We start from the raw sequence: 57,562 nt of genomic DNA, 5'->3' as shown, positions 1-57,562 counted from the left end.
GCGCCGCCGAAATGGCCGCCGAAATCTGAGGTTTTCTGAGGTTCTCTGAGGTTCTCGTAACCCACCTCGCTCGCGGTCTGCTGGCTGTATCCGGCACGGATCGCTGCTTGCGTGGCGTTGAGGTCGGTGAGGTACTCCTCGACGAACCGCTGCTGCTTGGCGGTGAGTTTCATGGTGTGCCTCCTGTGATCTGTTGGGTTCCGGTTGTTCGTCGTTGATCCGAGGTCGGGCGACTGTCGAGTACTACCTGTCATATAAGGCCCACCGTTCGGCACTGCTCCTCGGTGACCCGATCCTCGGCGATCAAGCGCCGCGCCTTGGCGGCGGTCACCCGTGATAGTAAATAACGTTTGCCGTCTCGGATCGCCTCGATCGTCATCTTGTCGGAGTCGACTCGTTCAACCTTCCCAGCCGCCTTTGCTCCGACCCGATCTTGCGATTTCCCACCGCATAGGATCGCGGACATGTACGCCAACGGTTGCGCGGCCCCGGATTTCTGCGCGGTCTCGAATGCAGCAAGGATTTCGGCGTCAGTGCGCCCATCCTTCCTCCATTTTCCTATCATAGATCGCGCGCTGGCTTCCGGCGTTCCGGCGGCCACGAGGCCTGGCGCCACGACGTCGAAAAGGATTTTCGAGACAGCAAACGAAACTACGCGGGTGGCGCCCTCTTCTTCCGAAGAGGAATTCTTATTTCTTTTATTTGTTGGCGCTGCTTTGGCCCCCGCTTGGCCCTCGCCGCTCTCGCCGCCCTGATATTCTCTGTAATTCACGATGGTTATGATGCTCCGGCCCTTGGCAGAGCCGTTGGCCGGTTCGATGACGATTGCGCCGTCAGCTTCGAGATCCCTCAGAAGCGTCCTTAAACGCTTTCGCGAAACTCCCGTCGCCTGGCAAATCTGCGACTGCGAGACACAAACCTGGCCGCGTTGGAGGTTAAAAATTTCGCCGCCGGACTTAAATCTCCGCTCGCGCCACGTTGCGCGCATTAGCATCCACAGCCAAACGCCGACGCGCTCCGCGTCCCCCTGGAATAGTGAGTGATCCCAAATAGCGCGGTACGCGGAAATCCACCCATTACCCGTCACGGCCGAACTCCCCGCTCGCGGGAGGTCGGCTCCCCTGGCGTCGGCCAGCGCAATTTCTGCCTAATCATTTTGCCCTCCAATTTGGATCACTGCCGCCGGCAGGAGGTGGGGATTTCGACCTTCAGGCGACGCGATCCTCTTCGACGCGCGCGAGCACGGCCAGCGCATCTGAGCGGCGCCAGCGCGACATGCCCCCAATTTTCAGAGGTTTGGGAAGGGTTCCATCCGCCACGCGGCGCCACCACGTCGCTTTTGAAATGCTCAAGATTGCGGCGCCCTCCACATCTCGGATGAGCGGATCCATTTCAGGCGCCACAACGGCATTGCACCCAATGCCGACCGTTGCGTGATTCCCCGCAAAGTTTTTTTTGCATACGTGCCTCCAATTTAGGGCGGGCGAGATCGCCCGCGCCCGAATGAGGCTAAATTATTTCGTTTCCCGGCCACCAACGGGGTGGGACGCTTTTTTCCGCGTGGAGAGCCAATTTTGAATAGTCTTCTTCTTCTCAAACGGTGGAGGCCTTTCGCCTGCCGTCCCAACCTTACTCCAGTGTGTCAGGATGAAGTCCGCACGTGCGCTGTCCGTCATTTCACGAGTGGCAAGCGCAATGACTTTCTCCGCATGTTCTCGCTGCGCCGCGGCCAACGCTGCTGTCCTCTTGTTGCTTTTCGCCCGACCTTCGTTTCCTATTGCCCATGCATGGAGAGAGATTTCGCGAGTTGCCGCGAGCGGTTCGAACTCCTTTCCCCACGCAGCCTGCGTGTGGCGACCGGCATAGAAGGCGATGCGAGCAACGTCCGCGACGGTCTCCTTGAGCCAATCCCGGTCCTCTTCGGCGTCCATTTCGGCACATGCGTACGCGGTCGCTATGTCGAGCGACGCAAGGTGTTCGAGTGCTTTTCCTGCGTGGTCTTCCCGCGACATCTCTTCGGGACCCTGCTTCTTGACCCCTTTCGCAGCTTCATTGGGACCAACAAACTCGACGAGATAGCTCTCGATGTGCTCGCGCTCGCCCACCCATTCCTCGCCCGCCGTTGGCGGCTCTCCGTCGACCTCAGCCACCAACTCACCAAGTTGCAGTATTATTGCGCCTCGTCGCCAGCGCTCATCATGCCCAGGCCAAATTTCCGGCGGGTAGCTCCACTTTAGGTGGCGCTCGCCGCGTTCCATGCCATTCTCGATCCTGATCTTCGGAACACCTTCCCTCAGGGCGGAGAGTAGCGCACGCAGAGGTGCCGGCTCATCTGGGTGTTCCGTTGCCCACCGTTCCCACCAATCCTCGATTTGGTTCCACAGGAGGCTCCACCCGCCAACGTTCTTGGAAATGTCTTCACGCGTGTCGGGCTTGGCATTCCTGATGTGTTCCAGCCATTCCTTTGACGAGAAGGTCTCGAGCCTATGCATTTGCCAGTCTCACCACCTGACCATCACCGCCGGTCACATGGCCCGCCCACCGCTCCAACAGTGCCCGGCGCTGCTCCAGGTAGTCCTTGCGGCGATAGGCGCGCTCGACTGATCCGCCGACGACATGGCCCAGTGTGGTTTCGGCAACCTCGTGTGGTGCATCCGTCGCTTCCGCCAGCCAGGTTCGCAGGGACGAACGAAAACCGTGGGGCCTTTCCGCCATGCCGCGCCGCTCCATTAGGCGGCTCATTGTGGCATCGCTGATGACACCTTTGCGGACGCTCGGGAACAGGAATCCGTTACGTGCGAATGGTATCGCGAGCCCGATCACGCGCTGCGCCTCGACCGAAAGGGGAACTCGGAAGTCGGATACTGCCCCAATGCGGCCCTTCATCAGGTCGGCCGGGACAGTCAGGGTATCCTGGTCTACGTGCTCCTCGCGAAGGAAGCGGACTGGTGCCGATCGGAGCCCGGTCAGGATCAACAAGCGCAAGGCCAGATGCGTGACGGTCGGCTCTTCCAGGCTGGCGTAGAAGTCCGGCACGTCCCGCCAGTCCATCGCCGGGATGTTCTTCGTTGCGTGACGGCTCCTACCCAGTAGGGCCTTCGCCTTTTCCGTCGCCTGCAGATCCACGTCGAGCCCGAGAGCTGCGGCATGCTTCATGCAGATCCCGAGCCGGTTGAGCGCCTTCCTCGCGGTATCGGCCTTGGTGTGCCAGAGCGGCGCGAGCGTGTCGCGAATGTCCATCTGGTCGATCTGGGACACGGGACGCTCCCACGGCAGGTCTCCTGGCTCGCGGGTCGATGCTCGTCTGGCCTTCCCGGGCGGTTTGCCCAGTGGCGTTTCAGCGTCGCGCGCCGTTCGCAGTTGAGGGAGCAGCGCAGGGATTGGACCATTACGGTCCACTCCGGCTTCCCTCTGTTGCTCCCCGCGTCGCCCTTGGGAGCCATGGCACTATCCGTAGGTATCAGGTCGCACGGGTCGTCAATATACTGTGCGGTCAGGCGGCGGCCGATGTCGCCACGGTGGTCGGGACGTAGTTGAGGATCGGCGCGAGCCAGCGTTCCGCCGCATCCACATCCATCCCCTTGCGACGGGCATAGTCCGCCACCTGGTCGCGCTCGACTTTTCCGACGCCGAAGTAATAGCTGTCCGGATGCCCGATATAGAGGCCGGAAACAGAGGACCCAGGCCACATCGCCATGCTTTCGGTCAGCCTCACGCCGGTCGCGGCCTCAGCGTCGAGGAGTCGGAAGAGCGTCTGTTTCTCCGTGTGGTCCGGCTGTGCCGGATAGCCCGGCGCGGGGCGGATGCCTGCGTAGGGCTCCCCGATCAGGTCCTGCGGCTCGAAAGCCTCGCCCGACGCATATCCCCAGAACTCGCGGCGCACCCGTTCGTGCAGCATCTCGGCCATCGCCTCGGCAATGCGGTCGGCCAGTGCCTTGACCATGATCGCCCCGTAATTGTCATTCGCCCGGTCGAGCCGCTCGGCGATGTCCGCCTCCTCCGGGCCCGCCGTGACAACGAAACCGCCGACATGATCCGCCCCGCGCCCTTCCGGCGCGATGAAGTCCGACAGCGCCACATTGGGCCGGCCGCCGCGCTTGGCGGTCTGCTGGCGCAGGGTGTGCAGGGTAGCAAGCGTTTCGTCGCGATCGTCATCGGCGAACAGGCGAATATCTTCTCCCACAGCATTGGCCGGCCAGAACCCGACCACCGCGCGCGGTGTGAACCAGCGCTCCTCCACGATCCGGCAGAGCATCTCCTGCGCATCGTCGAAGAGCGCGCGTGCAGCCGTGCCCTGCTTCTCATCCTCAAGGATCTTGGGATAGACGCCCCGCATTTCCCAGGTCTGGAAGAAAGGCGTCCAGTCGATGTAGCGGGCGATCTCTGCCAGATCCCAATCGGGCAGAACGCGCGTGCCCGTGAAGGACGGCGCCGGGGGCGTGTAGGCATCCCAGTCCAGCCTTAGGGCATTGGCGCGTGCCGCCGCCAGGGGCAGGCGGTTCTTCGCGCGCTCGCCGCGTTCGTGCTTCTCGGCCACGTCTGCGTATTCGGCACGGATACCCGCGACGTATTCGGCCTTCTGCGCGGGATTCAGCAGCGCACCGACTACCCCAACGGCGCGGCTTGCATCGGTCACATGGACCGTCTGTCCATTGGTGTAACGCGGTGCGATCTTGACGGCGGTATGCACCCTTGAGGTGGTCGCACCGCCGATCAGGAGCGGAATGTCGAAGCCCTCGCGCTCCATTTCGGTGGAGAGATGCACCATCTCGTCGAGGCTGGGGGTGATCAGGCCCGAAAGCCCGATCACGTCCACCTGTTCTTCCCGCGCAACCTGCAGGATCTTCTGCGGCGGCACCATCACGCCAAGGTCGACGATCTCGTAATTGTTGCAGGCCAGAACGACACCCACGATGTTCTTGCCGATGTCATGTACGTCGCCCTTGACGGTGGCCATGAGGATCTTGCCAGCCGCTTGCCGCCCGTCGCCACCGTTGCGGCGCTTCTCCTCCTCCATGTAGGGCAGGAGCACCGCGACAGCCTGTTTCATCACGCGCGCGGATTTCACCACCTGCGGCAGGAACATCTTGCCTGCGCCGAAGAGGTCGCCCACGACGTTCATCCCCGCCATCAGCGGCCCTTCGATGACATGCAGCGGGCGCTCGGCGGCCAGGCGCGCGGCCTCGGTATCCTCTTCGATGAATTCGGTGATGCCGTTGACGAGTGCGTGCTCCAGCCGCTTTTCCACTGGCCAGTCGCGCCAGGCCATGTCGCGCACCTTTTCCTCGCGCGCGCCGCCATGGAACCGTTCGGCGACCTCCAGCATCCGCTCGGTCGCGGTGCCGCCCGCTTCTGGTTCGCGATTGAGGACGACATCCTCGCAGGCCTCGCGCAACTCGGGGTCGATCTGGTCGTAGACGGCAAGCTGCCCGGCATTGACGATGCCCATGTCCATCCCGGCCTGGATGGCATGGAAGAGGAACACGGCATGCATCGCCTCGCGAACGGCTTCGTTGCCGCGGAAGCTGAAGCTTAGGTTCGACACGCCGCCCGAGACATGGGCATGCGGCAGGTTCGTCCGGATCCAGCGCGTTGCCTCGATGAAGTCGACGCCGTAATTGTCGTGCGCTTCGATCCCCGTTGCCACGGCGAAAATGTTGGGGTCGAAGATGATGTCCTCGGGCGGGAAACCCATCTCGTCCACGAGGATCCGGTAGGCGCGGGCGCAGATCTCGGTCTTGCGCTCGAACGTGTCGGCCTGTCCGGTCTCGTCAAAGGCCATGACCACCACCGCTGCGCCATAGGCCAGACACAGCGCGGCGTGATGGCGGAATGCTTCCTCGCCTTCCTTCAGGCTGATGGAGTTCACCACCGGCTTGCCTTGCACGCATTGCAGGCCCGCCTCGATCACCTCCCACTTGGAGCTGTCGATCATGATCGGCACGCGGGCGATGTCGGGCTCGGAGGCGACGAGATTCAGGAACTCGACCATCGCGGCTTTCGAGTCGATCAGCCCCTCGTCCATGTTCACGTCAATGATCTGCGCGCCGTTCTCGACCTGACTGCGGGCAACTTCGAGCGCGGCGGCGTAGTCCCGGTTCACGATCAGCTTGCGGAACCGGGCAGACCCGGTGACGTTGGTGCGTTCGCCCACGTTCACGAAGGGAATATCGGGTGTCAGCACAAAAGGCTCGAGGCCCGAGAGACGGAGATAACGGGTCATGAAGGCAGTTTCCGGGGGGCAATTGCGGCCACGGCGTCGGCAATGGCGCGGATGTGGTCAGGGGTCGTGCCACAGCAGCCACCGACGACATTGACGATTCCATCGCGCGCGAAGTCGGCGACCTGCGCGGCGGTCTGGTCTGGTGTTTCGTCATATGCGCCGAAGGCGTTGGGCAGACCGGCGTTGGGATAGGCGCAGGTGAGAGACGTCGCCACGCCGGCAATCTCGGCCATGTGCGGGCGCATCGCCGCGGCGCCGAGCGCGCAGTTCAACCCCACTGTGAAGGGGCGGGCATGAGACACCGAGTGCCAGAAAGCCGTGGGCGTCTGGCCCGACAAGGTGCGCCCCGAGGCATCGGTAATGGTGCCGGAAATCATGATCGGCAGACGGCGTCCCGCCTTTGCGAAGCTCTCGAAAGCGGCGAAGATCGCCGCCTTGGCGTTCAGCGTGTCAAAGATCGTCTCGATGAGTATCAGATCGGAGCCGCCTGCAATCAGGCCGTCGATCTGCTCGCCATAAGCGGTGCGCAGGTCGTCGAAGGTGACAGCGCGAAAGCCGGGGTCGTTCACATCCGGACTGATCGAGGCGGTGCGGTTGGTCGGCCCCACGGCCCCGGCAACGAAACGCGGACGGCCATCCTCCGCCTGTGCCCGGTCGGCGGCACGCCGTGCAACCTGCGCCCCCGCGACGTTCAGGTCGTGCACCGCGGCCTCAAGCCCGTAGTCGGCCTGCGCGATCGACGTCGAGGAGAATGTGTTCGTCTCAAGGATATCCGCGCCGGCCATGGCAAACTGGAACTGGATGTCCTCCACCGCCTTCGGCTGCGTCAGAACCAGCAGGTCGTTGTTGCCCTTCTGCGGATGATCGGGGTCGTAGTGATGCTGACAACCGGGGCCATGGATATGTCCCTGACCGGTGAAATCCTCTTCGGTCATCTGCAACGTCTGGATCATCGTCCCCATCGCTCCGTCGAGGATGAGGATCCGCTCGGCCGCGAGGGCGCGCAGCGTCGCGAGGCAGGGAGCTTCGGGTAGGGAGAAGTTCAACATGGGCGTCAGGGTCCGGGCGGCTTTTCGAGCCGGCACCATAGCGGATCTTGATCATGAGCTGAAACGAATGTTTCTCCAGATAATTATGAATTGCGCGCAAGTTCATCCCGCCAATTCCAGCAGGAAGCGAGCGCGTCAGTGGCTCCGGCGACACTTGCAGCGATGCCAGGAGGAGGTCGCAGAACACCGCGCGGGCCGCGCCCCGCTCCCGGTTGCGGAGGCAGTCACGGGATTGGCGCCTGATGGCGACACCGCACCATGTTCCCCTATTTCACGATCGGCCGAATACCGGCCGGCTATCACCATCAACGTCGAAACTGCCGAATTCATGACAGCTTTCACGGAAACCCCGACGGTTGGAAACCTACAGCGCGTTCAGGTGGAACTTGGGCAGAGGCTGACTGTCGCAGAGAACCTCGCTCACTAGGCGTCTGGCCGCCCGGCGATCCGGAATGGAATACCAGTCACCGCGGGGATAGACCGCGGCAACGGGTTGCGGATGGCAGGGCGACGGGCCGTCGCTCGTCGTGATCAGACAGCGCTCGGTGATCCCGGCAAGCGCGCATTCGGCCTTGATCATGTGTGCGAGGTTGGGCGCCCCGTGGAAAACCGGACGGGCGCCGTTGAAGACGATAACGTGAATGGTGAATTCGGGGCGCGCGGACGTCGCTTGCGGTTCCGGCACGGGCGCGGCGGGTTCAACCGGGTTGCCCGGCAGCGACAAAACCCGGCGCAGCAGGAATTCCATCCCCGCTTCTACCTGCACGGGGTCCGGGGCCGAACAGGATCTCCGCATCGTGGTTCTCTGTCCAGCTCGACCACTCGCGCGCAACGCCTCGCAGCCACGAGCGTAGGGTGTCGGTAAGGGGCAGGCCGATGGGTTGGACGCGGATGCGCCGACCGGCGGCGCTTCGGAGTGCATCGAGCGCGTCATATAGGCTCGCACCGCCCTCTTCGAGGCGGATCAGCAGATGCGGCAGCCGTGTCGCCTCGGCACAGATGGTTTCCAGCCGCCGGAAGGCGGCGGAATTCAGGACATCGGAACTGCAGACGAAAAGGATGCTGTCCGCGCCCGATATATCCGTGCGGAGGCCGGTCTGCGCCGGGCTCGTGGATCGGAATGGGATGATATTGCTGCTCGACATTGCGCCCTCCGCGCTGTCGCGGGGTGGGCCGGGAAGCGGTCTGTCGATGCGGCTGGGGCCGGTTCATGCATATCCGTCTCCTGCCGGGGCACCCCGCCCGGGTTGAGTTGATCACAGGATGGCAGGTCTCCTGACTCGCGGGTCGCAGCTTTCCCGATCCTTCCCGGCCGCTTGGTTTTTCGCCTTCGGCCAGTGGGTCGCTCGGGTCGCTCTCCGCTCACAGTTGCGGGGGCAGTCGCGGGATTGGCACCTGATGCAGTACCGCACCGCGTTCCCTTTTCATCCCCTTTCGGGGCACCATCAGAGTTTGGATACCAGCAGGCTGGACCGACTGTCCAGTTCCGCCGGTCGTTCCTGAGCGTCAGAAACACGGGTTTTTCGCGCGGGCGGCGTTCTGCCTCAGTCCTTGCCCGGGCCTTGGAACAGGCTCAGGATTTCGTCCGTCGCCAGCGTTACCGTCAGATCGCCCGTCTTCAGCGCCTCGCTGATCCGAGGCAGCTCAGCGACCACATCGGGGTGGCTCCGAAGGTCCGTCATCAAGCGATCCTGCAGCGCACTCCAGACGGCCTTCCAGCGCTGACCTTGCCGCTTCTCCTGGAACTCGCCTGTGGCGGTGAGCGTGGTGCGATACTCTTCCAGCCGGGCCCAGATGTCATCCATGCCGATGTTCTTCAGCGCGCTGCACATCTCCACCGGCGGCTGCCAGTTGGGGCTGCGCTGCTGCATGATATGGAGCGCGTTGCGGTAATGGACCGCTGCCTGTTTGGCGCGGATCTCGTTGTCGGCATCGGCCTTGTTGACAACGATCATGTCGGCGATCTCAAGAACGCCCTTCTTGATCCCCTGCAACTCGTCGCCGGCGCCGGGCAGCATCAGCACGAGGAAGAAATCGGTCATGTCGGAGACCGCCACTTCCGACTGTCCTGCGCCCACCGTCTCCACCAGCACCACGTCGAAGCCCGCCGCCTCGCAGGCGATCAGTGTCTGCCGCGTGGTTCGGGTGACGCCGCCCAGCGAGCCGCCCGAGGGAGAGGGGCGGATGAAGGCATTGTCCTGCACGCCGAGCCGCGCCATGCGGGTTTTGTCGCCGAGGATCGAGCCGCCGGTTATCGGGCTGGTCGGGTCGACCGCGAGCACGGCAACCTTCTTGCCAGCCTCGATCAGATTGCAGCCGAAGGCCTCGATGAACGTGCTCTTGCCCACGCCCGGCACACCGGTGATGCCGATGCGATAGGATTTGCCGGCATGTGGCAGCAGCTTCAGGCTCAGCTCTGCGGCCTGTTTCTGGTGTTTCGGATTGCGGCTCTCGATCAGCGTGATCGCGCGGCCAAGCATCGAGCGGTCACCGGCAATCACACCCTCAGCCAGTTCATCCACGCCGGGGCGTCCGACGATTTTCCTGGGCGCCGGTGCTGCGGGAACATACGATGCCGGCTCCTCGAAGATGTTGTCCATCTTGTACGGGTCGTCACTTGCCGCCATGCGATCTCTCCGCCGATCTGTGTATTGCATGCGCGCCAGCCAGTTCGGCGCGACAGCAGAATGAGGGCGGAACTCACGCCCTCCCGCCCGTATTCAGGACGGTCTACGCGGCTTCGCTCTCGTATCCCAGCTTTCTGTTGAGGGATTCGATCAGGCTGATCGCGGCCTTGCTGATCACCGTGCCCGGCGGGTAGATGGCCTCGGCTCCGGCGGCATAGAGTTCCTCGTAATCCTGAGGTGGGATCACGCCGCCGGCGACAATAAGGATGTCTTCTCGGCCAAGCTTGGTCAGTTCCCGCTTCAACTCGGGGATCAGCGTCAGGTGCCCGGCCGCGAGCGAGCTGGCGCCCACCACATGGACGTCATTCTCGACGGCCTGGCGTGCGGCCTCCTCGGGCGTCTGGAAAAGCGGTCCGATATCGACGTCGAAGCCGAGATCGGCGAAGGCCGACGCAATCACCTTCTGGCCACGGTCGTGCCCGTCCTGGCCCATCTTGGCGATCAGGATCCGCGGGCGGCGTCCGTCGTTCTCCTCGAAGACATCGACCATTTTATGCACAGTGTTGACCACGTCGGATGCCTCCCCAACCTCGCCGCTGTAGACGCCAGAGATCGCACGGATCTCCGCTTTGTGGCGATCATAGACCTTCTCCAGCGCGTCGCTGATCTCGCCCACAGAACATTTGGCGCGAGCCGCCTCGACGGCAAGCTGCAGCAGGTTGCCTTCGCCGCTCGCTGCGGCATTGGTCAGCGCGTTCAGCCGCTGCTCGACCTCGTGATGGTCGCGCTCCCTGCGCAGCTGCTCCAGCTGGGCGATCTGCTGGGCGCGCACCTGGGCGTTGTCGACCTTGAGGACGGTGACATCCTCTTTCTCGGTCAACAGGTACTTGTTGACGCCCACCACGGTTTGCCGGCCGGAGTCGATCCGGGCTTGCGTCCGCGCGGCGGCCTCTTCGATGCGCAGCTTCGGAATGCCGGCCTCGATGGCCTTGGTCATCCCGCCGGATTGCTCGACTTCCTGGATATGGCCCCAGGCCTTCTCGGCCAGCTGCCGGGTCAGCCGCTCGACATAGTAGGAGCCGGCCCAGGGGTCGATCACATTGGTCGTGCCGCTTTCCTGTTGCAGGAAGAGCTGGGTGTTGCGCGCGATCCGGGCGGAGAAGTCGGTGGGCAGCGCCAGCGCCTCGTCGAGCGCGTTGGTGTGCAGCGACTGAGTGTGGCCCTGCGTGGCGCCCATGGCCTCGACACAGGTCCGCACCACGTTGTTGTAGACGTCCTGCGCGGTGAGCGACCAGCCGGAGGTCTGCGAATGGGTGCGCAGCGCCATCGACTTCTTGTTCTGCGGATCGAACTGCTTGATGAGCTTGGCCCAGAGCATCCGGGCGGCACGCATCTTGGCCACTTCCATGTAGAAGTTCATGCCGATCGCCCAGAAGAAAGAGAGCCGCGGAGCGAATTGGTCGATGGTGAGCCCCGCCTGCAGACCGCAGCGGGCATATTCGACACCGTCGGCCAGCGTATAGGCCATCTCCAGGTCCGCGGTCGCCCCGGCTTCCTGCATGTGGTAGCCGGAGATCGAGATCGAGTTGAATTTCGGCATGTTCTGCGACGTGAACGCGAAAATGTCGGAAATGATCCGGATCGACGGGGTCGGCGGGTAGATATAGGTGTTGCGGACCATGAACTCCTTGAGGATGTCGTTCTGGATGGTCCCGGCGAGTTGCTCGTGCTTCACGCCCTGTTCTTCGGCGGCGACGATATAGAGGGCCAGCACCGGCAGCACCGCGCCGTTCATCGTCATCGAGACCGACATCTGGTCGAGCGGGATCGAGTCGAACAGCACCCGCATGTCGAGGATCGAGTCGATGGCAACGCCGGCCATGCCCACGTCACCGGCCACCCGGGGATTGTCGGAATCGTAGCCCCGGTGGGTGGCGAGGTCGAAGGCCACTGACAGGCCCTTCTGACCGGCGGCAAGGTTGCGGCGGTAGAAGGCGTTGGAATCCTTGGCCGTGGAGAAGCCGGCATATTGCCGGACCGTCCATGGCCGGGTGACATACATGGTCGAATAGGGCCCCCGCAGATAGGGCGGCATGCCGGCCAGGGTCTGCAGGTGGTCAATGCCCTCAAGGTCGGACGCGGTGTAGAGCGGCTTGACGCCAATCTGCTCCGGGGTCTCCCAGATGCAGTTTTCGGGAACCTTGCCGGTCTGGGCTTCGAAGGCGCCGGCCCAGTCGGCGTACCCGCCGGAGGATTTCACATCGGATTGCAGCGGGACCTGGGAAAAGTCGGGGAAGCTTGCCATGATCAGAGCACTCCGAGGCGGGTCAGGGTTGCGCGGGTCATCGAAAGCACATCCGCACCCATGAAGATGAAGTCGTCGATACCGGCGGCCTGATAGGCCTCCTTCTTCTCGCCCGGTGCCCCGGCGAGGAAGATGTAGTCACAACCGGCGGCTTTCAGAGCCCTGGCCACGCCTTCGGCCATTTCCTCATAGACCGGGTCGGCCGAGCAGAGGATGGCGATGCGGGAGCCGCTTTCCTTGAAGCCGTCGGCGCAACTCTCGGCATCCATGAAACCGGTATTGCCGATGGCCTCGATGCCGGCGACCTCGAAGAAGTTCTTGGCGAATGTCGCCCGCGCCGTGTGCTTGGCAACGGCGGCAAGATTGGCCAGGAAGATCGTTGGCCTCGCGCCTGTCTTGTCCTTGTAGGTGTCGGCCGCGTCGCGGAGTTCCTCGAACCGTTCGGCAAGCCGGTGGCTCGGCAGCGGCGTGATTTCGGTGGCCTCGCCGGCCAGCGCGCCGGCAATCTGGCCGATGGTGGCCCCGGCCGCGGCCGCGGCCGCCGCGCTTTCGGCGTCTTCCACCGCGCTCACGAGTTCAGCGCCCTTGCGGCCAGCGGCCACGCGCGCGGCGGCGGCGCTGCGGATCGCGGGCAGGTCGGGCAGCTCGCCTTCGACCGACTCTTCCAGCACATTGGGGAATTCGCTGACGCCGGTGATCGGGTCCTTCCGCTTGGCCAGCGCTTTTTCGCGTTCGGCCCAGGAGGCGGCGATCTTTTCGGCGATGGAGCCGTCCTTGATGCCGGTGAGAATGCCGCCCGCGGCCTCGATGGCCTGGAACTCGGCCCAGGCGGCCTCGGCCAGCTCGTCGGTGCGGGCCTCGACATACCAGGAGCCCCCGCCCGGATCGATCACCTTGGCGAGGTTCGATTCCTCGGCGAGGATCACCTGCGTATTGCGGGCGATGCGCCGGCCCAGCTCGTCGGAATGGCCGATGGCCGCGTCGAAGGGCCAGACGGTGATGGAATCCGCGCCGCCAATGGCGGAGGCAAAGCAGGAGACCGTCGTGCGCAGCATGTTCACCCAAGGGTCGCGCTTGGTGAACATCCGCCGGGCAGAGACCGCATCCAGCCGCATCGCGCGGGCGTCCTCGGAAACACCGCAGGCCTCCGTTACACGCGCCCAGAGCTTGCGCGCCGCGCGCAGCTTGGCGATGCCGAGGAACTGGTCGCAGGTGACCGGATAGGTGAAGAGGATCTGCCGGGCGGCATCGTCGATGGAAAGCCCCGCGTCGGCCATCGCCTTGAGATAGGTGAGTGCCGTTGACATGGAGATCGCAAGGTCCTGGCTCTCGTTCGCGCCGGCCTCGTGATAGGGCGAGGTGTCAACGGCCACGGACGTGGCGAGCGGCCAGGCCTTGGAGGTGTAGACCGCCAGATCGGCCATCTGCTCCAGAGCCACCTCCGGTGTCACCGGCAGGCTGCCGGTGCCGGCCAGAACGCCGAGCGGGTCGGCATTGAACGCGCCCCTGGCAGCCTCCGGCCCAACGCCGCGGCGGCGCCACAACGCATCGAGTAGGCCGGCGGCGGCAACGAACTGCGGCCCCGCGTCGAGCGAGATCGTGAGCAACTCGGGCAGCACCCCGGTCAGCAGCCGGTCGAGATCGTCCAGCGTGGCGACGGAGATCCCCTCCACACCCACCAGCGCCTCGGCCGCTGCATGGTCAGGGTCGAGCCCGGCCCGCGAAGCCGCGTCGAGCACGATGTGAACGGAGGTCACGCCGCGTGTCAGGTCATTTAGGATGATATCGTTGCACTTTGCCGCGTCTGGGAATGTAAAGCGCTGCCGAACATCCCAATTGCCTGTCCTGTTCCCGGAGGCATGTCCGGCACGTGTGAGAGGCATGGTGCCCGGGAAGCCGGAAGGATCGCCCTGGGGCGCCCAGTCTTCCTGGGTGTAGATCGGGCGAAGGGTCACGCCTTCGTACGTCCGCGTGGACATCTTCTTGTCAAAAGGAGCGCCCTTGAGGACCCTTTCCACTTCCGCCACCCACTCTTCGCGGGACGGAACAGGGAAGTCATCGGTGAATCGGAGCGGTTTGTCGGTCATGGTCTCTCCGGCATCGTTGGGGTTTGGGTCTCGTGTCGTTGTCGCGCAGACAATCGCCCGGAGACCTCGATGCATCGCTTCTGCTGCCGGTTATGTCCGTGCGCATCAAAGGTCTACGCGGTATCGCGCCGCATCCGCTCTCAGCGCAATGCAGGTCTTCTTGACGCGCCGGTTGTCCACCCAACCACAATTCCAGTTTCGACGGACAGCGAGCAGAATCCCAAAGGACAACGATATAGGCGGCCTGACGAAGCTGTCCCGCGGCTCCGGTTTCGGCACGGTTTGGGTTCACCCCGTCTTGCGGATACAAAACCCTGCAACGGGGGCAAACGGCGGACCTGTTCTTCGTCTACCGCAAGAAGCAGACGGGAGCCGACACGCGGAGGTTTCTGAAGTGATGAACCCTGGGTTCTGTTCCGCATCGCGTTGGTCGGTTCTGATCGCGTGGCAGCGGTCCGGCCCGGTTGCATGTGCTTCCCGGCCAGAGGAGCGTCGCGATCCGCGGGGCTGGATCAACAGCGAGGCGGCGTTTCGACGGCGAAGCTCCTGGCCCGCGCGCGCCACCTGTACGACGTCTTCACTTGTGTGTTGGCGTCCGCAAAATGCCTTCGACCTCCATCTCCACCTCGTCAGCCATGCAGCGAAACTGGTGTGCGAAGTCGGGTCTGCCCAACCAAGCCTGCAGCGACGCCAGCGCCGCACCGTAGTCCTCGCAGAGATCGCGGAAGTACGTGTCGGTTGCGAAGAGGTGCACAAGGCGGGCATTGTCGGTGTCGAACTTCTTCAGGAGAGCCGCCAAGCCATCAGTCCGAATGCTGGTACTCCGGGCGCCGTTCAATTGTCCCCCCCCAAGTGGCTTCAATCGCGATTTCGCCACCGCCCCACAGAACTGGAAGTTCACCCCGGCGAAGACGCCCCATTCGGAATGGTACCGTTGACCAAGACGTTGGCCAGACCGAGCGACCATTTGCCCGAACCGAGCGTGCCTTCCTCAGCTGTGGGCCATGACCTGTGGAGCGATGCCGAAGCTGACCGCGGATTGCCGGTGTCGAACAGGTAGGCGGCAGAGATATTGAGATCGCCGACGCCCGTTTCCACCGCGGCCAGCTATCTCATTTCGCTTTCTCGATGTCCGGCAGAACCCATGTCCTGTCGAGGAACGCCTGTTTCGGAGAGTAGAACCGGAAATAGGGGAACCACCCTTTGCCGGGCAAAGTTTCGATCCAGTTCCTCTCCAGGTCGCCTTCCGGCTTGTCCGGCCCGATATAGAGATCGACCGAACCGTCGTCGTTGACGTGTAGATCCATTTTCGAGGAACGGTCGGCCAGCTGCGTGTTGTTCACCGTTATGGCACGGGTGGCCACGTCATATACGGTCATCGACCAGAAGGCCTCGGCCGGTGCGTCGGGCGGAACGTGGAGCGTGTAGTTCATTCCTCCGTCCAGCCAGTCGCGATCGGCGTCGCGGTAGGTGGCCATGTAGATCTGACCCTCCCCGCCGTAACGTTGAGCATGCATCCGTGGATCGTTGGTGACCGCCTCGTAGAACCACGCCGCGCGGGCATCCAAATCGTCATAGTGCTCGCGTCGCTGGCTGGGGTGGGACACCGTGGCGAATTCCCACATCGAGCCGTCCACGTAGATCGCGTCCTCCAGTCGCTCCTTGTTGAAGTCGTTGGCTTTCGCCATGGCTTCGCCGACAAGCGCCGCTTCTTCGAGGATCTGCCGCTGGCGCTCATCGGGTTCGAAGGGTTTTCCCTTCTCGATCCCCAGCGGCTTCAGCATTGCCATGAAGAACCGGTCACGCTCCTGAACGGGTTCGCGGTTGATGATGTCGGCGAGGCGTTCCCAATACGCAATTCCACGTGGTTGCCAGGCTTCGTACTTCTTGCCTTCTGGAAGCAGGTAGCCCCGTGGCTTGGGATCGTGTCGCTCTGAGAATGGATAGATCTTCAGGTTTTCGAGGATGGCCTGGCGGGTTTCGTCGTCGTCCGCCATCAGGCGGATGCCGGGGAGAACGTTGTTGGTATTGAAGCTGATCACACGGAAGCCCCAGTAGGCTGCCTCCAGCACGTCGTCCCTTTCCACGTCCTGTTCCGGCCCAATGAGAATGTACTTCTGTCCGCCTTCGACCTTCGCTACCCCGAGCTGCCAGAAATCGTTGAACGCGCCCCGGAGTTCTGCGGCGGGCACTTCGACGATCCAGGGCTCCTCGGTTAAATCGATGAAGGGAAGCACATAGGGCGTCGTCGTGTTGTAGGTGAGCCCGCCGAGCTTGTCCGTGTAGCTCAAGGCATAAACGGCCTGGCCGTTCTCGGCTCCCAACTCGTTCTCGTGAGACCACCGCCATTGCTCCATGGACACGATCGGAAGCGCCCATAGATAGGCCTGGCAGGCGCGCTGGAAGTCGATCTCGCTAAACAGTTTTTCCTGTGCTTCGGTCGTCGGGTAACCGTTCTCGAAGTCATGGGTGAATTCGAGCTGGCCGATGCGGGTGTCGATGGTTTCTGCCGAGAGCGAGGTTGCTACCGTCAGGGCAAGCGCCGAGGCGGTCACAGTCAGGTGTTTCAGCATGTCGGTTCTCCCAAGTCAGTCATGAAAAAAGAAGCCGCGGCGCAGGATTGCGCCGCGATCATCGGCATCACTCGACCTTGACGAGATCGTCGGGCTTCCAGGTCAGATCGAAAAACTCCACGCCGGTTCCGTAGAGGCGCAATGCGACGAGGAAGTTGCGATCCGCAACCGTCTGGATCCAGTTCGACTCCGGCGCCTCAGCCGGTTTCTCGGCCCCGAACCAGAGATCGATCGAGCCATCCTCGTTGGTCTCGACGTCGTAGAAACCGTTGATTGATGGCAGCAGCTGCGGGGTTTCCGGCATTGACCCGTCGGTGATGTTGTAGGCGGTCACGGCCCAGAAGAGCGCTGCCGGCGGGTTCGGTGGCAGGTGCAACCTGTAGGCGTTGGAGCCATTCAGGAAGTCACCATCGGCGTCGCGGGTCGTGTTGGGGTATTTCGACCCTGCGCCCAGCGTCCGCATGACCATTGCCGGTGCCGACGAATAGGCAAACTGGAAATAGGAGGCACGCTGGTCGAGGTCGATGTAGCCGTCCCGGTACCACTCTGCTGTGGCGCCGCCCCAGGCGTTCTCGTATTGCCGGTCCTCGTAGTACATGTTGCGTCCGTCCGGACGGCCAAGCTGGCGGCCGGCAAGGATCATTTTCGGCGCCGTCTCGACGGCCTTCTGCAGCAATTCCTGCTGCTTGTCCGTCGGCTCGAAGGGCTCACCCTTGATGATGCCGATGGAGGCCAGTACGCCGCGCGTCTCGGGGTCCATTGCCGAGAGCGGTTCGTAATCCACGAACTCCTTGAGCTTGGCCCAGTAGGTCGTGTCGACCGGGTACATCATGTTGACCCGCACACCGCTGGCGTTCGGAAACTCCATCGGCTTCACCTCGCGCTCGACGCCGCTAAGCGGGTAGATCCGGGTCTGCTCGGCCAGAGCCACCGCCGGTGCCGGGTCCGGGCCATCACCGCCCTTTTCCATGACCGTGCGGAAGAACAGGAAGACGTTGTAGGTCCGGGACTGAACCACGTAGTAGCCCCCTGGAACCGGCCCGTCATAATTCGGCGGCAAGATCAGGTAGAGGCCGCCGCGCGCCCGGTCCGGGCCGACAGCGCCGACATCGGTGATCGTGCGCTGGAAGAAGTCCGTGAACATCCCGATCACGTTTGGCGGTGCCGCGACGACGAGCGGTCCGGTTTCCTTCAGGTCGAGGTAGCTCATCGAATAGATCACGTCGGCGTTGGGCGTTGGCACCCATGTGCGGCTGTCCATCCGATCCTTCCAGATCGGCAGGACGTTGTAGCCTTCGCCAAACTCTGCCTCGGAGCCGTCGCGCATGCCGATCACGTTCATCGCCGGCTGCATCAGGAAATAGGCATGGATCGCCCGCTGGTAGTAGAGCGCGTCGACCAGTTCCTGCGCCTCAGCCGGGTCAAGCCAGTTGCCGCCGTTGATCTGCTCCATAAGGGGTGGAATTGCACCTTCCTGAGCGATCAACGGGGGCGCAACCGAGGCCAATGCGGCGAAAGCCGCGCCTAAGAAAAGATCTTTCAATTCATGGTTCATTTGGGATTTCTCCACAGGGAATAATTCCCCCGGATTGACATCCGAACGTTATTCGACCCACCCGCGCGCCCAATGACCCGGGGATACGCGGGAACGCGGATGGGAACCGCCCGAGGGAAGCGGTTATTCGGCGGCCTGAAGCGTCACATTGTAGACATTGCCATTCGACAAGGTCATCTCGACGTCCATGGGATCGGACAGGTTGGAGGTGTCGATATCCCCGATGACCGCGCAAACGTCGTGGCCAAAGTTCTCTTCACCGGTGGCCTCTTTGATCTCCATAGTCTGCTTTTCGTCGATCGTGACTTTGATGTCTTCGCAGATGACCGTGGTCATCGTTTCTGCACCGGCGACGCCTGCGGTCAGAATTAGCGCGGTGGCAGCCAGTGTGCGTGTGAGTTTCATGATTGGTTTCCTCCCAGTCTCAATCAATGGGGCAGGCGTCTAGGAAACACCCGCCTCCTGTTGAAGAATTGGGGAAGCAAGCCCGGTCGAGGCCGTCTTCAATCCACCGCATCGACACAGGGAAAATCAAAAACACGTCTCGCCGTGTCGCCTCCCCCTACGTGACCCGCAATGTTCGGAACACCACTCACCTGTCCGGAACACTCGCAAAACCGCGAGAAATGCTACGGTTCACGTTGGGTAAATCTACCTCACGCGAATTCGGCCAGCTATTCACATTCCGCCAAATTCACAGGCAGACGCGGATAAATCAGATTGTGTTTATAGCTACCCGGGAATCTGCGCGCGCTCGATAGCCCGTGTGGGGCGGGTACGCGCAAGGGTTTGGGATGGAAGTTCACCAAAGATATCTTTGTATTGACCTGAAACGCGGCCAAGTTGGTCCAGCCCCCAGGAGTTGGCTGCGCGCGTGACAGATACGTCATGCCGCGTCGTCTCCAAAAGGGTCTGACGCATACGATGCAGACGCATCGTCCGAATGTAGACTTGCGGCGGCTGGCCAAGGATTTCCTGGAAGGCTCGAAGCAACGTCCGATGCGATGTGAAGGCCGCCGCCGCGATGTCGTCGAGGGAAATTGCCTCATCAAGATGTGCGTCTATGTACTCCCGAGCCAAAGTCACAATACGGGCTCGGCCACGTATGTTGGCCGGTCCGGCTTCAATGCGAGGCTTTCTCGCGAACTCTTCGATCATGTAAGTTAGCAGGGCGCGACCAAGACCGGTGGCAGAAGTTTCTCCCGAATGAACTCTCTCCATGGCAACGCAAAGGCCGTTCCAATTAGGGATCTTGGGCGGCACGTTCTTGAATCCGCTTCCACCGAGTTGCCGTGCATCCAGAACGAGCCCAACCTTGGCGGCTTCGGCCTCAAGGTGATCCATCGACATGGATGCGGTGGCATAGAGCGATCCCGGAAGGTATTGGGCCTCGTGCACGTCTCCGGCATGAAAGACCCCAACAACGCCGCTGCATATTTCCTGCTGCCAGAGCCGCGATCCCGGCGCTATTCGCAGGCCAATGCCAATCGTGACCATATCCTCGGAAAGCGGCCCCGTAAGCGCGATCCGTCCGCCAATCCGGCCACTGCTGTATAAAATGCCGTCAGACTTGCGAAATACCAAGCTCCCGATGGCGGCTTGTCGGGTGAGTTGCACCGCTTGAAGACCAGCACCTTTGACGGCATCCCTGAGATCCTCGATCCCCTCGATGCTCATGTGCGTCCACTGGTCTGGTTTGCTCAGCATGATAGGTCATCCAGAAGCTACACCACGAAATACGACTGTGCACTCCTCACCACCGTTACCGTCTGCTATCGAGATCCAAAATAAAACAGTGAAACCTTCATACATCGGCAGGCATTCCGGAGCATTGATTTCGCGCAAGCTGCCGCGAACGCGCCGGAACTGTAACGGTGTCTTCCGAAATGTGGTCGTCCCTTGGTAACCGGATGGGCGCCGACGGTCGCCCGAAGGCATTCCCGAAAGCGGCCGATGGAGTGTGCGGCGTTCTCGTTGAGTTCGTGGCGGCACGTCAAGGCGACGCCGGACACCACGAGATTAGTTGAGTTACAGGGATACGCCCGTGCGGCGCACACCTGATCACAGATCGTTGGGTGGAATAGACGGGAGATGATCAGGCACTACCTTCATCCCGATTACAATGGGATTTGCGGCATCGTTCACAATCGCGGGTTCAACGCCTTTGAGATGCACGGGTTGCACCGTTCGATGCTACGTTTCGTCGAACAAGTGACGGAGAGGTTATTTGATGAACGGGACCGGCCCAAATCGTGGACGACGCAAAGTTCTGCTCGGCGCGCCAGCGCTTTTTCTCGGCGCCACGATCTCCGGCCCGGCGCGCGCATTGTCGATTACACCACCGCAGAGCGAAGGGCCATTCTACCCGCGGAAACTCCCGTCCGACAACGATGCCGATCTCACTGTGTTCCATGGCGAGAGGGCGCCCGGCGAGGTTATCGAGATGGTCGGCCGGCTCTTCAACGCCAGGGGCCAGGCCGTGTCGGGCGGAAACATCGAGATCTGGCACTGCGACGTGAACGGCGTGTATGCCCACGTGGGCCGACCGACGCCGCCCGGCTTTCAGGGGTATGGCGCTGTCAGAACTGACACCGCAGGTGGTTACCGTTTCCGAACCACCCGCCCGGGCATCTACCCTGGCCGCACGCGCCACATACATGTTAAGGCGCGCGGCGCCGATGGCGCCGTTCTGACAACGCAAATGTACTTTCCCGGTGAGCCGGGCAACGCTCGCGATGGGCTCCTGAGGCGCACGAGGAACTCCGGAGCGCTGATCGCTCGACAGGAGCCGGGGCCGCCCCCTCGCTACGTCTTCGACATCGTTTTGGCGTAGCGACCGACGAGGTTCGACGGATAACTCGTGCCCGGTCGGCACCGCAAAGGCAGCTATGTCCGGGGTTCTGGTCTGTGTGCCGCGGGTCTTGGCCGGGTTCGACGCCAGCCTGAGAGGACTGTGCGACCCCCGCCGAGCGGTTGGCGCTCGATATCGAGCGGGCAGGCACAACTCTTTGACAGGGGCTACCCTGCGCCGCGGTTTCGGTGGACGTCCGGACGCGAAATTGCGTCCGGATCAATGCTCCGAAGCGAGGCGGTCGACTGGAATTGTGACTGGCGGTAACGAAACGATTTCACGGTTGGTGGCAGCCTGCCGCAATTTGCGGGGCGCCCAACCCGGCCATCGCCCGGTGTGGACACCCTGCTCGGGAAACTCCCCTTCAGCGACAGCAGATCACGTGAGGTGCGTGCCAAAGAAGGCGAGTGTCCGATCCCACGCCAGTGTCGCCGCCGCTTCGTCGTAGCGCGGCGTGGTGTCGTTGTGGAACCCGTGATTCACCTCCGGATAGAAGTGGACCGTGAAGTCCTTGCCGTGTTCCTCGAGCGCTGCGCGATAGGCCTCCCAGCCCGCGTTGATCCTCTCGTCGAGACCGGCATAGTGAATGAGCAGCGGGGCCTGGATTGCCGGAACGTCGGCCGCGTCCGGCTGGCGGCCGTAGAATGGGACCGACGCCGCGATGTCGGGATAGGCCACGGCCAGCGCATTGCAGACGCCGCCGCCGTAGCAGAATCCGACGGCACCGACACGCCCGGTCGAAGCCTCGTGATCGCGCAGGAACTCAAAGGCGGCGAAGAAATCCTCCATGAGCTTGGCGGAATCCAGTTGGCGTTGCATTTCCCGGCCCTCGTCGTCGTTGCCGGGATACCCGCCGAGCGGGGTCAGGCCATCGGGCCCGAGGGCCAGATAGCCCGCCTTCGCGGCTCTGCGAACGACATCCTCGATGTAGGGGTTAAGCCCGCGGTTCTCGTGAATGACCAGAACCGCCGGCAATGGACCCTCCGCGTTCGCGGGCTTCGCCATCAGGCCCTTGACCGTGCCGTGGCCCTCCGGGCTGTCGTATTCGACGACGGCTGTTTCGATATCCGGATCGTCGGGCGCAACCTGTTGCGCCAGCGCATAGTTCGGCTGAAGCTGCTCGAGGATCATTGCGCCGGTCACACCGGCGGCGGCGTATTGTCCGGCCTGTTTCATGAAGTCCCGTTTGGAAATCTTGCCGTGCACGTAGCCATCGAAAATCTCGAGGATACGTTGGTCGAAGTCTTGTGCGCGTTTCCGAACCTGCTTGGTCATTGTTGGTCCTCCTGGTTGCAGTTTGAACGCCTCCCTAATTGGACACGCCCGGTGTCAGACGGCAGTCGTCGGGTGCCGCCGGTTCCTCCAATACGATACCCGCCAGCATACAAGTGCGACGGGAGGCGTGAAATGAACGAAGGCGTTAGGGCGACGGCCCCTATCACGGAGGCTCGCCCATTGGACCAGCGACAAGACCGCCGCTGCGTAGGTCCATCGGTGCGGAGATTTCCACCTCTGTCCGAGCTTGCGGATGGCTGAGCCCATCGAGGTCGCAGCACATGGGTCAAAGATCGCGAAGGCGAGCCATACCCCACATGAGGAAAAGCGTGGCTTCATGACGTTCCCTGATACGGTTCGGGTACCTCCGCGCGACATACGGCGTGGAAATGGAGACAGGCAGCGTTCCCGCCGCCTGCCATCCGGTGTCACTTGTTGCGGCGACCGTATTGCAGCGTGAGCGCCCCGTCGTCGTCGCGGTCCATGCGCTCGACCACATCGCCGAAACGGGCGTCCATTTCCTCGACGCTGATTACGCCGTCGCCATCGGCATCGAGATCCTGAAACGCGTCGACCATGCGTGACCGCGTGAATTCCCGGTAGAGCGTGTCGAACTCTTCAATCGACAGTCCGCCGTCGCCGGACGCGTCCGCTTCCGAAACCTTGGCGGCGCGGAACGCGTCGACTTCCTCCTGGGTGACGGATCCGTCGTTGTTGGCATCGATCTGGTTGAAGAGCGTCGTGAACATCTCCGAGCCGATGCGGCCGCCAAAGTGACCCCCCCCGTGCCCACGCTTTCCACCTTTGAAATCGGTACGTACGAGCGGTGTATCGGAGCGCGCCTTTGCGGCCTGGTCGGGCGCCGTTGTGTCCTGCGCGGTCGCAACCAACGTGCCAGAGCCGATCATGGCCGCCGCCACTGCAGCCATCGGAACAATTCGTTTGATCGTCATTGCCTCATCCTGTCAATCCTGGGTTTGCCGGGGCGCGGTTCGTCCCGGTGACAATCATCTAGGGAGTTCTTGCCGAGTGTGTGTGTCAGGGCTAGAGCGAGTTTGTCGCCGTGTGTCGCAACCGTGGTGCTTGACACAATTTGCGACAAAGATTCACCGCAAATGGCGTGCGTGACGCTGGCATTGGGGCCCGCGTTGCCGGTAATTCAGTTCTTCAGAACCGAACGGGATACTGACGGATGGAGCCGCAAGACACGCAAATCCTCATCGTCGACGACGCGCGCGAAATTCGTGAACCGCTCGGGCAGTACTTCCGAAAACAGGGGTTCCGAGTCCAGCTTGCGGCAAATGCCATGGATGCGCGTCGGATGCTCGACGAAGCGAACATCGGCATGGTTGTGCTGGACGTGATGATGCCCGGTGAGGACGGGCTGAGTCTTTGCCGGTGGCTCGTGGAGCATGGGGGCCCGCCCGTGATCCTCCTCACGGGCATGGCCGAAGACACTGATCGTATCGTGGGGCTTGAGCTCGGTGCCGACGATTACGTCACGAAACCGTTCAACCCCCGCGAACTGCTCGCGCGGGTCCGCGCGGTGCTTCGACGAGTGCCGTCATCCGCGCCGGCGGTATCGAACGGAACGCGCCGGTTCGGCGGTTGGCTTCATGATCCCGTGGCCAAAACGCTCCGGCATGCAGACGGACGCACCGCAGAACTCACGTCGGGCGAGAACAGACTGCTATCGGTATTGCTGGACAATCCGCGCGTGGTCATCTCCCGAGCCCGTCTCCTCGACCTGACCGCAGGGCGCGACGCCAAGGTCTATGACCGTGCCATCGACAACACGGTCAGTCGCCTTCGCCGGAAAATCGAAGCCGATCCGACGGCGCCCGGCCTGATCGTTACCGAATGGGGCGGCGGATATATGCTGGCCGTCGAGGTCGAGGACGCATGAGCAGGTTCCGATATCCCATTCCGGGGAGTCTGGCCGGCCGATTCCTGCTTCTTCTGTCGGTCGCGCTGGTTTCGGCCAATCTCGTCGCGCTCGGGCTCTTGTCGGTCGAGCGGTTGCGATTGGACCGGGCCGCGCTCGAAGCACGGGAAACGGAACGGATCACGTCGCTTGTACCGGCAATCGAGGCGGTCGACCCGGCCGCTCGCGGCGGTATCGCGACGGAAGCGTCGACCCGGTTCTCGAGGGTCACCATTGATCAGGAGCCGATTGTCGAAGAGGTTCCCGAGGCACCGCGGTCGCGTGCTCTGACAGAAGCTCTCGTCGACGCACTTCCTGGCCGCGATGCGCGTGCGGCGATCATGGTGCGTCGCAACGACCGGACGGATGGGCGCAGCGGGCGTGAGACGATAGCCATTTCGGTTCCATTGGCCGGTCGCGGATCCGATGACGCTGTCCCACAGTGGTTGAACCTCGTTTCCCGCTCCGACCGGCGCTCTGACCCGGATATCGAGGAAGGTGCGTTTCTGATGATCCTGGGGCTGTCCCTGGTGTCCGTTCTCGGTGTCGGCTGGCTATTCGTCCGGCGTCTCACCCGGCCACTGTCGCAACTCTCGGATGCGGCTCGGGCGGCCGGACGCGGTGATCGCACGGTGCGCGTTCGCGAACAGGGCGCCCGGGAACTGCGGGACGCCGCGGCGGCCTTCAACGACATGCAAGCCCGGATCGCCGGCTTTGATTCTGAGCGAATGCGGACGCTCGCGGCGGTTGGTCACGATCTGAGAACGCCGATCACGTCGCTGCGGATTCGTGCCGAACTTCTGGACGAGGCAGATGCCGCGCCAATGATCCGGACGCTGGACGAGATGACGGTCATGGCAGAGGGCCTTGTCTCCTATGCCAAAGGGGCCGGAGAGGTCGAGGAAACGCAATGCATCGACATGGTCGCGATGCTTCGCGACATCTGTGGGGAACGTGGCGCGAGCTTCGAGGAAACATCACTCGCGCCGATGGTGGATGGTCGGCGCGTGGCACTGACACGTGCTTTCGGCAACCTCATGGACAACGCGCTGTGCTACGGCAACGCTGCCCATGTCCGTGTGGCGATGGACGGCAACGACGTTGTCACGACGATCGAAGACGACGGACCCGGCATTCCGCCTGAGAGGCTCGACGCGATGTTCGAACCCTTCGTGCGCGGCGAGGACAGCAGAAGCCGCGAGACCGGTGGGGCCGGTCTGGGCCTCTCGATCGCGCGAAACATCCTCATGGCACATGGTGGAAGCATTTCTCTGGCGAACCGTCCCGAGGGAGGATTGCGCGTTGTCGTTTCGCTGCCGACACGGCGGCCGGACTGATGGGCGGGACATGTTCCTGAGATTGCGCGATGGCTCCATCCGGAGGCCCAGACCGCCATCCTTCGGGCTCCCATTGCCCTGTTGCGGCAGCCGTGCCTGCTTTCGGACGCTCTTCGCCAACCCTAGCCAGACGACAAGCGCACCGCTGGCCGCCTCTCCGTTTTTGCCATCTCGCTTTGACCGGATGTCGGTCGAGATCGCGGCCATGGGGCTGTTTTGCCCCCGACAGGCGAAGTTTTCGGTCCTCGCCAAACCAGCCGTAGCTCTGCGCCCATCCATGCACTATGACTGAATCCCGACCATGCTGGCAGGGCAGGTCCGGGCACCAATCCGGGACGCACCATCGAACCAGAACCCGCTTATCGAATGTCCATGCGTATCACGCTCGCCCAACTCGAAGCCTTTGTTGCCGTGTGCCGACTTGGAACCGTGCGTGAGGCTTCGCGTCATCTCAACCTCGCACAGCCAAGTGTGTCGTTGCGTCTGCGAGACCTCGAAGAGAACCTTGGGGTGCGGCTTTTCGAGAAGAGCGGGCGCGGCCTGCGACTTTCTCAAGACGGTACCGGGGTTCTGGAATATGCGGAGAGGATTCTGGACGAGGTCGGCCGCCTGAAAGGCAGCGCCGATACCGCGGAGCTCAGCGGGAAGGTGCGGTTGGGCGTGTCAGAGTCCTTCGCGGTGACCGGGCTGCACGCGCTCCTTCGGATCATCGCCGCAACGCACCCCGACCTGCGCGTCGAACTCAAGATAGAGCCGAGTCCGGAATTGGTGCGCGACGTTGTCGAACATGAGCTCGATCTCGCGATTGCGATCAATCCCCCCGACGATCACCGCCTTCGCATCGTGCCGCTCGGCGTGCAGCCCGCCACATGGGCGGCGTCTCCCGCTCTCAGCCTGCCGCCGTTGATCCGGCCGGCCGACGTTCTGCACCAGACCATCCTGGTCAATCCGCGCCCATCGCCCAACTGGCAACAAACCATGCTCTGGTTCGGCTCCGCGGGTCTCGAACCCTTGCACATTTCAAGCTGCAATACCGTCCCCAGCGTGGTGGCGCATCTGGTGGAAGCCGGCCTTGGCATCGGTATCCTGCCGACGAAGCTGATCGAGCCGCAGATCGAGGCAGGGAAGCTCGTCGCCATAGACTGCCGTCCTGCGATCGAGAAGTCGTACCTCAGCGCTGTGCAGATATCCGGGGACCGCGATCCTGCGGCGGAGGCGATCTTGGCAGGCACGCGGAAAGTGCTGGAGGACCTGCGCCTGCTGGAGCCGATCTGACCCCCCCACCCGGGCGTTAATTGATAAGAAAAACCAATCTATTTTTGAGAATCTTCCAATTTGTCCACGAAATGCCAATTCAATACCCTGCTTCGCAAGGACAGGGGGGAGGAACGGCATGAAGGTAGGCGGCGATCGGATCCAGCGAGTCGAAGGGTTCGAGATCGGCTGCGACCTGCCTGAGCCCATGGGCAACGCGCTCAGAACGTTCACACGTCGATCCGTGCTGCTGCTTCGCATTACAACATTCGGTGGGTTGACCGGTTGGGGGGAAACCTGGGCCTTTCCTGAACCAGCCGGCGCATTCATTCGCAAGGTTCTGGCCCCCGAGATTCTCGGCGCCGATGCCACGGCGCCACGCGCCCTCCACGCGGCCATGATGCAACGCGTTGTGCCGGATCGGCGCGGACTGGCGGTCATGGCCGTCAGCGCGGTGGATATCGCTGCGTGGGACGCGTTCGGTCACGCGGTCGGGCTGCCTATTGGCGCGCTATTGGGTGGAACCGTGCGACCGGAACTGACGGCCTATGCCAGTGGCCCGCTGCTGCCGGAAGGACCGGACCGATACCGGGAACTTGCGGTCGAGATCGAGGGCTATCTCGGCATGGGTTTCAAGGCGGTCAAGATCCGCGCCGGGCTTGGCCCGGAAGAGGACGAGCGCGCGATCCGTCGCGTCAGAAACCTGATCGGACCTCAGGTCGCGTTGATGGTCGATCTGAACGAAGCGTCCAACCTCCGCGATACCCAGGCCCTTGCGTCGCGCACGGCCGACGTCGGTTTGAGCTGGATCGAGGAACCCGTTCGCCACGACGATTTGCCGTCCTACCGAAGGTTGGCCGAAACCCTGTCTGTGCGTGTGGCGGGCGGCGAATCCTTCTGCGGCGTGCAAGCCTTCCGCGACCCACTTGCGATGCAGGCGCTGGACGTGATCCAGCCCGATGTGGCCCTTTGCGGCGGCATATCCGAGACGGTTTTGATCGCTGGCCTTGCGGAGGCGTTCGGCGTTCCGCTTATCCCGCACGTTTGGGGTGGTCCGGTGAACTTCCTTGCCGCGATGCAAGTCGCTGCGGCCTTCCCCGGGTCGGCGGGGCAGGGGCTCCCGCAACTCGAATGCGACATGAGCCACAACCCGTTTCGGGATCGGATCATCTCTCCGGAGCCGGATCGAGACGGCACCATCAGCGTTCCCGGGGAACCCGGCCTCGGAACCGCCATCGACATCGAGAAACTGTCGGACTTCGTCACCGGGCATTGGGTGCTCGAATGATCGACGAACCCGAGATTCAATCCAAGGGAGGACTACGGATGTTGAGAACCAAGTTTCGGGCTGCGGGAGTCGTACTGTGCCTGACGACACTTTCCGCCGGCGCGCAGGACCTGACCCTGAACGTCGGGCTGGTTGGCGGGGCGCAGGCGCCCGAGGTAATTGCCATGACCCAGTTTGCGGACGAGATTGCCGAGAAGACCGACGGGCGGATTGCCGTGCGTGTGCAAAGCGGTGGCGCACTCGGAGGCGACCGGGAAGTGATCGAGGGCCTGCAACTCGGCACCGTCGACATGGCGGTTCCATCCACGTCGATCGTCGCGAATTTCTACCCGGATATGAAGGTCTTCGACATTCCCTTCCTGTTCCGGGATTTCGATCACGCCGAAGCGGTTCTTGACGGCCCGATCGGGCAGGAGATGCTGGATGAGTTGCCGGATCATGGGCTGGTCGGACTTGCATTCGGTGGCATGGGATTTCGTCAGCTTTCAAACAGCGTCCGGCCAGTCAGCAACGCTGAAGACGCCAGGGGGTTGAAGATCCGCACGCAGCAGAATGACATGCATATCGCCGTCTGGAGCGAGTTGGGCGTACTTCCCACGCCCATGGCAATCCCGGAAGTGTACACGGCGCTTCAGCAGGGCGTGGTGGACGGTCAGGAGAACCCAATCGGCGCAATCGTGAACAACCGCTTCGGCGAGGTTCAGTCCTACGTCTCGATGACCAATCATGCGTTCACGCCGCTCGTCGTGTTGATCTCGCCGGCGACCTGGGGCCGGATTTCGGAGGAAGACAAGGACGTCTTCCGCGCGGCAGCTGTCAACGCGATGGACCGAAACCGGGCGGAAGCCGAGGCCTCGATCGAGAATGGGTTGGAGACTCTGAAAGGGCAGGGGGTGACCGTTGTGATGGACGTCGACAGCGCGTCCTTCAGCAGCGCGCTTGCAGGGCTGTTCGAAGGATTTGCCGCGGAGTTCGGCGCAGATCGTCTGAACGCGATTCAGGGAACGGAATGACGAAACTCGAACGGATTGGCTCGGCCGCACTTGCGGTCGAGCGGTTCCTCACCCGCGCCGCGGTCGCACTCGGCAGCATGCTCCTGGTGCTGGCGGTTGCCGTCGGGTTTTACCAGGTGCTCGCGCGCTTCGTCCTGTTCCGGCCAGCATCGTGGTCGGAGCCGCTGATCCAGGCAACGCTCATATGGATGGCCTATCTGGCCCTGGCCGGTGCCATGCGGGCGGGCACGCTGATCTCCGTCGACATCATGCTTCGCACAACCCGTGGCGCGGCTCATCGTGCCATCCGGGTCGCCGGAACGGTCTCCATCTTCGCGCTCTTGGCAATTCTCGTCTGGTACGGGATCGAGCTGTGCTGGCGGGTACGTTTCCAGAACGTGGCAGGCCTCAACATTCCTGCCAGCTATGCCTACGCGGCACTGCCAATCGGGTCCGCCATTTCCATCGTCGCGCTCATCGGCAACCTCGTAGACCCACCCATTGCCGATGTGGACACACCGGACAGCGCAAGGTGAAGGAGTAGGTACGTGCTCGCCACGATGATCCTCGTGATGGTTGTGCTGCTGATTCTCGCAGTCCCCGTCGCTGTCGCCATCGGTCTGGCCGGGCTGGTCGGCACGACGGTCTATTCCGGTCTGCCGCTGATCGTCGTACCGCAACAGGCCTTTATCGCGCTCGACAAGTTCCCTCTGGCCGCGATCCCCTTTTTCATTCTGGCCGGTAACATCATGGCCGCCGGTGGAATGTCGGCACGCATCGTTGATCTTGTCGACAGTCTCCTCGGCGGTACTCGGGGTGGGTTGCCGATGTCCGTGATCGTGGTCTGCATGATCTTCGCGGCCGTCTCCGGATCGAGCGTGGCGACGACCTACGCCATTGGCGCAATCCTCATTCCCGCAATGGTCCGCCAGAACTATCCGATCGGGTTTGCGGCCTCGCTGCAGGCGACCTCAGCCGAACTCGGCGTTCTCATCCCCCCATCGATTCCGATGATCCTCTACGGCGTAGCCGCGGCGGCGCCCGTGGGAGACCTCTTCATCGCCGGCATCGGACCCGGTCTTCTCGTGGCGACCGCGCTGATCGTCTACGTGGGTCTTTGGAGCCGATTGACAGATCACGGCGGCATAGCCGCCTCCGAGCGCAAACCCCTGTTCCGAAGCTTCGTCCGCGCCTCGCTCGCGCTTCTGATGCCGGCGATCGTTCTGGGCGGTATCTACGGCGGCGTGTTCACCCCCACCGAGGCCTCTGTGATCGCCGTGGCCTACGCGCTCCTGGTCAGCGTCCTGATCTACCGAGAGCTCTCCCTGAGAGGGTTGGTCGACGTCGTCCGCCGCTCCGCAGTCTCCTCGTCGATCATCTTCTTCATCATCTCGATGGCGGGTTTGTTCTCCTTCGTCGTCACACGTGCCGGGATCCCGGCTGACATTGGTAACTGGATTGTCGGCACATTCGACAATTGGTTCACCTTCCTGCTGGCCGTGAACGCCCTGCTTTTCGTGATCGGGATGTTCGTGGAGACGTCGGCCTCCATCGTGGTCATCGCGCCGATCCTTGCACCGGTCGCCGTTACCTACGGGATCAGCCCGGTGCATTTCGGCCTTGTGATGATCACCAACCTTGCACTGGGAATGATCACACCGCCCTTCGGGGTGAACCTCTTTGCCGCTTGCGCAGTTGCGAAGATCGGGATCGAGCGCATGGTGCGCCACCTTTTGCCACTCGTCGCAGTGCTTGTGGCTTGCCTGATGGTCATCACCTATGTCCCGTGGATCACCGAATTGCCATTGCGATTGCTGAAGGCAGAGTAGTTTCAATGGGTTGACACTGCCGCTATTCCCGTCGTGAAACAAACGATTGCGGTGCCGGATCGGCCGACCTTGGATCTTCACAACGCCATCCGAGTCCAGATCGCCGATGAGGCCGCGGGTCAGTTGCGTCCTGCCGGACCCGACGCGGAGCGCAGACGGGCCCGCGACCCGGGCCGCGGCCCAGACCTATCCCGACCAATCGCCCCGAAGTTGGTGACGAAGAAAGGCCACGTTGGTGATCAAACCCGGCAACAGCCACTGGAACAACCGCACAACCGCCAGGACCTCTCCGGGCGCGCCATCCCGTGAGGCGGCTGCGGACAGATCCTCTGGTGTCAGCCCGGTGGCGTTCGGCAAAGTCCGGGCCAGATCCACGGCCGCGTCGTGCACCCGCTCCACCGCGGAATCGTAGGCCGGACTCGAGATGACCGCCTTGAGGTCCGACCAGCCAATGGCGAAGTAGCTCGGCCAGCGCGCAAACGCGCGGTAGTCGGTGTTCACGAACGGAAGTCCAAGCGTCTCGCGGATATCGGCATAGAGTGCGGCTATCGTTGGATCGGCGTGGTGCGCTTCGATCAAGGCTGGTCGGGGCATGACTTCGGGCACGTCGCGCCGCGGCTCAATTGACTGGTTTCCAGACCAGCTCTGCCCTTCCAACAGGATCCGGGCCAGGGTTGCGATCAGCACGTAGGGCATGTTGCCGGCCGAGAATACCTCGTTGCAGGATCGAATGTCGTCCATTTCGCGCGGATCGTAGCCCATGTCCTTCAGCCGTGGCACGAGGGGCGCGGGGGCGAGGCGCTCGGCTTCGCGTTCGGCGATGGCGCGCAGAGACAGGCAGGCCCGTGCAAATGCTTCGGTCGACAAGATGGGTTCCAGTCCCGACCAAAGCCTCGCGTAGAAGGTCGGGTAATGGGCGAAGGCCATGGTCACGACGCCCATCCAGGGTACGCCCAAACCCTCCTTGGTCCGCGCATAGACATCCGCCAGATCGCCCTCGGCTTCATATTCCGGCACCGGATGGATCTCCGGAATCGGCTCCGGTTTCATCCGAACAAGGTCAGGCATCGGTGAAGCCTTCCGGCAGCCCTTCGCTCCACTTGCGCAACTGATCGAGAACGCCGAGCGCGGTGCGGCCGAAGTCCGTGATTTCGTAGTGGACGGAGACCGGCGACGTGTCGAGCACCTCGCGCCGCACCAGCCCTTGCGCCTCCAGTTGCCGCAGGCGTTCGGTGATCATCTTCTTGCTGGCGCCACCGATCATGCGGGAGAGGTCGTTGAACCGCACCGGCCCATCCTTCAGATGCCACAGGATCGAGCCGGTCCATTTTCCACCAATGATCCGCATCCCGCGCTCGATTGCGCATGGTTCGAAACAGGCGTCATGTACCTGCCGCCGCCCGCTTTCGTCCTCGTCAACGCGTGCGCGCATGCCGATCCTCCAATGCGCAGATATAGGTTACCAAAAGTATACTGGTTGATTTCCGTTTTCTGGGAACACAATTTCTCCCCCAGCCCGCCCTGTGTCAAGCGGCGGTGGAAGCGAGACAAAGGAACAGACCCTTGAGCAAGATCCTCATCCTCAACGGACATCAGCCCTATCCCTTCGCCGAAGGCCGCCTGAACGCGACATTCGTCGAGCGGGCAAAAAGCTACCTCGAAGATCTTGGCCACGAGGTCCGCGTCACGAAAGTCGCCGATGGCTATGACGCCGAAACGGAGGTCGAAAGCCACCAATGGGCCGACACCGTCATCATGCAATTCCCGGTAAACTGGATGGGCGCGCCTTGGTCCTTCAAGAAATACATGGACGATGTCTACACCGCCGGGATGGATGGGCGGCTAGCCTCCGGCGACGGCCGCAGCCCCGAGGCGCCCAAGGCGAACTACGGCATGGGCGGTGCGCTCAAGGGCACCAAGTACATGCTCTCGGTAACGTTCAATGCGCCGAAAGAGGCCTTCGACGACGCCTCCGAGCCGTTTTTCCACGGCGCGTCCGTCGATGATCTGTTGCGCCCAATGCACCTGAACGCGCGTTTCCTCGCAATGGAACCGCTGCCCACCTTCGCCGCGTTCGACGTGATGAAGAACCCACAGATCGAGGCCGACCTCTCCCGGTTCGACGTGCATCTGGCCAACGTCTTCGCCGAGGCGCGCCATGCCGCAGCCTGATATTCATCTCTACACCGCCGCCACGATGAACGGCTACAAACCGGTCATCTTCCTTGAAGAAGCCGGCGTGCCCTATGACCTGACCTTCATCGACTTCTCGAAGCAGGAGCAGAAGACGCCCGATTATGTGAAGCTCAACCCGAATGCGAAGATCCCGACCATCGTGGATCGGTCCGAGGACCGGGCGATCTTCGAGTCCGGCGCGATCTTGTGGCATCTGGCAGAGAAGTACGGGAAGTTTCTGTCGGACGACCCGGTGGCCCGGTCGGAAACCCTGCAATGGCTGTTCTTCCAGGTTGGCCATGTCGGGCCGATGATGGGGCAGGCGATGTATTTCCAGCGCATCGCCGCGCCCAACGGCCACGAAGAGCCGTTTTCCATCAAGCGCTACGTGGACGAGAGCCGCCGGTTGATGGAGGTGCTGAACACACGTCTCGAAGGCCGCGACTACATCGTGGGCGACTACTCCATCGCCGACATGATGATCTACCCCTGGGCGCGGGCCTATCCCTGGGCGCATGTCTCCGTCGAGGGTCTGCCCCATCTCAACGCTTGGTTCGACCGGATCGACGCCCGCCCGGCCGTGCAAAGGGCGCTCACTATCCCCAAGGCGCAGCCGCAATTCTGGGATGAGACCGCCGACGCCGCCGCCTTCGTGAAAGAAAACGCCGCCCGCTTCGCCTCCGACGTCAAAGGAGCCTGACCCATGCTCGACACCGAAAAAGCCGCCATCGCCTTCGAATATCACACCAAGGCCAGCGCACCCGAGGCTTCCAAGCCGCTCATCGACCAATCCGTGAAGGAGTTCGGCGGTCTGGTCAGCCTGCATGCGCTCTTCGCGGAATCGCCGGTCACCTATGAGTCCTATCTCGTGGCTTTCGACCGGTTCCTGCGCCGCTCCTCCTTTTCACCGCCGGAGGCGTAGGTGGTCTTCATGACCTCGAACTACATCAACCGCTGCCATTACTGCATGGCGGGCCACACGATGATGATGAAGATGGCAAAGATGCCGGATGACATCATCGAGGACCTGCGCGAAGGCCGCACTCTGGCCGACCCCAAGCTGGCCGCCTTGCAAAGCTTTGCCCGCGAACTGCTGGAGACGCGCGGTCATATCGGCGACGATCGCCTGCAGGCGTTCCTCGACGCCGGATATGATCGCAAGGCGGCGCTTGATGTGCTGGCAGGGCTGGCGGCGAAGCTGATCTCCAACTTCACCAACGCGCTCGCCCATACCCGCCTCGACCGCGGCATGGACAAATACGCCTGGGTCCACCCGGACGACCGGTGATGGTCTCCGACCTCAAGTCTCGCGCCCGGTGGTTGTCGTCGGGCGCGCCTGTGTTGCATGGATAGATCATGAAACCGCTCGTATATATCGCCCATCCCCGCCTCGACCGTTCCGAGATCAGTGGCCCGCTCTTCGACGTGGCCGGGCAGACGGAGGGCGTCACCTGTGTCGACCTCTACGGCGAATATCCTACCTTCGAGATCGACGTGGCGCGCGAGCAGCGGCGGCTGGTGGATCACGACGCGATCGTCTTCCTGCACCCGATCTACTGGTATTCCGCGCCTGCAATTGTCCGCGAGTGGCAGGATCTCGTGCTGGAACACGGCTTTGCCTATGGCAAGCACGGGCATGCACTGGACGGCAAGGTGACCCTCAATGCCGTCTCCTGCGGTGCGCTGGAATCCTCCTATCGGCCCGAGGGTGGCAACGGCGCCTATCTGCGCGACCTGTTGGCGCCCTTCGAAAAGACAGCCGATCTCTGCGGGATGCGCTACCTCGCACCTTTCGCGATCTACGGCGCAGGGCGGGCGGTCGAGGAAGCGCGCCGCGGGGACCATGTGGCGGCATGGCGCGGCCTGCTGACCGCGCTGCGCGACGACCGGCTCGACATCCCGGCCGCCCGCGCCGCCCGCACCCTCAACGACATCGCTGCGTCCCACGCGGCTGCACCGGAGACAGCCTGATGGAATTCCTCGCCGCCGGTTTCGTCTACCTCGTCGCCGCCGTGGTCGCCGTGCCGCTTGCCAACCGCCTCGGTCTCGGCTCCGTGCTCGGCTACCTGATTGCCGGCGTCGTCATCGGCCCGGTGCTCGGAATCGTCGGGCACGAGACAGTCGAGTTGCAGCATTTCGCGGAGTTCGGCGTCGTCATGATGCTGTTTCTCGTCGGGCTGGAGCTGCAACCGGCGATGCTTTGGCGGATGCGGACACAGTTGCTCGGGCTTGGCGGCTTGCAGGTCGTTGGAACGACGGTGGCGATTGCCGCTGTCTCCCTCGCGTTCGGTCTGGCCTGGCAGGCTGCGCTGGCCCTCGGCATGATCCTTGCGCTCTCGTCGACCGCCATCGTGCTGCAGACGCTGAACGAAAAGGGCTGGATGCAGACGATAGGCGGCAAGAGCGCGTTTTCGGTCCTGCTGACACAGGATATCGCCGTGATCCCGATGCTTGCGCTGATGCCGCTGCTGGCGGTCGGCACCGGCCATGACGATGCACACGGAGCCGAGGGCCACGGCCATGCGGCCCCCACGGCCTTCGATGCGCTGCCGGATTGGGCGCAGGCGCTGGCGATCCTCGCGATCATTGCCGCCATCATCCTTGCCGGCCGGACCGTGATGCGCCCCGTCTTCCGTTTCATCGCCGAAGCCCGCCTGCGCGAGATCTTCACCGCTGCCGCGCTGATGCTGGTGATCGGGATCGCGCTCGCCATGAATTACGTCGGCCTTTCGCCCGCCCTCGGCACTTTCCTTGCCGGCGTCGTGCTGTCCGACAGCGAATACCGGCACGAGCTGGAATCCGATATCGAACCCTTCAAGGGCCTGCTGCTCGGCCTCTTTTTCATCACCGTCGGCGCGGGTGTGGATTTCGGCTTGCTGTTCTCCAACCCAATCGGGCTTGTCGGCCTCGCGGTCGGGCTGATGGCGCTGAAGGCGGCGCTGCTCTACGGGCTGGCAACCGCCTTTGGCCTTGGCGGCGCGGACCGCTGGCTCTTCACCCTCGGGCTGGCCCAGGCCGGGGAATTCGCCTTCGTGCTGTTCGGCTTCACATTGGTCGCGGGCGTGCTCCCGGCCGAGCTGGTTTCCACCATGACGCTGGTCGTGGCGCTCTCGATGCTGCTGACGCCACTCCTCTTCATCCTGCACGAAAAGGTCCTGGCACCCCGCTCCGTTGCGTCTGCAGACCGCGAACCGGACGAGATCGACGAGGCCGGAACCGTCGTCGTGGCCGGCATTGGGCGGGTCGGGCAGATCATCACGCGCCTGCTGGTGACGAATGGCTACAAGGTGACTGTTCTGGACCACGACCCCGAAACCATCGAGAACCTCTCGAAGATCGGCTTCCGGGCCTATTACGGCGATGCCACCCGGCCCGACCTGTTGCACAGTGCCGGGCTGGAGACGGCCAAGCTCTTCGTCGCCGCGCTCGATGATCGGGAGAAGCAGACGGAACTCGTGCGCCACGTCGCCCACAGCTATCCCAACGTGACCATCCATGCCCGCGCCATCGATCGGCACCACGTCTATGACCTGGAGAACGCCGGTGCCCACATCGCCGCGCGCGAGACCTTCGAGGGTGCCCTGAGCATGGGGCGCGATGCGCTGGTTGCGCTCGGAAACCACCCCTTCCGGGCCGAAACCGCCCGCCGGACCTTCCGTGCCCATGACCACCGGCAACTGGACGCGTTGCGCGAGACATGGAACACCGAGGGTGTCTCGGCCTCCTATATCGACGCCATGCGCGCCCATTCCCAAACGCTGTTCGACCTGATGAAAGAAGACCGGCTCGACAGTTTCGACAGGTCCGAGCGTGGTTGGACCCCACCGCCCAAGGGCGATGCGAGCCTGTGACCGGATGAAAGGACTCCCATGACCGAAGACCTCAAGCCAATACGCGTCGACATCGTTTCCGACGTTGTCTGCCCGTGGTGTGTGATCGGGTATCACCAGTTGGCGAAGGCCGCACGGGAGACTGGCATCGAAACAGAGGTGCATTGGCACCCGTTCGAACTGAACCCACAGATGGCCGAAGAGGGCGAAAACCTGCGCGAGCATCTTGCCGCAAAGTACGGCACGACTCCGGAGGGATCACGCCAGGCCCGTATACGGCTGACCGAGATGGGCGCGGCGCTGGGTTTCACCCTCGAGTACACCGACGATATGCGGATGGTGAATACCTTCCGGGCGCACCAGCTAATCGATTGGGCGGGCGACCATGGCAAGGCCCACGACGCCAAGCTTGCCCTGTTCGGGGCTTTCTTCACCCGGCGGGAGGATCTGAACGATCCGAACGTGCTCGCGGGCGTGGCGGCCGGGATCGGGCTGGATCGGGGCGCCGCGCTGGACATGCTCATGAACGGCGACAAGGCGGAGTTGGTGCGCCAGAAGGAACACTTCTGGACCTCCCGCGGTATTTCCGGCGTACCGGCGATGATCTTCGCACGCCGACACCTCGTGACAGGTGCGCAAGGCGAGGATAATTACGCTCGTATCCTGCAACACACTGTCACGGAGCGCGCGGCATGACCTATTCGGGCGACATCCATCGCGACGAAGGCGAAACCAAGGGCCGCTACTGGCTGACACTCGACGGGCACGAGGCAGAGCTCACCTATTCCCGTGCGGGACCGGGGTCGATCATCATCGATCACACGGGTGTGCCCGATGCCCTTCGCGGTCGGGGGGCCGGTCAGGCGCTGGTCGCACGGGCGGTCGCCGATGCGCGCGACGAGGGTCGCAAGATCATCCCACTCTGCCCGTTTGCCAAGGCGCAGATCGCCCGCCACCCGGAATGGCAGGACGTGCTCAAGGACCGCTGAGAGAAGCCGACAAGCCGAAGTGATACCCGCGTTCGCCTTCGTAGTGCGTTGCGGTTCCCCGAGAGCAGAGCAGGTTGGCTCTCAACGAAACTGCTCGGTTGGTGCGTGAGCACTGCCGCGAGTCTGCTCGCCGTCCTTCGTTGCCGATGCACATCGGCGAACAGACACGCATCCGTGGTCGCATCAGGCAACGACCACGGCACATCGCGGGCAGTCTTGACCGAGGGTCCAACGCCAGACAGCCCGAATTCGCGACCCGCGCCGATGCCAGGATTTTCCGGACCGTGGCGCGTTCGACGCGAGGTCAAATTGCCGGCCCTCACCCTGCAGGCGTCGATCGAGCACGGGTGAGCCAAATTGGCTCGCTCCAGCTTGACCGGCGCTGGCCCAGTCCCCGTAAGTTTCACCCAATAGGGAAGATGACACCGACAGGCTCGAGGGACGAACCTGCCGCCACCGCAACACTTGCCAGACACCGTTCGACGACTGGAAACGCATTTCTTCGGAGAGCAACAGGAATGCTGAAGAAACACTTTGCCGCACTCGTACTGTTGCTGGGCATCCTCGGCGCGCCGGCTACGGCCATCGGTGACGCTCTGACGGAACGCGGCATCGATCCGAGCGCGATTGAACTCATGGTATCGGAGTTGTCGACCGACCTGAGCTACACGCGCTTCGCCGAAATCGAGGTGAACACCGAAAGCGAAATCTACAAGGATCGGCTTCTGATCGAATTCGACCCCTCGACCCCTGCCGGGATCGATCTGGTGCTGCGGTTCGAGGATGCGGCCCCGACAACGGCGTCACCCCGGCGGTTCCGCTCCGTTCTGGAGAACCGCATGCGGCTCCAGCACCAAATCCGGACCCTACAGATCGGCTACGACCCGGACACCGTCGCCGTAGAATCGACCAATGGCGACAAGGCCGTCATCCGCTTCCGCTACACTCCGTTTGCGCTGCCGCAGGACATCGCCTGGATGCGGTTCCTGCAGGGACGTATCTGGGTGGACGGCGACCGGGTGGAGCGGATTTTGCTCGAACTGGATGACGGCCGGGCCTTTCTCCATGACGGGACGCGCGTAACCGACTACACGATGGACGTTCGCTTCTCGCGCGCGGCGAACGGGACCGATGTCATCCAGGACACGGTGAACACCATCGTCGCACGGGACCTCTTCCTCGGAGTTGTGCCCGGCGGGGGGCGTTTCGTGACCACGACGCGAAGTACCGCGATCAGCTACACTGACGCGGATGGCAACGATGTAACGCCAAGAGCCGCTGCCATCCCCGCCGGTGTCGACCTGGGTGCCTTCGACACCCCCGTGCGGGTCAATATCGACCGCACTTTCCCGATCTGGGGACGGCAGGCGCGGGCCGCCGGGTACGAGTTCCCGAAACCGTTTGGCATCAGCTTGATGTACACCGACCTGTCGACGATGCTGGATTTCACGAGCTTCGAGATCAACGGTGAGCGCGCCTTGATCGAGGCCATCTTTGATCCGAACGGATCGGGAATCGACATCGACACCAACATGCCGCAGATCCGCGTCGATTGGTTCCCCGTTCCGTTTCTGAACCTCATGGCGCTGTTCGGTGAACTCGACGCCAGAGGTGACTTGAAGATCCGGACAACCGGTCTCGGGCAGCTTGTCGGGTTGCCAGACGTGATCGACGCAAAGATCGACATCGATTCATTTGTTTACGGCGGAGGCGCCACATTGGGTGCCGGCTGGCGAAACTACTTTGCTTCGGTGACCGGAACCGCCATGACGACAGTTACGGAGGATGCCGGAACCGAGTCGACCGCCTACACGATCACGCCGCAAGTTGGATATTACTTCCCGCGGCACCGCCTTCGGCTGATGGTGGGCGCGGAATGGCTGAAGCTCGAAAACGAGATGGTCGGCAACATCTCCCTGCCGGATGGGGATGACCTCGATTTCAGGATCGGGCTTGAACACGAAGAATGGTCGGCGCGGGCGGGACTCTACAAGCAGTTCGGAAACAACATGGAACTGACCTTAACCGGTACCTACGGGGATACCAGAAAAGGGGTCACGGCCATGCTGGGATACCGGTTCTGAGACGCTGCGACCGCCCGAGGGGCCTCCGAGAAGGATCGAAGCTGCGCCATGGAGAACACGGAAATCCTGCAACCGTTCCAAGTGACGGCATTCGAGACAATCAACCTCGGCATCCTGGTCTATTTCCTCGGAGCCCGGATGACGGCGCGGTATCCTGTCCTTCAGCGGTACAGCATTCCGGAGCCGGTCAGCGGTGGCATCGTCGCGGCGTTGATCGCCCTTGCCATCGTTTCGGTGACGGGGCGGGAAATCGTCTACGACCTCGTCGCGCGTGACTTCCTGCTCGTGTACTTCTTCACCACTGTCGGGCTCAACGCGCGGGTCTCTGACCTGCTGAGGGGTGGCCCAATCCTCGCGATCCTGCTCGTGCTGACGATAACCTATATGTTCGTTCAGAACATGATCGGTGTGGCAGGCGCCACGCTCTTCGGGTTGCCCCCACAATCCGGCGTATTGCTGGGAACGGCGTCGTTGATCGGTGGGCATGGCACGGCGATCGCCTGGGGGCCAACCATAGAAGCCGAATACGGGATTTCCGGCGCCGCCGAACTTGGCATCGCCGCGGCGACCATCGGTCTGATCATGGCGAGCATTCTGGGCGGTCCGATCGCCAAGTTCCTCATTGAACGGAACAACCTTGTGCCCGGCCCGCTGCCGGAAGGGCACATCGGAACCGCGGCCGCACCGGAAAAGGACGAAACGAGGACCGCACCGGGCGACCAACGCGAACCCGGCGACGAGATCACCCAGGAATCAATCATGCAAAGCGTCCTGTGGATCCACGTCTCCATCGCGATAGGATACGTCATCTTCGATACCCTTGGCGCGAACGGCATCAAACTCCCGCTCTTCGTGCCGTGCCTTCTCACGGCGATCCTCCTGGCAAATCTGGTCCCGTCCCTGTTTCCGCGCCGAAACCTGTCCCCGCGCGGCAAGACCACAAACCTGATATCGGAGTTCAGCCTGTCAGTGTTCCTGTCCATGTCGCTGATGAGCATGGAACTCTGGACGCTTGCGTCCAGCGCCGCGCTTCTTGCCGTCACGATGGTGATGCAAGCCCTCGTCGCAACAGCATTCATCGTGCTGGTCGTCTTCCGCGCCATGGGGCGGGACTATTTCGCGAGTGTCATTTCGTCGGGTTTCACCGGCGTCACGCTCGGCGCGACCCCGACCGCGATTGCCAACATGACGGCCGTGACCCAACGCTACGGGCCTTCGCCCTTGGCCTTCATCGTGCTGCCGCTGGTGTCGGCATTCTTCGTCGACATCGCGAACGCGTTCATCATCAAGCTCTTCCTGACGGTCTGGTAAAATCCACCGGCGCCAAACCGACGGCGGTGTCTCATCGCCGGGCGATTTCAACGTTTTCGAGATCTTCGATCAACGGCGGTTGGTTGCTCCAGAGGCCACCGTGCTTGAAGCGGCGATAGCCGTATTCGAAGAGCGCCTGCATGTATTGCCGGTCGAAGCGCTGGTTGGGACGCTCTGTCGTGAAGTCGTCACCGATCCAGGTCGCCTTGTACGTTCCTCCGGCCGCGTTTGCGAGCTTGTACCCCACCAAGAGGTCATTCGTCCCCTGCGCCTTCGTGAGCGTCGCAATCGAGCGCATTGCAATCGCCGGGATGCTCGCGGACGTGGTTCTCGGTTCGGGCGATCCCGAACCGTTGCGAATGAAGTACAACGTCGGTCTGCCGGAGAGTCCGGCTCCCTCTCTCCAGCCCAGGAAGAAGAAAGCTTGGGAGACGACGCCGCCGTCTACGTGCAGTTCGTCGCGCTGGCCCGCTGGTGTTTCAACCTCGATCAGGACGGGCGGAAAGACCACGGGAATGGATGCCGAGGCCAGCAACGCATTCCGGAACACCTCTACGGAATTGGGCGCACCGCTTGCCGCAATCGCTCCGAGATCCCAATTCACCGGACGCTGTGCATCGAGGCTGGTCGATTGCACGATCAACCTCCGGCCGCGCCGGTGTTCGGCTGCGATCTTCGCGAGGAATTCGGGGGTGACATATTCCGCGATCAGGCGTTCCAACGGGCCCGAACTGAGCGCAGACGCATTCGACAGGATGCCCGTCAGCGCGCGCTTCTCGAAGATGCTCTCGGGGGGAAGGCCGCCGTAAAGGCGACGAAGCTCATCGTCATAGTCCGGACCGAGAAAGGCAAAGGGAGCGGCCAGCGCGCCGGTAGAAACGCCGGTCACACTCAGGAATTCAGGGCGTGTGCCGGCTTCGGACCAGGCGGTCAGAATGCCCGCCGCGAACGCGCCGTCCTCTCCGCCTCCCGACAGCGACAGCGTGGAGTAGTTGCCGAGCAAACCCGACGCCCGCCTTTGCGCCTCAACCTCGGCCAGCAATTCGCCATAGTTGATCGGGGCGGTATCGCCCCAGTAGCGCGCTCCCTCGATGCCGCGGATGCCCACGTTCTCAAGATCGTCGATATCGACCGGATTCCTGGGAACTCCGCTACAGCCGACGAGTGCGACCATCAGGAACACCGCCACAATTCGCTGCATCCGCCCCCCTATTCGCATCCACCTTCCGGCAGGTTTGCGCGTGCAGACGAAGCTTAGCTTTCGCGCCCGCTCCTGCCAACGAGGCAACCAAGCGGTCGGCCTTGGTGAATGGGGCCACGGCTCTTGTTGGTCGGACGACGGTTTGACGATTGTTCTCATGGGGCGCCCTATTTCGCCTTCTCGGTTGGCGCGACGTCCACGCTGGTTGTCACAACGTCTTGGTGGGCTGTCCGCTCGGCCCGCGCGGGCGGTTCGACGGTTCGTAGCTGCTTCCCGACGAAGAACGCCAAACCGGCCATGATCGCGAAAATCGTCCAGACAAGCGCCTGGTCTCCAAAGAATGCGGACAGCACGCTGATCACAAGGGGGCCAACAACGCTGCCCGATGTCCAGACGAACAGCATCGTCACGGCGCTGGACGCGACATAGACGGGCACGGCACGGTCACTCGCGTGCGCGACAAGAACGGAATACATCGTGAGCAAACTGCCACCCAGCACTGCCAGCGCGCCCAGAAAGGCGATATGTGCGAGCGATCCGGTCTCGATGTCGGGGGCTTCTCTCTGCGGGTCGTCCAAAACCGCGAAGCCAAGGAACACGGTTGCCGCGACCACGGCCATCCCGAAGATGACGATCCGCCGGTCCATGCGATCAGACGCCTTGCCAAGCGGAAACTGGAAGAGGACACGCCCAAGATAAATCGCCGCGATCATCAGCGCGATGTCCTCGGTGCTGACCCCCTGTACCGATGCGCCGAACGGGGCGACATTCAGGACCGCCGCCGACACCATTCCAATGGCAAGCGCCCCCCAGAACGCTGTCGGCGCTTCCTTGAGCAAAGCACGCGGTCGGACATTTGCCTTTGACTTCGAGTCCGGCGGGCTGGTTCGCGTGGTGTCGATCACGATGACCGAGATCGAATAGATGACGGAGAGCAGAACGAACAGCCGGTCGAGGTCCTCGGGGCCAAAGATCAGGAGCAACTGGCTCCCGACCGACATCAACCCCAACAGGATCGCGTAGACCGAAAGCACACGTCCCCGGAGGTTGGGGGCGGCTTTCTCGCTGATCCAGGCATCGCCGATGGCGAACAGGCTCGCCGTTGCGAGACCAACCGCGAAACGCGAGACAACAAGAACCCCGACATTCTCGCTCAGGAAAAAGAGCAGCGCAGAGATCGAACAAATCGCAGCAGAGGCGGAATAGGCCCGTATATGGCCGATGTTGGCGATCGATCCAGCGACGACGAAACAACCGACCATGAACCCAAGCGAATAGGCGGCAGTCGCCAGCGAGACGATTTCCTGCGAGGAGCCAATCTCGGCAAAGTACACCGCGACCAGCGTGCCAAGCGTTGCCGTGGACAGCTGCACGGTCGCCATCGCGATCATGACTGCGCGAAGAGAAAACAGATTGGCGTTCAGATTCACGTCTCGTGTCACCTTTGCGTTCGGCACGTTCCATTGCCCGCCGAACAAGAGCCTGGGGCGATGGCGTCAGACCCGTTGGGCCATGGCGAACGCCCCAGGGTCGACGGCTATTCAGCTTCGGGCACGGCCTCCGCCTCCGACGATATACGGAAGAACATGGCATAGAGCGTCGGCACGATCACAAGCGTCAGGATCGTCGCGAAGCTGAGTCCGCAGATGATCACCACGGCGAGAGACTTGAAGAACGGATCCCAGAGCAGCGGCATGACGCCGAGCACCGTCGTCAGCACGCCAAGCGAAACCGGCCGCACACGGCTCACAGCCGAGTCGATCACGCTCTGGTACCGGTCCTTTCCAGCCGAAATCTGCGAGTCCGTTTCGTCGATCAAGACGATCGCGTTCTTGATGAGCATCCCCGTCAGGGAGAGCACCCCCAAAATCGCCATGAACTCCAGCGGTGTCTGCGTTATCGCCAGCCCCCAGACCACTCCGATCAGCGCAAGCGGGACAGTCAGCCAGATAACGACGGGCTGCCGGATCGCGTTGAAGAGGAGGAACACGACCAGCACCATGGCCCCGAAGCCCATGGGCATGGTCGAGGCGAGACCGGCATTCGCCTCCTGCGAGTCCCCGTATTCGCCTTCCCAGGCGAGGCTGTAGCCCGGCGGACGTTCGATTTCCTCGATGGGGCCGCGAATGTCGTCGAACAGGTCGCCGGACAGAACCCCGGGTGCGGGGTCGGCCTGGGTGGTGATGGCCAGCTGGCGGTCGACCCGCCGCATGTTGCTCGTCTCGAACACGAGGTCGAAGGAATCCACAACCTGCGTGATGGGAACGTAGCCGCCGGCCAGGTTGCTGAAGACGCGGATGTTCGAGAGGTCAGCGATGTTGTCTCGGTCACCCTCGAATGGGCGCATCACGATATTCAGAAGGTCGTCACCTTCCCGCAGGACTCCGATCCCCGCCCCATCCAGATGAGCGTAGATCGCGTTCGAAATCTCGCCCTGGGTCAGGCCAAGCCGGCGCGCATTGTCCGTGTTGATGACCGGCCGAATGACACTGACCTGTTCGCCCCAGTCGTCCTTGATCGCCACGGCGCCGGCGTCTTGCAGGATTTGCGCGGCTTGCCCGGCAAGCCCGCGTAAGACCACCGGATCGGAGCCAAGGAACCGGGCTTCGATCTTGGATCCGCCGCCGGGTCCCAGAACGAACTTCCAGACCTTCGAATGTGCGGCCGGGAAGGTCTCGACGATCCAATCCTGCAACGCGGGCTGCAGGTCGTCGATCCGCCGGTAATCATCCACGTCCACCAGGATCTGCCCATAGGCCGAGTTCCGGTCCTCGCTCGAATAGATGAGCATGAAACGTGCATGCCCGCCGCCAACGGCAAGGTTGGTCGAGGTGACGCCGTCGAGGTCGCGAACATGCTCCTCGATGGAGATCAGGTCCGCCCGTGTCTGTGAGATATCCGTGCCTTGCGGCAGCGTGTAGTCGATCACGAACTGCGCCCGCGTGCTGGCCGGAAAGAAGCCCGGTGGAACAAGGGAGAAGCCGGCAAGTGCAGAGAGGAACAAGGCGACAACGATGCCGACGGTCGCATAGCGATACTTCAGCGCCTTCTCCAGCACCGAACGATACCATGCGAGAACCCTGTTCTCTTCCGTATCCCCGTCCTGCGACCCGGGCTTCAGCATCAGCGTGCAGAAATACGGCGTCAGCCAGACCGCGACGAGCCAGGAGAACAAGAGCGAGATCGAGATCGTCCAGAACAGGCTCCCCGCATATTCCCCCGTGTTGTCCGGTGACAGGCCAATCGGCGAAAACGCCAGCAGGCCAACGATCGTGCCGCCAAGCAGCGGCCACTTGGTCTGGGCAACCGTCGCGATGGAAGCGTCACGTGCGCTCTCGCCCCGCTGGACCCGAACCAGCGTTCCCTCCACAACGACGATGGCGTTGTCGACGAGCATGCCGAGGGCAATGATCAGGGCCCCGAGCGAAATCCGCTGCATATCCAGCCCGAAGATATACATCCCGAACAGCGTCCCCGCGACGGTGACAAGAAGAATGCCACCCATCAGTATGCCGGACCTCAGCCCCATGAAGATCAAGAGCACGCCGACAACGATCACCAGCGCGAGCACGACGTTCATGACGAAGTCGTTGACCGAGTCCTTGACGCTGGCCGACTGGTCGGAGATCGGGAGGATGTCGATCCCGATAGGGCGTTCGGACGTCAACGCCTCGATCTTCGCCTTCACCGCTTCGCCCATGTTCACGACATTGCCGCCAAGCGTGTTGGAGACCCCCATTCCGATTGCCGGCCGGCCGTCCCTGTAGAGCTGGAACTCCGGGGGATCCGCATACCCACGGTAAACCGTGGCGATATCGGACAACCGGAACGAAGCCCCGCTCTGCGGGGCCGAAATCACCAGGTTCTCCACGGCCGTGACAGAATCCACCGCCGCACTCGGACGCACCGCGATGCGGCGCTCACCGGCGACGACCGACCCGTTGGGCACAACGAGGTTCTGGCCCTCCAGCACCTGGGCAATCTGTTCCGGCGACATTCCCAGTTCGATCAGGCGGGCGGGCGCATACTCGACAAAGATGACCTCGTCCTGCTCGCCGGTCAGGATCACCTTCGAGACCCCCTCCACCGTCACCAGCTCACGTTGCAAGCCCTTCGCGTAGTCGCGAAGCTCTGCCATCGAGTAGCCGTCCCCGACAATGGCGAAATAAAGCGCGTAGACGTCGCCGAAGTCGTCGTAGACCCGGCTCTCCACAGCATTCGGCGGCAACTCGCCCTGAATGTCGAGGATCTTCGATCGCATCTGCGAGAACCGCTGATGCAACGTCGGGAAGTCTGGCGTGGACTGGATCGTGAATTCCACCGTGACGGTACTCAGCCCCGGCGCCGAAACGGACCCGACCTCCTTGACCCCTTGCAGCTGTTGCAGGGCGTTCTCGACGACCTCGGTAACCTCCTCGGCAACCTCTTCCGCCGACGCCCCGGGATAAGGTGTGATGATCTGGGCTTGCCGGATGATGAATTCCGGGTCTTCGAACCGTGGGAGGGAGGTATAGGCGAAATAGCCCAACCCGAGAATGAGGAAGGTGCACAGCGCCGAGATGAGGCGCTTCTCGATGGAAAATCTCGCGAAATCCATGGGTTACTCACCGATCCCGGTGATTGGCCGGATCGCCATCCCGTCCATCAACTGGCTCACGCCGGCGGTGACGACGGTGTCCCCATCCTCAAGCCCCTCCAGAACGAAAACGCGGTCTCCCGTGGCTTCTCCGAGCGTCACCGGCCGCTCCGAAACGGTGTTCGCCACGGGGTCGACCAGCCAGACGAAAGGCGCGGATTCAACATCCGCTCCAAGGGCCGTGATCGGAACCGAGACGGCCGAGATCGTGGTGGCCGGGGCCGTCGAGATGACGCGGGCGACCATCCCGGGCAGGATGACAGTGCCGTCCGGCAGCGCCACGGAAACGCGCCCGCGATAGGTTTGGGTCGCTGCGTCCGCCTGGGTGGAGAACTCCACCAGTTCGGTATCGAAACTCTGATCCGGAAGCGCGTCGAATTCGACCTTGCTGGTCACGTTTCCTGCACCGTTTGCCATCAGGGCGATAATGTCGGCGCCCGGTATATCGAACTCGACATGAACGGTGCTCAGGTTCTGTATGAGCGCAACACTTTGGCCCGCGTCGATATTGGTGAAATTCTCGATGTCCCTGCGGGCGACGATACCGGCGAAGGGGGCGCGCAGGGTCGCATCCTCAAGGTCGTCACGCGCGCCTTCGATCTGCACCTCAAGTCCGCGCAGCGCCGCCTCCGCGGCTAGGATCTCTTCCGGACGGCCCCCGACCATGCCAATGGCGAGTTGTTCCATCTGCGAAGTGAGCTGCGCCTCTGCAACGCGCAGGGCGGCTTCCTGTTGTTCAAGTTGCGAAGCCGGGACAACGCCACGGGTAACCAGCTCCTGCGTCCGATCGAACTGGGTGCGCGCCTGGTCCACCTCGGCCTGCGAAGCCTCGACGGCAGCTTCAAGGCGCGAGATTTCCTCGGGCCTTGCACCTGTGCGCAACGCCGAAAGCTCGGCCACGGCCTGATCCCTCTGGCTTTCGAGTCTCTCAATCTCGGACTGGAAATCCCGCGTATCCAACTGTGCCAGTACGGCGCCCTCGGCGACGCTTTCAGAGGCGCGCACCGGCAGGTCGACCACCTGTCCGCTCACTCTGAACGATACCTCTGCCTCGTTCGATGCAAGGGCGATTGCCGGATAGACCCGTTCGATGATCGGTTCCGCCGCGGACACGGTCAGGACCTTGGCCGGGCGTGCCTCCCCGGCCGCTTCCTGCGCCAGGATCGTTGTTGGCATGACCAACAGCGCCATTACAGCGAGCGTGATCCAGCGACCGGGGGAGGTGGAGTTTCCACGGTTCCGGATGGATTGGGGCGCCACCATATCTTTCTCCTCACAGTTCCGAGCCATCTGTCTCGCGAAGGCGGGATGGCGCATCGTTGATTTCCCGCACAGACGTGCGGGTTGCCCCGTTCGGGTTCTGACGGGGCGCGAGAGTTGGCGAGGATGATCCTTGCTGATCATGGCCTTCCCTCGTCCGATCCTTTTTTCTCTTCGCGGTACAGCAGCCAGTAGACGATGCCGAAAGACAAACCGAGCATCGCGTAGCCAAGGAAATAAAGGGGTTCGAGTTCCTTGTGATCCAGCGTGATGACCTTTCGGGCGACGGCCATGAGCGCGGTCGCCACAACCAGTTTCACGTGGATGACATCGGAGGTCAGGTAGAGGGTGACGTTTGTGTAGATCTCGATTGCAATCAGAACGACAAGAACGGCGCCGAACACGGCCAGCAGGTCGCCGATATCGAGGATCAGGAAGGGCGGACTGAGCAGCTTCGCGTAGAAGCTGTATGCCGTGTCGATCACCGCGGCAAAGATCACGACCACCATCATCATTGCCAGCGCGCGGACGCCGGTCCGTATGGTGATGTTTGCCCAACGTACCCACGGGTCCGGGTGGTTCGGATCCAGCTCCACGTGCCCGTCCTTCTTGCCGGGCACTTCCGTGGCTGGCGTCTCGTGGTCGCGGCCGGCGTCCGTCTCCGGATCGGCCGTACCCTGTTGTCTAGAGGAATTTGACACCGAACATCTCCTTGATGGCAGACAGAAGAAGCGTCGGGATGGCCGCCACAAAGAAGGTCCCGAGCAGGTGCGAGACCGGCAGAGAGGTGGTGCCCAGAACGAATTGCCCCGGCGGCGTGTAGACCGCAAGCAGGGACAGGGCGACCGACACACCGACCGCCGCCAGCAACGTGCGGTTCCCCAGCGGGGATTTGCGGAAGATCGTCGAGGTCGTGCGGGCGTCGAATATGTGCCAGATCTGCGAGAAGATCAGCGTCATGAAGGCCGCCGTCTGGGCATGTTCCAGGCTCGCCCCGCGCTGCAGGAACTCCTGGAAGACGTAGTAGGTCAGGAGCCCAACCACCGTCCCCCGAATGAGGATACGCTCCTTCATGCCACCGCCGAACATGCCCTCGTCGCGCGGGCGCGGCGGGCGTGTCATCAGGTCCGGCTCGCCCTCCTCGAAGCCGAGCGAAAGGGCCGGCAGGCCGTCGGACACGAGGTTGACCCAGAGGATCATCAGCGGCGTGATCGGCAACAGCGGGTCGTCGCCCATCAGCAGGAAGGCAAAGAGGATCGTCGTCACCTCGGCCACGTTGGCGGTCAGCGCCTGCCGAATGAACTTCAGCAGGTTGTCGAAGATCCGCCGCCCCTCGCGCACCGCTTTCACGATGGTCGAGAAATTGTCGTCCAGCAGCACCAGCGCGGCGCTGTCTTTGGCAACCTGCGTGCCGGCGATGCCCATGGCGACGCCGATATCGGCCGCGCGCAGGGCGGGCGCATCGTTCACGCCGTCCCCGGTCATGGCCGCGACCTCGCCGTTGGACTGCATGGCGTTGACGATGCGCAGCTTGTGTTCGGGGGTCACCCTGGCAAAGACCGCGGCGTGCTTGGTCACTTCGGCCAGGTCAGTGTCGTCCATCCGGTCGATCTCGGCGCCGGTGTGCACGGTCTGGTCGTCAGATGTCCTGACGCCGATCTGCTCCGCGATGGCCTGAGCGGTGACCGCGTGGTCGCCAGTGATCATGACGGTGCGGATGCCCGCGCTGGTGGCTTCCGACACGGCGTCGGGCACTTCGGGCCGTGGCGGATCCATGATGCCGTGAATGCCCAGTAGCACGATTTGCTGCTCCGGGTCGTCGTGGTCGAGATCTTCTTCGGAGACCCACCGCGCGGCAACAGCCAGCGTGCGCAACGCCGTCTCGCCGAAGCTCTCGACGACGGCTTCCAGTTCGGCCCGGAGATCCGGCGTCATCTCAACATCTTCGCCGCCCATTCGCACGTGACTGGCCCGGCTCAGGATCACGTCGGGCGCACCCTTTGCGCCCAGCACCGTGCGTCCGTCGGGAATGCGCGCGAAAACCGACATCATCTTGCGCGTGGAGTCGAAGGGGAAGTGTTTCAGCGCCTCGACATTCTCCGCCTGCATCTTCTCTCGGGAGATGCCGGCCTTGGCGGCGGCGACCACCAGCGCGCCCTCGGTCGGGTTGCCCTGCACGCCGGGGCGTCCGTCGACATCGATCATCCGCGCATCGTTGCAGTAGGCGGAGATCATCAGCATTGGCCGCAGGTCTTCCTCGGCGTCCACATTGGCCGGCTGGCCGTCGGCGTCGAGGAACGCGCCCTCCGGATCGAAGCCTTCGCCGGAGACGGTCCAGCTCTTGCCGCCGGCCCAGACCCGCATCACCTGCATCTGGTTCTGCGTCAGCGTGCCGGTCTTGTCCGAGCAGATGACCGAGGTCGCGCCAAGCGTTTCCACCGACGACAACCGCCGCGCCAGGGCGTTGCTGGCGGCCATGTTCTTGGACCCCAGGGTCAGCACGATTGTGACGACGGTGGGCAGACCCTCGGGGATGGCGGCCACGGAGAGCGAGATCGCCGTGTTCATCATCTCCGCCGCGTCCATGCCGTTCACGATGCCGATGCCGATCACGATTGCGACCACGATCAGCGCCGCGAAGATCAGCATCTTCGAGAGGCTCTCAATCTTCAGTTGCAGCGGCGTCTTCGGCTCCTTCGCCGTCGCCATCAGGTCGGCGATATGGCCAACCTCGGTTTTCATGCCGGTGCCGACAACGATCCCTTCGCCCGACCCGCCGGTCACCAGCGTGCTCATGAAGCCCATGTTCAGCCGGTCGGCGAGGACGACATCGTCACCCTCGATCGCGTCGGAATGCTTGTCGACGGGCTCGGACTCGCCAGTGAGCGCGGCCTCGTCCACCTGCATTCTGCTGGCGGACAGAAAACGGATATCGGCGGCGAGGATGTCACCCGCCTTCACCTTCAGGATGTCGCCCGGAACGATGTCGGCGGCAGGCACCTCGACAATCTCTCCGCCCCGTCGCACCAGGGCACTGGGCGCCGACATTTCGCGCAGCGCGGCAAGGGATTGCTCCGCCTTGAATTCCTGCCAGAACGAAATGAAGGCGTTGAATACCGCGATGGCGAAGATCGCAACGGCGTCGACCCAATGCCCGGTATAGGCCGAGATCAGCGCACCCGCGATGAGGATGATCAGCAGTGGGCTGGCGAACTGCCGCAACAGCATCCGCCATGCGGGTTCGGCTGCTGCCTCCTGCAGGCGGTTTTCGCCGTAGGTGGTCAGCCGCGTTGCCGCCTCGCTTTGGTCCAACCCCATCTCGGGAGCGACGCCCAGTCCGTCAGCGACAACCGCGGCATCGAGTGTCCACGGACTTTCATCCGGCAGTCGCTCTTCAACGAGTGTGTCGTTCCGAGGCATGGGTGACTCCACTTCACGCGGTCGTTCAGTGCTCGGCTGGTTCTGCAATTTCAACGTAGCGTCCCTTGCACCGGAGTCCACGCGATGATTTCAAACAGGCTCAGTGAGGGATCTCGTGAGATTTTACCGCGCCCCTGCGCGCACTTGGCCAATCACTACCGACGGCTCTTAGGGGGTCAATGACAGGGTGAGCCAATTTGGCTCACCTATGCGTCGTCGATCTCCGGCGCGTCGATGACCGGCCACCAGACATGCGTGGCAAGCCACTCGTAATCGATGCCGACGGTGTCAGGGACGCGCGGAGACAACCTGTGCGCAGCGATCAGTTCAATGTTGAACCGATGCCCGCCGCGCACGAATTTCACGAGCTCTCGGTGAACCGTCCAGTTCAGGGCCATTCCCAGTTCCGAAATCTGAAATCCGCCATCCACGCGGTCGATATTCGGCACGCTGAGCTTTTCAAGCTGGCGCCGGACGCTGGTCTGAGGGAGGTTCGTATATTCCGCGAGGGCGCGAGTCGTCCACGGCGTGGGGTGGACGATCAATGCCTGATGCACGCGCTGCATCTGGGGCGGATACTGGAAATGGTCAAACGTGATTTGCCAGCGCCGCCACAGGCGCAGTCTGTTTCTTTCGGTTTCCGAAAATGCCATCCCCAACTCCATGTGGTCCTCGGCCGACACGCTCTTCTTCCGCCGCCCGCACCGGTTTGCTGCCGTTGAAAACTAGAGCAGGTTGGATATGCGATCCATCGATACGAGCGCCGGTTGAAACGGTGCCGTCACTCCGATGCGCCAATTGGTTCGGCGGAACCTTGCATTTCACCATCGGCTGGCAGGGGTCCGTCTGGCGCTCCCCACGCAATCAGACTGCAGAGTCTCCCGGGCTACTTGGCCAGACAGGATCCGTGCAATCGGCCGAACGGGCACTAAGGTGCGCGAGCACCGAATGGCGCGCGACCTGTTCTTGAAGCGCCCCCCATGCATCACCACTTCCGTGCCGACGGGTCGATTCTCGTCGGGGGATTTTAGCATGTTCGAAACGTGGCTGCCGCTTATCGCGGGCCTCGCCCTGCTGGTGGCCGGGGGCGAATTGTTCGTGCGCGGATCGGTGCAGGCGGCGGAGCGTCTCGGCATCTCGCCGCTCGTGATCGGGCTGACGCTGGTTGGCTTCGGGACGTCGATGCCGGAACTGGTGACCTCGGTGCGGGCCGGTCTGTCCGGGTCACCGGGCATTGCCTACGGCAATATCGTCGGGTCCAACATCGCCAACATGCTTCTGATCGCCGGTGTTTCGGCGCTGATCTGTCCGGTTGTCGTCGCCGAGGCCGCGCTCCGTCGCGATGCGGTGGTGATGTTCGCGGTCGCTGCCCTGTTCGCGCTCCTCATTCTCCTCCTGCCCATGAGCCGCGCCGCCGGGGCGATGCTTGTCGGCACCTTGGTCGTCTATGTCTGGCTGGTCATACGTCAAGAGCGGGTCTCCGGCGCACACGGCGCGATTCACGACAAGGGCGCCGCCTTGCTGCAGGCCGACCCCGCCCTCGGTCGGACGCCTCCGCGCAAGCAAGGGATGATCGTTCCCATCATGGTCGTGCTCGCCGGACTTGGGCTGGTCGTCCTGGGCGGCGCGCAACTCGTCAGCAGCGCGGTTGCCCTGGCCCGCAGTTTCGGCGTCGGCGAGACCGTGATCGGCCTGACAATCGTTGCCGTGGGCACCTCGATGCCCGAGCTGGTGACCTCGCTGATCGCCGCGTTGAAGCGGCAGGGCGACGTGGCCTTCGGAAACGTCGTCGGCTCCAACATCTACAATATCCTCGGGATCGGCGGCGCCACGGCGCTGATCGCCCCGAGCTGGGTGCCGGGCGAGATCGCAGGGTTCGACGCGCCGCTGATGGTCGGCATCACGGCCGTGCTCGTACTCTTCGCCGCGACAGGCCGGCGGATCGCCCGCTGGGAAGGCCTGGCGCTGCTCGCGGGGTACGGCGGGTACCTCTACGTACTCTGGCCCTGATCCGCGTGGCAGGCCCTATGGCTGCAACGGCCAGATCACCGGCGCGAGGAGCACCGTGACACAGCCGGCGAGGATGTTCATCGGCAGCCCCAGCCGGAGGAAGTCGGCAAAGCGGTACCCGCCGGCGTTGGAGACCATGGTGTTGGTCTGGTAGCCGATCGGCGTGGCGAAGCTGGCGCTGGCGCCGAACATGACGACGACGACGAAGGCCCGGGGGTCCAGCCCCAATGCGGTGGCCACCCCAACGGCAATGGGTGTCATGATGACGGCAACCGCGTTGTTGGTCACCACCTCGGTCAGCACGGAGGTCACCGCATAGATGAGCGCCAACGCAAGGATCGGGCTGAGCTGTGCCAGTGGCGCCGAGAGCGTCTCGACGATCAGCGCCATGGCCCCGCTGCGCTCCATTGCGGTGCCGAGCACCAGCATCGAGACGATCAGCAGCAGCAACCGGCCGTCGATGGCGCCAATGCCCTCGTCGGGCTCGACGCATCGGGTCAGCAGCACGACTGCCGCGCCGACGATTGCCAGCGGCAGGATCGGGGCGATTGCGAGCGCGGCGCCCAGAACCACCATTGCCAGAACGCCGATTGCAATCGGCGCCTTGCTCCTCCGGAAGGCGCGGGCCTGCAGCGGCGCGAGCAGGACCATGTTCTCGTCGCGGGCAAGCCGCGCGATGTCCTCCGGCGCGCCGTCCAGGAGCACGGTGTCTCCGGGGCGCAGGTGCAGGTCCTCCGCGTCATCGAGGTCCACCGCGCTGCCCTGCCGATGAACCGCGATGGGATAGACGCCGTGGCTGCGCCGCCAACCGAGCTGGGCGAAGGGGCCTTTTCGGTCCATGACCAAGGCCTCGATCGCTTGGTGGCGCTTTGCAGCGGTGGGCTCGAGCCCTGCGAAGGCGAGCCCGCCGGAGGTTTCGCCGCGAAAGCCCGCAACCTCCGAGTCGGAGGCGTGCAGGATGACCCGGTCGCCGGGCGCAAGAACCACGTCCGGCAGGCTCTTGCGAAGAGATATGTCCGCCCGGATCAGGTCGACCAGCCGCGTCGTGCTGCGGCGGAAATCCGGCACCTCGGTCACCTTTCGTCCCACGAGCGAAGCGCCCGCCGGAACAAAAAGTTCGATCCTCCACGTTCGGCGAACGCCGGGCGATTGCAGGTCAGCGAGTGCGGTGCGCTCGGGCAGCAGGCGCGGGGCCGCAAGGGCAAGAAGCAGGCTTCCGATCAGTGCCAGCGCCAGGCCAAGCGGCGCAACCTCCAGCAGCGAGAACGGCGCAAGGCCCAGGTCGCGGGCAACGCCATCCACAAGGATATTTGTCGACGTGCCGATCAGCGTACATGTGCCGCCCATGATCACCACGAAGCTGAGGGGCATCAGGAAGCGCGAAGCGCTGGTATCCATCTGGCGAGCGAGCCCGACGACCACGGGGATCAGGATCATCACCACAGGGGTGTTGTTCATGAAGGCCGAAGCCGCTGCCGCCAGCCCGAAGAAGAGCACGAGGGTCAGCTTGGGGCGCCGTTCCACGCCGTGCCCAACCGCGTCGGCCACCGCCTCGAGCACGCCGGTGCGCACCAGTGCCGCGCTCAAAACGAACATGGCGCCGATGGTCGCCGGGGCCGAGTTGCTCAACGCCGTCAGCACGTCGTCGGTGCCGACGAGGCCCAGAACCAGCGCCAGCGCGACGCCGCCGAGCGCGGTGACCTCGGCCGCAAAGCGCTCGCTCAGAAAGAGCACGAAAACGGCTGCCACCAGAAGAAGGGCGCCCAGGGGCGCGTAAGAACCGAGATCGAAGAGCATGGGCGGTACCCAAAAGAACGCCGCGCTGAAATGGCGCCTACGGCAAGGCGCGGGTGCGTGCGGGGAGTGTCACCCGCCGCGACCTCTCGTGTAACGCGAGACCATGCCACCAATCGAACGGTGCGAGAATAGGGATTCTGAGTCCGATTGGAGGCATTCCTGGCGACCCTCTCGCAGATTGCGACCTGACTAGAGACGGCGCCGCATCCGGATGCGGGCGATGCCGATGGGGACCGCATCGACATCGCGTGGCCGGCGACATGCGCCTGTCCGACCGCTAAGCGGTCAGAGCGCTGCCTGATGGCCGCGACATCGTCAGTGCCATGGTGACGGTCGGCGTTGGGGCGGACTCGTCCGGATGGAGGAACCGCGGCGGCAAGGTCCAAGTGGCGCCGCCGCTCTCGCTTCCCACGGGCGGCGGGCCGACATTGGCGCAAATGTTCAATCGTTGCTCTGCACGATCCTGCAAAACCGGGGCACACGCATCAATCCAATGGGGCCAGTTATGTCCAACGCTTCCTTTTCGCCTGACCGTGCCACGGCGGTCGTTCTCGTCCTTCACATCGTGGCGATGTTCGGGGGGTTCATGGTTCTCGGACCTGCCTTCGATTTTCCCGAGGTGCTGCGCTACCCGGCGCCAGAGCGCTTCGCGATCTTCGCCCAGAACCAATCGGTCATTCGCCCGACCTACTGGGTCCTGACGATGACCGGGATGACCCAGATCCTGATCTCTGTCCTGCTCTTTCACGCCATCCGCGCGCAATCGCAGCTTGCGGCCACCCTGTCGCTGATCTTCGGCACGCTCGCGGGCTTCTGCCAGGCGCTCGGGTTCGGGCGCTGGGTCATTCTCATCCCCTATTTCGTGGCCGAAGCGGCCGACCCGGAAAAGGCACAGATGGCCGCCATGCTGGAAGGCGCTTTCAACCACTACGCGGGCATACTGGTGGGCGAGCATCTTGCCAATATCTGCTGGGGCGTCTGGTTGGCCACGATCTGCGTCGCCTTCCTGAATGCCACCAACCTCAACCGGCCGCTCGCCTTGTTCGGCATCGCGCTCGCACCGCTCCTGTTCCTGCTGGCCGGTGAACAGGTCGGTGTCTCCGGCGACATCCTCGACCCGCTGGTGGATTTCGGCTTCCCGCTCCTTGCCGTCTGGCACGTCCTTCTCGCGGCACAGCTCTGGAGCCGCAATGGCGCAACCGATTTCAGCAACCTGGGGCGCGGAGCATGGATCGCCGGTGGACTCGTCGCGGCCGGAATGATCACCCCGGCCTTGGCCTGATCCCGCACGGACCCCGGCTCGGGTCGGCGAAACCGCCGGCCCGGCGCCTTTGCGGTCTATGCTCGACGGAACTTGCCACCGTGGCGGTCGCCGCGGTGTCGCCTCGCGCCCTCGCAATCGCCGTAGGCCGGAACGCGCGCGATGCGGGGCGAACCGGCACCGCCCTTTGTAAACGCCTGCACGCGCACCGGACGACGCATGCCCTCAAAGGAGCGCCGATGAGCGCCCCTCCGCGCTGGCCGTGCGCACCTACAAGGGGTGTCGGCATGGTGCGCCTATCCGCATTTCGAGTGGCCGCAGTTCATGCAGGTCATGCAGCCTTCGACCATCCGCATGTCGTATTGTCCGCAGGCCGGGCAGGCGGGGCCTTTCGGGCGTTCGCCGATTGCCATGCGCTC

General features: G+C 63.1%; 50 protein-coding genes and 2 riboswitches (1 of these 52 running past the window's edge). Of the genes, 20 read left to right on the top strand and 30 right to left on the bottom strand.

What is annotated here, in order from left to right; translation table 11 throughout:
* From ARC39_RS25285 to ARC39_RS11150, 17 genes are all read right to left on the bottom strand, one after another.
* On the bottom strand, positions 1–173 hold a 173-nt coding region (locus ARC39_RS25285), incomplete at its 3' end, for a terminase small subunit (protein WP_149866388.1).
* A 77-nt stretch (positions 174–250) separates the two neighbouring features.
* The gene (locus tag ARC39_RS11230; protein WP_068114407.1) at positions 251–1,087 is read right to left on the bottom strand and encodes a hypothetical protein; all 837 of its coding nucleotides are present in this window, start codon (positions 1,085–1,087) and stop codon (positions 251–253) included.
* Positions 1,088–1,208: 121 nt separating this feature from the next.
* Complete coding sequence (locus ARC39_RS11225; RefSeq protein WP_068114405.1) at positions 1,209–1,391, bottom strand: helix-turn-helix transcriptional regulator; 183 nt, start codon at positions 1,389–1,391, stop codon at positions 1,209–1,211.
* Positions 1,392–1,514: 123 nt separating this feature from the next.
* Complete coding sequence (locus ARC39_RS11220) at positions 1,515–2,492, bottom strand: hypothetical protein (protein ID WP_068114404.1); 978 nt, start codon at positions 2,490–2,492, stop codon at positions 1,515–1,517.
* A complete protein-coding gene (locus ARC39_RS11215; protein ID WP_438273262.1) occupies positions 2,485–3,258 on the bottom strand; it encodes a tyrosine-type recombinase/integrase in 774 nt (257 codons plus the stop codon). The genes ARC39_RS11220 and ARC39_RS11215 overlap by 8 nt, the downstream gene beginning before the upstream one ends.
* Positions 3,255–3,459, bottom strand: a riboswitch (cobalamin riboswitch). Its footprint overlaps the gene before it by 4 nt.
* Before the next feature lie 34 nt (positions 3,460–3,493).
* Positions 3,494–6,223, bottom strand: a complete 2,730-nt coding sequence (metH, locus tag ARC39_RS11210; protein ID WP_068114401.1) for a methionine synthase — start codon at positions 6,221–6,223, stop codon at positions 3,494–3,496.
* Positions 6,220–7,272, bottom strand: coding sequence for a homocysteine S-methyltransferase family protein (locus ARC39_RS11205; protein ID WP_068114485.1), 1,053 nt, complete (start codon positions 7,270–7,272; stop codon positions 6,220–6,222). The genes metH and ARC39_RS11205 overlap by 4 nt, the downstream gene beginning before the upstream one ends.
* Positions 7,273–7,636: 364 nt before the next feature.
* On the bottom strand, positions 7,637–8,020 hold the full coding sequence (locus ARC39_RS11200; protein WP_068114400.1) for a hypothetical protein: 384 nt from the start codon (positions 8,018–8,020) through the stop codon (positions 7,637–7,639).
* Positions 7,971–8,417: a hypothetical protein gene (locus ARC39_RS11195; protein WP_068114394.1), complete on the bottom strand. Its 447-nt coding sequence runs from the start codon at positions 8,415–8,417 to the stop codon at positions 7,971–7,973. The genes ARC39_RS11200 and ARC39_RS11195 overlap by 50 nt, the downstream gene beginning before the upstream one ends.
* A gap of 103 nt (positions 8,418–8,520) precedes the next feature.
* Positions 8,521–8,734, bottom strand: a riboswitch (cobalamin riboswitch).
* 82 nt (positions 8,735–8,816) lie between these two features.
* Entirely contained in the window at positions 8,817–9,899 is a 1,083-nt protein-coding gene (gene meaB, locus ARC39_RS11190; RefSeq protein ID WP_236545237.1) for a methylmalonyl Co-A mutase-associated GTPase MeaB, read from the bottom strand.
* Positions 9,900–10,002: 103 nt separating this feature from the next.
* Complete coding sequence (scpA, locus tag ARC39_RS11185) at positions 10,003–12,204, bottom strand: methylmalonyl-CoA mutase (RefSeq protein ID WP_068114392.1); 2,202 nt, start codon at positions 12,202–12,204, stop codon at positions 10,003–10,005.
* Between the two features lie 2 nt (positions 12,205–12,206).
* On the bottom strand, positions 12,207–14,291 hold the full coding sequence (locus tag ARC39_RS11180; RefSeq protein WP_068114390.1) for a methylmalonyl-CoA mutase family protein: 2,085 nt from the start codon (positions 14,289–14,291) through the stop codon (positions 12,207–12,209).
* 577 nt (positions 14,292–14,868) lie between these two features.
* On the bottom strand, positions 14,869–15,090 hold the full coding sequence (locus ARC39_RS11175) for a hypothetical protein (RefSeq protein WP_068114388.1): 222 nt from the start codon (positions 15,088–15,090) through the stop codon (positions 14,869–14,871).
* Between the two features lie 313 nt (positions 15,091–15,403).
* Entirely contained in the window at positions 15,404–16,864 is a 1,461-nt protein-coding gene (locus ARC39_RS11165; RefSeq protein ID WP_068114385.1) for a DUF1254 domain-containing protein, read from the bottom strand.
* Positions 16,865–16,931: 67 nt separating this feature from the next.
* Positions 16,932–18,419, bottom strand: coding sequence for a DUF1254 domain-containing protein (locus tag ARC39_RS11160; protein WP_068114383.1), 1,488 nt, complete (start codon positions 18,417–18,419; stop codon positions 16,932–16,934).
* A 123-nt stretch (positions 18,420–18,542) separates the two neighbouring features.
* Positions 18,543–18,824 (bottom strand): hypothetical protein, encoded by a 282-nt coding sequence (locus ARC39_RS11155; RefSeq protein WP_068114382.1) that lies wholly within the window; start codon positions 18,822–18,824, stop codon positions 18,543–18,545.
* A 327-nt stretch (positions 18,825–19,151) separates the two neighbouring features.
* Positions 19,152–20,096: a helix-turn-helix domain-containing protein gene (locus tag ARC39_RS11150; protein WP_161470957.1), complete on the bottom strand. Its 945-nt coding sequence runs from the start codon at positions 20,094–20,096 to the stop codon at positions 19,152–19,154.
* A 553-nt stretch (positions 20,097–20,649) separates the two neighbouring features.
* Between ARC39_RS11150 and ARC39_RS11145 the strand changes: the two genes are divergently transcribed.
* On the top strand, positions 20,650–21,252 hold the full coding sequence (locus ARC39_RS11145; RefSeq protein WP_068114378.1) for a dioxygenase family protein: 603 nt from the start codon (positions 20,650–20,652) through the stop codon (positions 21,250–21,252).
* A 396-nt stretch (positions 21,253–21,648) separates the two neighbouring features.
* Here the strand turns inward: ARC39_RS11145 and yghX are convergent, their stop codons facing one another.
* The gene (gene yghX, locus ARC39_RS11140; RefSeq protein WP_068114376.1) at positions 21,649–22,545 is read right to left on the bottom strand and encodes a YghX family hydrolase; all 897 of its coding nucleotides are present in this window, start codon (positions 22,543–22,545) and stop codon (positions 21,649–21,651) included.
* Between the two features lie 428 nt (positions 22,546–22,973).
* A complete protein-coding gene (locus ARC39_RS11135) occupies positions 22,974–23,498 on the bottom strand; it encodes an EF-hand domain-containing protein (protein WP_068114374.1) in 525 nt (174 codons plus the stop codon).
* 239 nt (positions 23,499–23,737) lie between these two features.
* Between ARC39_RS11135 and ARC39_RS11130 the strand changes: the two genes are divergently transcribed.
* From ARC39_RS11130 to ARC39_RS11100, 7 genes are all read left to right on the top strand, one after another.
* On the top strand, positions 23,738–24,451 hold the full coding sequence (locus ARC39_RS11130) for a response regulator (RefSeq protein WP_068114372.1): 714 nt from the start codon (positions 23,738–23,740) through the stop codon (positions 24,449–24,451).
* Entirely contained in the window at positions 24,448–25,806 is a 1,359-nt protein-coding gene (locus ARC39_RS11125) for an ATP-binding protein (RefSeq protein WP_068114370.1), read from the top strand. The genes ARC39_RS11130 and ARC39_RS11125 overlap by 4 nt, the downstream gene beginning before the upstream one ends.
* Before the next feature lie 366 nt (positions 25,807–26,172).
* Complete coding sequence (locus ARC39_RS11120) at positions 26,173–27,081, top strand: LysR family transcriptional regulator (protein WP_078059200.1); 909 nt, start codon at positions 26,173–26,175, stop codon at positions 27,079–27,081.
* Between the two features lie 118 nt (positions 27,082–27,199).
* On the top strand, positions 27,200–28,348 hold the full coding sequence (locus ARC39_RS11115) for a mandelate racemase/muconate lactonizing enzyme family protein (RefSeq protein ID WP_068114367.1): 1,149 nt from the start codon (positions 27,200–27,202) through the stop codon (positions 28,346–28,348).
* A 38-nt stretch (positions 28,349–28,386) separates the two neighbouring features.
* Positions 28,387–29,361 (top strand): TRAP transporter substrate-binding protein DctP, encoded by a 975-nt coding sequence (gene dctP / locus ARC39_RS11110; RefSeq protein ID WP_068114365.1) that lies wholly within the window; start codon positions 28,387–28,389, stop codon positions 29,359–29,361.
* Entirely contained in the window at positions 29,358–29,876 is a 519-nt protein-coding gene (locus ARC39_RS11105) for a TRAP transporter small permease (protein ID WP_068114363.1), read from the top strand. Before dctP ends, ARC39_RS11105 begins: the two co-directional genes overlap by 4 nt.
* A 12-nt stretch (positions 29,877–29,888) precedes the next feature.
* Positions 29,889–31,169 (top strand): TRAP transporter large permease, encoded by a 1,281-nt coding sequence (locus ARC39_RS11100; RefSeq protein WP_149866386.1) that lies wholly within the window; start codon positions 29,889–29,891, stop codon positions 31,167–31,169.
* A gap of 186 nt (positions 31,170–31,355) precedes the next feature.
* Here the strand turns inward: ARC39_RS11100 and ARC39_RS11095 are convergent, their stop codons facing one another.
* A complete protein-coding gene (locus tag ARC39_RS11095) occupies positions 31,356–32,237 on the bottom strand; it encodes a hypothetical protein (RefSeq protein ID WP_068114361.1) in 882 nt (293 codons plus the stop codon).
* Positions 32,230–32,601 (bottom strand): winged helix-turn-helix transcriptional regulator, encoded by a 372-nt coding sequence (locus ARC39_RS11090; protein WP_068114359.1) that lies wholly within the window; start codon positions 32,599–32,601, stop codon positions 32,230–32,232. The genes ARC39_RS11095 and ARC39_RS11090 overlap by 8 nt, the downstream gene beginning before the upstream one ends.
* A 131-nt stretch (positions 32,602–32,732) precedes the next feature.
* Here ARC39_RS11090 and ARC39_RS11085 point away from each other — a divergent pair, with 131 nt between their 5' ends.
* The 10 genes from ARC39_RS11085 to gltS all read left to right on the top strand — a co-directional run bounded on the left by ARC39_RS11085 (position 32,733) and on the right by gltS (position 41,558).
* A complete protein-coding gene (locus ARC39_RS11085) occupies positions 32,733–33,341 on the top strand; it encodes an NAD(P)H-dependent oxidoreductase (RefSeq protein ID WP_068114357.1) in 609 nt (202 codons plus the stop codon).
* On the top strand, positions 33,328–34,044 hold the full coding sequence (locus tag ARC39_RS11080) for a glutathione S-transferase family protein (RefSeq protein ID WP_068114356.1): 717 nt from the start codon (positions 33,328–33,330) through the stop codon (positions 34,042–34,044). The genes ARC39_RS11085 and ARC39_RS11080 overlap by 14 nt, the downstream gene beginning before the upstream one ends.
* Before the next feature lie 3 nt (positions 34,045–34,047).
* Positions 34,048–34,266, top strand: coding sequence for a hypothetical protein (locus ARC39_RS25980; RefSeq protein WP_201455742.1), 219 nt, complete (start codon positions 34,048–34,050; stop codon positions 34,264–34,266).
* Between the two features lie 9 nt (positions 34,267–34,275).
* On the top strand, positions 34,276–34,632 hold the full coding sequence (locus tag ARC39_RS25975) for a carboxymuconolactone decarboxylase family protein (RefSeq protein ID WP_201455741.1): 357 nt from the start codon (positions 34,276–34,278) through the stop codon (positions 34,630–34,632).
* A 68-nt stretch (positions 34,633–34,700) separates the two neighbouring features.
* Positions 34,701–35,315, top strand: a complete 615-nt coding sequence (locus tag ARC39_RS11070) for an NAD(P)H-dependent oxidoreductase (RefSeq protein ID WP_068114355.1) — start codon at positions 34,701–34,703, stop codon at positions 35,313–35,315.
* Complete coding sequence (locus ARC39_RS11065; RefSeq protein ID WP_068114353.1) at positions 35,315–37,195, top strand: monovalent cation:proton antiporter-2 (CPA2) family protein; 1,881 nt, start codon at positions 35,315–35,317, stop codon at positions 37,193–37,195. Before ARC39_RS11070 ends, ARC39_RS11065 begins: the two co-directional genes overlap by 1 nt.
* A gap of 18 nt (positions 37,196–37,213) precedes the next feature.
* A complete protein-coding gene (locus tag ARC39_RS11060; RefSeq protein ID WP_068114350.1) occupies positions 37,214–37,870 on the top strand; it encodes a DsbA family oxidoreductase in 657 nt (218 codons plus the stop codon).
* Positions 37,867–38,163, top strand: coding sequence for a GNAT family N-acetyltransferase (locus ARC39_RS11055; protein ID WP_068114348.1), 297 nt, complete (start codon positions 37,867–37,869; stop codon positions 38,161–38,163). The genes ARC39_RS11060 and ARC39_RS11055 overlap by 4 nt, the downstream gene beginning before the upstream one ends.
* A 518-nt stretch (positions 38,164–38,681) precedes the next feature.
* Positions 38,682–40,247, top strand: a complete 1,566-nt coding sequence (locus ARC39_RS11050) for a putative outer membrane beta-barrel protein (protein WP_068114346.1) — start codon at positions 38,682–38,684, stop codon at positions 40,245–40,247.
* A gap of 48 nt (positions 40,248–40,295) precedes the next feature.
* A complete protein-coding gene (gene gltS, locus ARC39_RS11045; protein WP_068114343.1) occupies positions 40,296–41,558 on the top strand; it encodes a sodium/glutamate symporter in 1,263 nt (420 codons plus the stop codon).
* Between the two features lie 31 nt (positions 41,559–41,589).
* On the opposite strand, the gene ARC39_RS11040 is transcribed toward gltS, so the two are convergent.
* The 7 genes from ARC39_RS11040 to ARC39_RS11010 form a co-directional block, all read right to left on the bottom strand.
* The gene (locus ARC39_RS11040; protein ID WP_068114342.1) at positions 41,590–42,759 is read right to left on the bottom strand and encodes a patatin-like phospholipase family protein; all 1,170 of its coding nucleotides are present in this window, start codon (positions 42,757–42,759) and stop codon (positions 41,590–41,592) included.
* Between the two features lie 167 nt (positions 42,760–42,926).
* Positions 42,927–44,201 carry an MFS transporter gene (locus ARC39_RS11035; protein ID WP_161470956.1) on the bottom strand — a complete coding sequence of 425 codons (1,275 nt, stop codon included), beginning with the start codon at positions 44,199–44,201 and terminating at the stop codon, positions 42,927–42,929.
* Between the two features lie 95 nt (positions 44,202–44,296).
* Positions 44,297–47,356, bottom strand: coding sequence for an efflux RND transporter permease subunit (locus ARC39_RS11030; protein ID WP_068114338.1), 3,060 nt, complete (start codon positions 47,354–47,356; stop codon positions 44,297–44,299).
* A 3-nt stretch (positions 47,357–47,359) separates the two neighbouring features.
* A complete protein-coding gene (locus tag ARC39_RS11025) occupies positions 47,360–48,658 on the bottom strand; it encodes an efflux RND transporter periplasmic adaptor subunit (RefSeq protein ID WP_068114336.1) in 1,299 nt (432 codons plus the stop codon).
* 137 nt (positions 48,659–48,795) lie between these two features.
* Positions 48,796–49,356 carry a phosphate-starvation-inducible PsiE family protein gene (locus ARC39_RS11020; protein WP_201455740.1) on the bottom strand — a complete coding sequence of 187 codons (561 nt, stop codon included), beginning with the start codon at positions 49,354–49,356 and terminating at the stop codon, positions 48,796–48,798.
* On the bottom strand, positions 49,340–52,075 hold the full coding sequence (locus ARC39_RS11015) for a cation-translocating P-type ATPase (RefSeq protein ID WP_078059196.1): 2,736 nt from the start codon (positions 52,073–52,075) through the stop codon (positions 49,340–49,342). Before ARC39_RS11015 ends, ARC39_RS11020 begins: the two co-directional genes overlap by 17 nt.
* Before the next feature lie 206 nt (positions 52,076–52,281).
* Positions 52,282–52,728 carry a hypothetical protein gene (locus tag ARC39_RS11010; RefSeq protein WP_149866385.1) on the bottom strand — a complete coding sequence of 149 codons (447 nt, stop codon included), beginning with the start codon at positions 52,726–52,728 and terminating at the stop codon, positions 52,282–52,284.
* Between the two features lie 379 nt (positions 52,729–53,107).
* On the opposite strand from ARC39_RS11010, the gene ARC39_RS11005 reads away from it, so the two are divergent.
* Positions 53,108–54,085, top strand: a complete 978-nt coding sequence (locus ARC39_RS11005) for a calcium/sodium antiporter (RefSeq protein WP_068114333.1) — start codon at positions 53,108–53,110, stop codon at positions 54,083–54,085.
* Between the two features lie 15 nt (positions 54,086–54,100).
* Here the strand turns inward: ARC39_RS11005 and ARC39_RS11000 are convergent, their stop codons facing one another.
* Entirely contained in the window at positions 54,101–55,882 is a 1,782-nt protein-coding gene (locus ARC39_RS11000) for an SLC13 family permease (RefSeq protein ID WP_068114332.1), read from the bottom strand.
* A gap of 505 nt (positions 55,883–56,387) precedes the next feature.
* Between ARC39_RS11000 and ARC39_RS10995 the strand changes: the two genes are divergently transcribed.
* Positions 56,388–57,164: a DUF4386 domain-containing protein gene (locus ARC39_RS10995; protein WP_161470955.1), complete on the top strand. Its 777-nt coding sequence runs from the start codon at positions 56,388–56,390 to the stop codon at positions 57,162–57,164.
* 275 nt (positions 57,165–57,439) lie between these two features.
* Here ARC39_RS10995 and ARC39_RS10990 read toward each other — a convergent pair whose 3' ends face one another.
* Positions 57,440–57,562, bottom strand: partial view of an adenosylcobalamin-dependent ribonucleoside-diphosphate reductase gene (locus ARC39_RS10990; RefSeq protein ID WP_068114328.1) — the 3' portion only. 2,142 nt of this gene lie beyond the right edge of the window; 123 of the gene's 2,265 nt are visible here — the last part of the coding sequence; its start codon lies beyond the right edge, outside the window; it ends in the stop codon at positions 57,440–57,442.

The sequence above is a fragment of the Tropicimonas marinistellae genome (assembly GCF_001509585.1).
In the GTDB taxonomy this organism is placed as follows: Bacteria; Pseudomonadota; Alphaproteobacteria; order Rhodobacterales; family Rhodobacteraceae; genus Tropicimonas; species Tropicimonas marinistellae.
The sequence above is the reverse complement of the archived record's forward strand: the minus strand, read 5'-3'. Positions and strand labels throughout refer to the sequence as shown.

Coding starts and splice junctions, on each gene's coding strand:
- ARC39_RS11200 (WP_068114400.1), bottom strand. CDS start 8,020: ATGGAATTCCTGCTGCGCCGGGTTTTGTCGCTGCCGGGCAACCCGGTT.
- ARC39_RS11155 (WP_068114382.1), bottom strand. CDS start 18,824: ATGAAACTCACACGCACACTGGCTGCCACCGCGCTAATTCTGACCGCA.
- yghX (WP_068114376.1), bottom strand. CDS start 22,545: ATGACCAAGCAGGTTCGGAAACGCGCACAAGACTTCGACCAACGTATC.
- ARC39_RS11125 (WP_068114370.1), top strand. CDS start 24,448: ATGAGCAGGTTCCGATATCCCATTCCGGGGAGTCTGGCCGGCCGATTC.
- gltS (WP_068114343.1), top strand. CDS start 40,296: ATGGAGAACACGGAAATCCTGCAACCGTTCCAAGTGACGGCATTCGAG.
- ARC39_RS11105 (WP_068114363.1), top strand. CDS start 29,358: ATGACGAAACTCGAACGGATTGGCTCGGCCGCACTTGCGGTCGAGCGG.
- ARC39_RS11005 (WP_068114333.1), top strand. CDS start 53,108: ATGTTCGAAACGTGGCTGCCGCTTATCGCGGGCCTCGCCCTGCTGGTG.
- ARC39_RS11080 (WP_068114356.1), top strand. CDS start 33,328: ATGCCGCAGCCTGATATTCATCTCTACACCGCCGCCACGATGAACGGC.
- scpA (WP_068114392.1), bottom strand. CDS start 12,204: ATGGCAAGCTTCCCCGACTTTTCCCAGGTCCCGCTGCAATCCGATGTG.
- meaB (WP_236545237.1), bottom strand. CDS start 9,899: ATGGCGGCAAGTGACGACCCGTACAAGATGGACAACATCTTCGAGGAG.
- ARC39_RS11030 (WP_068114338.1), bottom strand. CDS start 47,356: ATGGATTTCGCGAGATTTTCCATCGAGAAGCGCCTCATCTCGGCGCTG.
- ARC39_RS11135 (WP_068114374.1), bottom strand. CDS start 23,498: ATGACGATCAAACGAATTGTTCCGATGGCTGCAGTGGCGGCGGCCATG.
- ARC39_RS11165 (WP_068114385.1), bottom strand. CDS start 16,864: ATGCTGAAACACCTGACTGTGACCGCCTCGGCGCTTGCCCTGACGGTA.
- ARC39_RS10995 (WP_161470955.1), top strand. CDS start 56,388: ATGTCCAACGCTTCCTTTTCGCCTGACCGTGCCACGGCGGTCGTTCTC.
- ARC39_RS11040 (WP_068114342.1), bottom strand. CDS start 42,759: ATGCAGCGAATTGTGGCGGTGTTCCTGATGGTCGCACTCGTCGGCTGT.
- ARC39_RS11150 (WP_161470957.1), bottom strand. CDS start 20,096: ATGAGCATCGAGGGGATCGAGGATCTCAGGGATGCCGTCAAAGGTGCT.
- ARC39_RS11050 (WP_068114346.1), top strand. CDS start 38,682: ATGCTGAAGAAACACTTTGCCGCACTCGTACTGTTGCTGGGCATCCTC.
- ARC39_RS11060 (WP_068114350.1), top strand. CDS start 37,214: ATGACCGAAGACCTCAAGCCAATACGCGTCGACATCGTTTCCGACGTT.
- ARC39_RS11070 (WP_068114355.1), top strand. CDS start 34,701: ATGAAACCGCTCGTATATATCGCCCATCCCCGCCTCGACCGTTCCGAG.
- ARC39_RS11095 (WP_068114361.1), bottom strand. CDS start 32,237: ATGCCTGACCTTGTTCGGATGAAACCGGAGCCGATTCCGGAGATCCAT.
- ARC39_RS11090 (WP_068114359.1), bottom strand. CDS start 32,601: ATGCGCGCACGCGTTGACGAGGACGAAAGCGGGCGGCGGCAGGTACAT.
- ARC39_RS11205 (WP_068114485.1), bottom strand. CDS start 7,272: ATGTTGAACTTCTCCCTACCCGAAGCTCCCTGCCTCGCGACGCTGCGC.
- ARC39_RS11010 (WP_149866385.1), bottom strand. CDS start 52,728: ATGGCATTTTCGGAAACCGAAAGAAACAGACTGCGCCTGTGGCGGCGC.
- dctP (WP_068114365.1), top strand. CDS start 28,387: ATGTTGAGAACCAAGTTTCGGGCTGCGGGAGTCGTACTGTGCCTGACG.
- ARC39_RS11180 (WP_068114390.1), bottom strand. CDS start 14,291: ATGACCGACAAACCGCTCCGATTCACCGATGACTTCCCTGTTCCGTCC.
- ARC39_RS11145 (WP_068114378.1), top strand. CDS start 20,650: ATGAACGGGACCGGCCCAAATCGTGGACGACGCAAAGTTCTGCTCGGC.
- ARC39_RS25980 (WP_201455742.1), top strand. CDS start 34,048: ATGCTCGACACCGAAAAAGCCGCCATCGCCTTCGAATATCACACCAAG.
- ARC39_RS25975 (WP_201455741.1), top strand. CDS start 34,276: ATGACCTCGAACTACATCAACCGCTGCCATTACTGCATGGCGGGCCAC.
- ARC39_RS11225 (WP_068114405.1), bottom strand. CDS start 1,391: ATGGATCCGCTCATCCGAGATGTGGAGGGCGCCGCAATCTTGAGCATT.
- ARC39_RS11115 (WP_068114367.1), top strand. CDS start 27,200: ATGAAGGTAGGCGGCGATCGGATCCAGCGAGTCGAAGGGTTCGAGATC.
- ARC39_RS11000 (WP_068114332.1), bottom strand. CDS start 55,882: ATGCTCTTCGATCTCGGTTCTTACGCGCCCCTGGGCGCCCTTCTTCTG.
- ARC39_RS11160 (WP_068114383.1), bottom strand. CDS start 18,419: ATGAACCATGAATTGAAAGATCTTTTCTTAGGCGCGGCTTTCGCCGCA.
- metH (WP_068114401.1), bottom strand. CDS start 6,223: ATGACCCGTTATCTCCGTCTCTCGGGCCTCGAGCCTTTTGTGCTGACA.
- ARC39_RS11025 (WP_068114336.1), bottom strand. CDS start 48,658: ATGGTGGCGCCCCAATCCATCCGGAACCGTGGAAACTCCACCTCCCCC.
- ARC39_RS11120 (WP_078059200.1), top strand. CDS start 26,173: ATGTCCATGCGTATCACGCTCGCCCAACTCGAAGCCTTTGTTGCCGTG.
- ARC39_RS11195 (WP_068114394.1), bottom strand. CDS start 8,417: ATGTCGAGCAGCAATATCATCCCATTCCGATCCACGAGCCCGGCGCAG.
- ARC39_RS11130 (WP_068114372.1), top strand. CDS start 23,738: ATGGAGCCGCAAGACACGCAAATCCTCATCGTCGACGACGCGCGCGAA.
- ARC39_RS11055 (WP_068114348.1), top strand. CDS start 37,867: ATGACCTATTCGGGCGACATCCATCGCGACGAAGGCGAAACCAAGGGC.
- ARC39_RS11220 (WP_068114404.1), bottom strand. CDS start 2,492: ATGCATAGGCTCGAGACCTTCTCGTCAAAGGAATGGCTGGAACACATC.
- ARC39_RS11015 (WP_078059196.1), bottom strand. CDS start 52,075: ATGCCTCGGAACGACACACTCGTTGAAGAGCGACTGCCGGATGAAAGT.
- ARC39_RS11065 (WP_068114353.1), top strand. CDS start 35,315: ATGGAATTCCTCGCCGCCGGTTTCGTCTACCTCGTCGCCGCCGTGGTC.